This window comes from Rathayibacter sp. AY2B7, assembly GCF_002931635.1.
GTDB lineage: Bacteria > Actinomycetota > Actinomycetes > Actinomycetales > Microbacteriaceae > Rathayibacter.
On sequence record NZ_PSUC01000010.1, the window covers coordinates 1 to 55,684 of the forward strand.

Here is a 55,684-nt window from a genome sequence, read left to right on the forward strand (position 1 = left end):
CATGGACGCCTCCGTCGACTACATCGAGGCCAACCGCGACGCGCTCCTGAGCAACCAGGTCGCCATCTTCGAGCGCGACGAGGGGGACGGGGAACAGGAACGGAGAGGGACCGGGCGGCGGGCGCCCGATCCCTCCCCGAGGCGGAGGCTAGGCCTCCTGGTCCTCCCGGCGACGGCTGCGGGCGATCAGGAGCGAGCCGAGGCCGAGGGCGACAGCACCTCCCGAGAGCAGCAGCCAGGAGCCGGTCTCCACTCCGGTGGAGGGGAGACCGCCGGGGCCGGTCGGTGCGGTGATCGGCGCGGCCGTGGCGGTCGGTCCGGCCGTCGGCACGACGGTGGGCTCCGGGGTCGACGTGGGCTCGGGGCTCGCGGTCGGCTCGGGCGTCACGGTCGGCTCAGGCGTCGCCGTCGGCTCGGGGGTCGCGGTCGGCTCCGGTGAGCCGGTCGGCTCAGGCGTCGCCGTGGGCTCGGGAGTCGCGGTCGGCTCCGGCGAGCCGGTCGGCTCCGGCGTCGGCGTGGGCTCCGAAGTCCCCGGCAGCTCGACGGCGGCGCCCTCCGGCGCCACGGCGAGCAGCGCCCGGGCGACGTCGCTGAACGCTCCGACCGGGTGGTTGCGGAACACCGGCGAGGTGCCGAAGAGGAAGCCCTCGGTGCCCGACTCCGTCGAGAACGAGACGGCCGAGGCCTGCCCGGCCGCGTCGCTCCGGGACTGACCCTCGGAGTCGACCCAGTGCCCGGCGACGAACGTGCCGTCCTCCGAGTAGCTCTGCTCGACCGCGACCGACTCGTCGAAACCGGCGAACCACAGTGCCGGCGAGACGAACGCGGTGTCCTGCGGATAGTCGCCGAGGACTCCGCCGGCGGGCGTCTCGACCGAGACGACGCCGTTGGAGCCGCTGGTGCCGGTCTGCGCGGTCAGCTCGGCCAGGCCGAAGTCGGACACGAAGGCCGCTCCAGCGCCACCGCGGCCGACGACGTCGCCGCCCGCCGCGAGGAACTCCTCGACCACGGTGCGGCCCGCGGCCTGCTCCGGGGTGAAGGAGAGAGCGCGTCCCACGTAGAGCACGTCGGCGCCCTCGAGGGTCGCGGTGCCCGCGGTGAGCGCGGCCGCGTCGACGGCGACCGCGTCGGCGAAGCCGAGCTTGGCCAGCGCGTCGCGGTCCTCGTTCGTGCCGGAGTAGGCGACGCAGAGGGCGTCGAGCGCCTTCCCGTCCTCGGCGCGCACGCGATCGGCGGTGGTCGCCGTGAAGTCGACGCCGAAGACGGCGGCGGCTCCCTCGGCGGCCGCGAGCCCGGCGGCGTCGGCACGCAGGGCGATGGTGCCGTCCTCGAACTGCTCGAGGGCGACGCCGTCGGCCAGCAGCGCGTTGACGGCCTGGTACTCCAGGACGCCGCGCGGCTCGAAGGCGAGGTAGTCGGCGTCTGCCTGGACGGAGCCGATCGGAGCGACGGCGGTGACCGGCTCCAGGCCGACGGCCGGGAGGGCGTCGGTGGTGGAGCCGATCGCCTGCACGTCGGCGCCCCAGAGGAGCGAGAGGCTCCAGGCCGAGACGTCGTACATCTCGGGCACGCGGCTCGAGATGTCGCTGCCGTCGGCGAGGAGGACGTTGGCGAGGCCGCGGACCGACTGGTGCATGTCGACCAGGTAGGTGCCCGCGGGGTAGGAGACTCCTTCGACGCTCGTGGCGGCCGTGGTCCGCGACACCTCGACGCCGTGGGCGAGCAGCTGCGCGACGAGGGTCTCGGCGTCCGAGACGGAGCGCTGCGTGCCGTCGACGGGGATGACGTAGGCGCGCGGGTACTCGGTCGTGTAGACGTCGGTCTCGTCCCAGATCTCGGTCCACTCGGTCGGCACGCCCGCGGGCAGGTCGGCCGCGGAGACGTCGGCGGGGATCTCGACGGCGGGGGCGCCGGTGACGCCGCGCTCGAAGATGGCGACCTGGTTGCTCAGGAGCGCGTCGCGGTTGGCCTCGATGTAGTCGACGGAGGCGTCCATGACGATCCCGGCGACCTCGACGTCGATGTCCGCGTTGGCCTGGCCCTGGGCGATCTCCTCCGGAGTGCTGTTGGCCGTGCGGCCGAGCGGAAGCTCCACCGTGTTGGTGATCGCGCCCTGGAAGGCGACGTACTGCGGGGCGAAGATGGGGGGCCAGTCGTCCCAGCCCGCGCGGATGTCGCGGTAGGGGATGAGGATCTTCCCGGTGTTGTCCGTGGTGGCGCTGCCGTCCTCGGCGAGGTAGGTGTTGCCGGGCACGTCGGCCTCGACGACGCGGCGCTCGATCTCGAGCGCGGTCGCGTAGGCGTGCGGGAGGAAGAGGTCGTACTCGTAGTTCTCGCCGTGCGGCGGGCCGCAGGGCTCGACCTGGAGGATCCCGGTGTAGCCGTGGATGTCGATGAAGTACGTGGGCTGGAGCACGCTCGAGAGGTCGCGGATCACGGCCGCCTCGCTGGTGGCTCCGGTGATCATGTCGCGGTTCGGGTCGTAGCCCGCGGCGACGGCGCGCTGGCCGAGGGCGCGGCCGTCGGGGTTGTTGGTGACGGTGAAGTAGAGGCGGTTGCCCTCGAGCAGCGCCTCGGTCTCCGCGTCCTCGGCGGTGGCGACGCCCTCGATGTACTCGAGGATCGCGTCGCTGCCCTCCCACTCGTTGCCGTGGATGTTGCCGTTGAACCAGACCGGCACCTTGTAGCCGTCCATCAGCTCGGCGTCGGCGGCTGCGGCGGCGGGCTCGTACTTGAGCCGGTCGCGCCACTCGGCCTGCTGCGCCGTCTCGGCCTCGGTCTCGGGGGCGGTGACGGTGACCAGGTAGATGTCGCGGCCGAGGCCGGACTTCCCGACCACCTGGGTCGAGACCCGGTCGGAGCGGGCGGCGAGCGCGTTCAGCTGCGGCGCGATGGCGTCGTAGGGGGTGACTCCGCGCAGGAGCGAGGCGTCGGTCGGGTCGACGGGCACCTCGGTCAGCGGGGTCTGCTGCGGATAGCTGGTCGGCACCGCGATCGGAGCGGACGGCGGACGCACGATGTCCACGCGGGTGTAGTCGGCGGGTGCTGTCGTCGTGGCGGTCGCCGGCGGGGCGACCAGGAGGCCGCCGGCGGCGAGCGCGAGCGCGGCGCATCCGGAGGCGAGGGCGGTTCGAGATCTCAAGCGGAGTTCTTCCCTTGTCGAGGCGTGACGGAACGGATCGGGCCCCCGTCGGCGTCTGGATCTCCGAATCGGATGTGAACCCTCTCAGGAAGATAGAGGCTCCATGTTTCCGTCACGTGTCGGCCGGGTCACCTCCGCGAGATGCCTCTTCGGTACGCCTGGCCCGGCGACTCGAGTACCCGAGTGGCATCCGGCGGAAGGAGGAGGGAGGGCCCGGTCAGAGGAAGAGGGAGAGGACGAGCGTGGCGCCGAGCGCGAGGACGGAGGCGAGGGAGACGCCGACGGTCACGGACTTGAGGGCGCCGCGGACCGACTGGCCGAGGAAGCTCTGCAGCAGCCAGAAGGTGTTCGAGGTGACGTGGATGCAGAACAGCGCGCCGGAGCCCGCGGCGAGCGCGATCAGCAGAGGGTCGAGGCCGAGTGTCGCGGCGACCGGCGCGACGACTCCGGCCGCCGTGATCGCCGAGAGCGTGACCGAGCCGACCGCGATGTGCAGCACGGCCGCCATCACCCAGACGAGCAGCAGCGGCGCGGTCGCCGAGGTCGAGAAGTAGCCCTTCAGGATCTCGCCGAGGTCGCCCTGCGCGATCACCGCGGCGAGCGCCCCGCCGACGCCGGTGAGCAGGAAGATCTGCCCGCCGTCCTGGAAGCCCTTGGCGACGGCCTTCTCCATCCGCGCGGTTCCCACGGTGGACCGGCCGACCACTCCGGTGCCGATCACGGCGAGGAGGAGCGCGATGACGGGGTTCCCGAGGAACTGCAGCACCGGCAGCTCGATCCCGGAGACGGTGAGCACCGCCTGCGCGGCGATGAGCAGGAGGGCGAGGAGCATGGGCGCGAAGAGGAGCAGGAGCGGGCGCTCGCGGGCGGCGTGGGCGTCCTGCGCCTCGGCGGGACCCGCCGCGTCCTCGATGGACGAGCCGGACGAGCCGCCCGATGCCGCTCCGGCTCCGCTCGAGGACGCCCCGCCGCTCCCCCGCGCGCCGAACGACGGCAGCCGTCCGCCGTCCGCGGCCGACGCCGCCCCCACCGTCGCGAGCCCGGTCGTGTCGTCGCGCACGACCAGCTGCTCGTCGCGCGCCGGGTCCCAGAAGCCGAGGCGGAACGCGAGCGACATCAGCAGGATCGTGACCACGACCGTCGGCGCCACCACCGCGAACCCGCCGAGCATCATCACGCCCAGCGGCACTCCGAGCAGCCCCGCGAGCGCGACCGCGGCGAAGCCGGGCACCATCATCACGATGCCCGTCTCGAGCCCGACGGCGAAGGTCACGGCGACGATGCCGGTGCCCGCGCGCCCCAGCCGCGGCGCGATCCGGCGCGCGAGCGGGGCCGCGATCACGATCAGCGCGTCGACGAAGATCGTCTGCAGGTACGTGGCGAAGGACAGGCCCAGCGCGTAGGGGATCCCGCGGCGGCCGAAGACGCGCAGCAGGCCCTCGACGAGCCGGACGACGGCGCCCATCTCGTTGAGCATCGCGCCGATGAGCACGCCCCAGCCGATCAGGAGGCCAGCCTCCATCATCACCTCGCCGAAGCCGGTGGTCATCGTGGAGACGGTGTCGACGGGGCCGAGCCCGGTGAGCAGGCCGATCGCGGCGGCTCCCACGGCCAGCGCCAGCACCGGGTTGAACCGGAACCGCACGATCGCGACGACCACCACGACGATCACGAGGGCGACGACGCCCAGGGTGTACCACTCGGGCATGACGTCCTCCTCCGCCCGCGACTGCGCGTGCCGTCACACCCTAGGGGACCGCCGCGCACCCCCTCGCCCCCGCCGGGCACGGGGCCCTAGCGTGGTCGCATGGCACTGACGCTCCCCGAGCCCCGACTCCCCTCCCTCCTCGACTCCCCCGTCCTGCGCTGGGGGGTGATCGCGCCCGGCTCGATCGCCGGCTCGTTCGTCGAGGCGCTCCAGAAGCACACCCGGCAGCGCGTGGTCTCGGTCGGCTCCCGCTCGCTCGAGCGCGCGGAGCGGTTCGCGAGCCGGTTCGGGATCGAGCGGGCCTCGGCCGGCTACGAGGCCGTGGTCGAGGATCCGGAGGTCGACGTGGTCTACATCGCCTCCCCGCACTCGGAGCACGCGCGCCAGGCGCTGCTCGCCATCGCCGCGGGCAAGCACATCCTGGTCGAGAAGCCGTTCGCGCCGACCCCGGGCGAGGCCGAGATGATCGTGCACGCCGCGCGCGACGCCGGAGTCTTCGCGATGGAGGCGATGTGGATGCGCTACCTGCCGCACATGGACGTCGTGCGGCAGCTGCTCGCCGACGGGGCGGTCGGCGCGCCGGCCGTCGTCTCGGCCGACTTCGGCGCCGCCTTCGACTTCGACCCCTCCAGCCGGATCTTCGACCCGGCGCTCGCGGGGGGCGGCCTGCTGGACGTCGGCGTCTACGCCTCCTCCTTCGTCTCGATGGTGGCCGGCACCCCGCAGAGCACCGTCGTCGCCGGCAGCATGAGCTCGACCGGCGTCGACGCGACCGCGACGATCGTCGGCAGCCACGCGCACGGGGTGCAGTCGGTGGCCACCTCGACAGTGCTGGCCGACACCCGCCACGCGGCGAGCGTCGCGGGGCGGGCGGGGCGGATCGACGTGCACCCGTCGTTCTGGAGGCCGGGCGGCGTGACGCTCACCCGCGGCTCCGAGAGCGGGTCGTGGATCGACGAGACGCCGCTCCAGGGCGGCGAGGGCCTCGCCTGGGAGGCGCTGCACGTCGCGCAGTACGTGACGGAGGGGCGCACCGAGTCGCCGCTGCACCCGCTCGACGAGGTGGTCGCCGTGGTGCGGACCCTCGACGACGCGCGCCGCCGACTGGGCGTCTCGGTCTAGGGCGGGCGGCGGGAGACCGCCGTCCCTGCCCTCAGCCCGCCGGCAGCTCGACGCGGAAGCTCGTCCGCCCCGGCTCGGACGCGACGAGGACGCGCCCGCCGTGGGCGTCGACGACCGCCGCCACGATCGCCAGCCCCAGCCCCGTCGATCCGGTCGTGCGCGCTCGGGAGGAGTCGCCGCGGGCGAAGCGCTCGAACAGCACCGGTACCAGCTCCGGCGCGATGCCCGGGCCGGAGTCGGTGACCGTGACGACCGCGATCGGCCGCCCCTCCGACACCTCCTCGGCGAGCGCCGCCACGACCCGGGTGCCGGGGGGCGTGTGCACGGTCGCGTTCCGCAGCAGATTGGCGACCACCTGGTGCAGCCGGAAGCCGTCGCCGCGGATCTCGATCGGCTCCTCGGGGAGCTCGAGGTCCCATTCGTGGTCGGGCCCCGCGGCGTGCGCGTCCGAGAGCGCCTCGATCACGAGCAGCGTCAGGTCGACGGGCTCCTTCTCGAGGTCGCGGCCCTCGTCGAGGCGGGCGAGCAGGAGGAGGTCCTCGACCAGCGAGGTCATCCGGGTGGCGGCGGACTCGATCCGATCGAGGGAGTAGGCCGCCGACTCCGGCAGCTCGGTCCCGCCGCGCCGGGGCAGCTCCGCGTAGCCGCGGATCGCCGCGAGGGGGGTCCGCAGCTCGTGCGAGGCGTCGGCGACGAACTGCCGCACCTTGTCCTCGCTCGCCTGCCGCGACTCCAGGGCACCGGTGACGTGGTCGAGCATGCGGTTGAAGGCGGCGCCGACGCGGCCGACCTCGGTGCGGGTGTCGGCGTCCTCCTCCGGGACCCGCTCGACCAGCTCGACGGCGCCGCGGTCCAGCGGCAGCTCGGCCACGCGGGTCGCCGTCGCCTCCACCCGCTCCAGGGGCCGCAGGGCCACGCGGATGATCGCGGTGGCGACGAGGGCGACCAGCAGCATCGCCAGCAGCACCACCACGACGACCACCCAGGTGAGGGAGGCGAGCGTCTCGGCGACCTCGCCCAGGGGGACGCCGACGACGACGACGGAGCCCTCGACCGCCGCCGCGCGCACGCGGTAGGTCCCGAGGCTCCCGGGCAGCTCGATGGTCGCCTCCTCGCCCCCCGCGGCGACGGCCGCCGCGAGCACCGAGTCGGCCGGGTCCGAGAACTGCCGGCAGACCCCGTCGGCGTCGACGTAGGCGCCGATGAAGGAGCCGTCCGAGCCCTGGACGGCGGTGATGGTGCTGAGGTTCTGGCTCGGGCCGCCGCCGAAGGATCCGCTGGGGCAGGTCGTGGCCTGCTCGATCGCGCTCGACCCGCCGAAGCGGCTCGGCCCGTCGAAGTCCTGGAGGCGCGTGACCGATTGGCTGAGCGACGCGTCCGTGCTGCCGTAGAGGATCGAGCGCGCGGAGAGCACGCTGACCGCTCCCACGACGCCCGCCGTCACCGCGACGAGCGCGACCACGGCGACGACCATCCGCCGCCGCAGAGTCCACGGCGCGCGCCGGCCCCGGCGGGAGCTGCGGAGGGCGGAGCGGGTCGCGAAGTCGCCGAGCGACGGGCGGCCGGTGCGGCTCACTGGTCGGCGGGCTTCAGGAGGTAGCCGGCGCCGCGCACGGTGTGGATCATCGGCGATCGGCCGGCGTCGATCTTCTTGCGCAGGTACGAGATGTAGATCTCGACCACGCTCGACTTGCCGCCGAAGTCGTACGACCAGACCCGGTCGAGGATCTGGGCCTTGCTGAGCACGCGGCGCGGATTGCGCATCAGGAAGCGCAGCAGCTCGAACTCGGTGGCGGTCAGCTCGATCTCGTCGCCGCCCCGGCGGACCTCGTGGCTGTCCTCGTTCAGCACGAGGTCCCCCACGACGACCTCGGGGTCGTCCGCGTCGTTGGCGAGCAGGGTGCTGCGGCGGATGAGACCGCGCATCCGGGCGACCAGCTCCTCGAGGGAGAAGGGCTTGGTGACGTAGTCGTCGCCGCCGGCGGTGAGCCCGGCGATCCGGTCGTCGAGCGCGTCCTTCGCGGTGAGGAAGAGGACCGGGGTCTCGCTGCCGTCCGCGCGGACCCGCTGCAGGACCTGGAGGCCGTCGATGTCGGGGAGCATCACGTCGAGCACGATCACGTCGGGCCGGAACTCGCGGGTGATCGTGATCGCGGCGCGGCCCTCGGCGGCGGTGCGCACCTCCCAGCCCTCGTAGCGCAGCGCCATCTGGAGCAGATCGGTGAGGGTGCTCTCGTCGTCGACGACGAGGACGCGGATCGGCGTCCCGTCGGCCCGCTTGAGGCGGGTGCGCTGCGCGGGGGCGAGGTGCTTCGAGGGGGCCGGGGTGCTCATGACTCCAGTATCGGGAGTTCCCTATGGATCGGCTATGACCGGCCGATGCCGTCGCTGTGCGCTCCCGATGCGTCCTCCGCGGGATCGGCGTCGAGCTCCTCCGGAGCGATCGCCGCGGTGCGCGCATAGCCGCGGACCCGCCGGTCGATGAAGGTCGCCGCCCAGAGCAGGACGCCGATCACGAGCAGCACCCCCGCGATCCCGTACTGGGCCGTGTCGCGTCCCGAGGTGATCGGCAGCACCAGGTAGACGCAGGCGATCGTGCCCAGCACCGGCAGCACGGTGGGGGTCCGGAAGTGACGGTGCTCGACCGGCTGCCGCCGCAGGACCAGCACGGAGACGTTGACGACGGCGAAGACCGCCAGCAGGAGGAGCGACGTGGTCCCGCCCAGGAGCACCGCGATGGGGTCGGAGGGGTCGCGCGACACGTAGGCGGTGAGGAGCAGGGCGATCACCGTCGTGAAGAGGATCGCGGCCCACGGCGTGCGCCGTCCGCGCAGCACGTTCTGCAGGAACGGTGGCAGCACGCCCTGGCGGCTCATCCCGTAGAGCAGGCGGCTGGCCATCATCATGTTGATCAGCGCGCTGTTGGCCACGGCGAAGAGCGAGATGAAGGGCAGGAGCGTCGAGATCGGGAAGTCGGGCGCCGCGGCCTCGACGACCGTGACGAGCGGAGTGTCGTTGCCGGCCAGCTCCCCCACGGGGACGATCGCGACGGCGAGCGTGGATACGAGCACGTAGACCACGGCGGTGATGCCGAGACCCGTGAGCATCACGCGCGGGAAGATGCGGCTGGGCTCCTTCGTCTCCTCCGCCATGTTCACGGAGTCCTCGAATCCGACCATCGCGAAGAACGCCAGCGAGGTCGCGGTGCTCACCGCGAGCAGCAGCGACTTGTCCTCCGGTGCCTCGAACGCGACCACCCGGGAGAAGTCGGCCTGCCCGCCGAACACCGCGAAGAAGCACACGAAGATCACCAGCAGCAGGCCCGAGAGCTCGATCAGGGTGAGCACCACGTTCAGCCCGACGCTCTCGGCGACACCGCGCAGGTTCACCAGGGCGATGCAGACCATGAACACCAGCGCGATGCTCAGCCGCGTCCCCGCGCCGTCCCCGAGCCCGAAGCCGATCGCGAAGTTGCTCGCGAAGGCGCCCGAGGCGGCGGAGGCCGAGGTGATGCCGCTCGCCATCACGGTGAAGCAGACGAGGAACGTGACGAAGTGGATCCCGAACGCCTTGTGCGCGTAGAGCGCGGCGCCCGCCGCCTGCGGGTACTTCGTCACCAGCTCCAGGTAGGAGCAGGCGGTGAGCGTGGCGACGACGAACGCGATCACGAAGGGGAGCCACGCGGCCCCGCCCACCTCGGCCGCGACCTGCCCGGTGAGGGCGTAGATCCCGGTCCCGAGGATGTCGCCGACCACGAACAGCAGCAGCAGCTTGGGGCCGAGCACCCGCTTGAGCTCGGGCGGGGCGGACGTCTCTCTCGTGGCGGTCATCGTCGGCCCCTCCCGTTGCGGATGAGCGCGAGCCTACGACCGCGGGCACCGCCCCGGGAAGAGCGGGCGCCCGGGGAGCAGGAGCGCGCCGGAAGGAGCGGCTGCGCTCATCGGGTGCCCATAGCCGACAGCGAAGGTCCGGAGAGGAGGTCTCCCTACGGTCGAGGAAGCCGAGCGATCCCGTGCCCGGCCCCTCTCGGAAGGACCCCGTGTTCGCCATCTACCTCCGGCGCGAGCTCACCCACCGGCGACGGCAGACGATGATCGTCGCCGCTGGACTGGCGCTCGCCATCGCCCTCGTCATCCTCGTCACCTCCTTCGCCGCCGGCGTCCGCACCGCGCAGGCATCGGTCCTCGGATCCGTCTACGGAGTGGGCACCGACATCACCGTCACCCGGGCCGCCGCCGCACCCGCCGACGATTCCGGCGGCGGGCAGCGCTTCGACTTCGGCTCGGAGGACGGCACCACCGACGACGGCACCACCTCTGTCAGCCGCTCCCTGCTGCAAGCAGACCGCGGCACCGCGACCTTCGACTCCTCCGCCGTGCAGACCGCACTCGGCGTCGACGACGTGCGGACCGCCATCGGCGTGCTCGCGCTGACCAGCACGACCTTCTCGGGCGAGCTGCCCGGGCGGACGCAGACCGGCACGGACGACGCCGCCGCACCGACGGATCAAGACGGGGCCGGCGCTCCCCCGGCGGGCGGACCCGACGGCGCAGGGGGCTCGTCGTTCGGCGTCGACTCGTTCTCGGTGCTCGGACTCGACCCCTCCGGCTCCGCGATCGGCCCGCTGGCCGACGTCGCGCTCACCGACGGCCGCACGCTCACGGCCGAGGACGCCGGGCAGGACGTGGTGGTCGTCGACTCCGCGTACGCCATCACGGCCGGGCTCTCGGTCGGATCGACGCTCGCGATCGGCGGCACGGACTTCGCCGTGGTCGGCATCGTCACCTCGGACTCGACCGAGGCGAGCAGCGCCTCCGACACCTACGTCCCGCTCGACGTGGCGCAGACGCTCTCCGGGCAGGCCGGGATGATCTCGTCCGTGTACGTGCAGGCCGCGTCGGCAAACGACATCTCCGCGATCCAGGCCGCGCTGCAGGCCGCCCTGCCGGACACGACGGTCGCCACCCAGGCCGACCTCGCCTCCACCGTCTCGGGCTCGCTCTCGACGGCGGGCGAGCTCGTCGCCGACCTCGGCACGTGGCTCTCGCTGCTGGTGCTGGCGGCCGCGTTCCTGATCGCGATCCTCTTCACGGTCTCCGGGGTCGCCCGCCGCACCCGCGAGTTCGGCACGCTGAAGGCCATCGGCTGGAGCGACGGCGCGATCGTCCGCCAGGTGGCGGGCGAGTCCGTGGTGCAGGGTCTCCTCGGTGGCGCGGCCGGCATGCTGCTGGGGCTCATCGGAGTGGCGATCGTCAACGCCGTCGGGCCGACCCTGTCGGGCTCGACGGCCACGGCTCAGGCCGCCGGACCCGGGGGCTTCGGCGGGCCCGGAGCACAGCGGGCCGTTGCGACCACCGCCGACGTGGTCCTCTCCCTACCGGTCACCGTGCCGGTGATCCTGCTCGCCGTCGGTCTCGCCGTGCTCGGCGGACTCCTCGCCGGGGCCTTCGGCGGCTGGCGGGCCGCCCGCCTGCGCCCCGCCGCGGCGCTGCGCTCCGCCTCCTGATCCGCCACCGCTCCGTCCCCCTCTCGAAAGGACCACTTGTGTACACCCTCACCGACGTCAGCAAGCGCTACGACACCGCGAGAACCGCGGTCACCGCGCTCGCGGACGTGACCCTGACCATCCCCGACGGCCAGATGGTGGCCGTCCAGGGGCCGACCGGCGGGGGCAAATCGACCCTGCTTCAGCTGCTCGGCGCCCTCGACCGGCCGACCTCCGGCACCGTCCTCCTCGACGACCGGGAGCTCTCCTCCGCGGGGAACGGCGTCCTGGCGTCCGTGCGCGCGACGGAGGTGGGGATCGTCTTCCAGAGCTTCAACCTGATCCCGACGCTCACCGCGCTCGAGAACGTCGAGACCGCTCTCGCCCCGCAGAGGATCCGCGCCGGCGAGCGCGCCGAGCGGGCCCGAGCGGCCCTCGTCTCGGTCGGCCTGGGCGACCGGGTCGACCACCTGCCCGCTGAGCTCTCCGGCGGCCAGCAGCAGCGCGTCGCGATCGCCCGCGCGCTCGTCAAGGATCCGCGCGTGCTCCTGGCCGACGAGCCGACCGGCGCCCTCGACGAGGGCACCCGCGACGAGATCATGCTGCTGCTCGAGGAGCTGTGGCGGGAGCGCGGGCTGACGCTGGTCATCGTCACCCACGACTCCGCCGTCGCCCGCCGCGCGCAGCGCTGCCTGCACCTCGCCGGCGGGAGGCTGCGCGAGGCCGGCTGACCGGATGCTGCCACGGCCGGAGCCTGCCCGTGCGTTGGGCGGGCCCCCGACCCTCCGCCCCGCGCGGGGCCGGGGGGTCCGCCGCATGTCCGGATGCTGCCGTGCCCGGATGCTGATCTGGTGCCGCCGACGGCCCTCCGCGAGGCTCGGAGGACCACGACGAGAGGACGGACCATGACCGCCACTGCACCCGCCGCCACCCCGCACCTCCGCCCCGTCGCCGCCGGAGGCGCCCTCGCCTGGGCCGCGCTGGCCGCGCTGCTCCTGCTCGGGGAGCCGCACCCCGCGGCTGTCCTCGTGCTCGTGCTCGCGGCCGCCGCCGCGACCTCGCTGAGCGTCGTCGCCGTCGCCCGCCGGCAGCCCCCCGCCCGCCGCACCGGCGTCGTGATCGGTCTCCTCGCCCCCCTCCTCGCGAACGCCGGTCTCACTCCGCTCGCCGCGCTGGTCGGCCCGGCCGTGTTCGGAGCGGTGGCGCTGGTCCTCGCCGGTGAGCTCGCCGTCGTCGCGGTTCTCGCGCGGCGGCGCTGAATGCGCGCCTCCTACACTCGGGAGGGTCGGGAGAACGGGGGGGCCGCCGGTGCTGAGCGAGAACGCGATCGCGCTGTACCTGCACGCGTCCGTGCGCGGAGACTGGTCGCTCGAGAGCGCGTCGGACGAGCTCGGCGTCACCGTCGACGGCCTCCGCGAGGCGCGCGACGAGCTGATCGGGCTCCGGCTGCTCGCTCCGCTGCACGCGGGGGCGGAGTCGCTCGCCACGGCCGCACCGGACATCGCCCTGGCCGAGCTGATCGCCGACGACGAGCGGCGCCTCCTCGAGCTGCAGACCGGGATCACCCGCCGCCGCAGCGAGCTGATGGCCCTCGTCCCCGCGTACCGGAGCGCCCGCAGCGCCCTCGCCGCCGCGGAGCAGGTGGAGGTGATCGAGGACCCGGCGACCGTCCTCCGGCTGCTCCTCGACCTGCAGCGCGGAGCCTCGGAGGAGGTGCTGATCGCCGCTCCCGGCACCAGCAGCGTGGAGCGGCACGAGGCGAGCGACGCCGTCGACCGCGAGCTGCTCGGGCGCGGCATCGCGAGGCGGACGCTGTACCACGACCGCCGCCGCGACAACACGGCCCTCCGGCGCTCGGTCGCGGAGCTCGAGCCGCTGGGCGCGCGGTTCCGGACCCTCCCGGTGCTGCCCTTCCGGCTGGTGGTCTTCGACCGCTCCCTCGCGATCGTCGCCCGCTCCCGCGACGAGGACGACCGCGCCGCCCTGGTCGTCCGCTCCCCCGAGCTCGCGGCGACCGTGGCGCGCGTGTTCGACGCGGCGTGGGAGTTCGCAGCGCCCCTGCACGCGGCAGGTGCCGAGGAGGAGCCCTCCCTCTCCGCGGTGCAGCGGTCGATCCTGCAGGGCCTCGCCGCCGGGCTCACCGACGAGGCGCTCGCGGCACGGCTGGACCTCAGCGTGCGCACCTGCCGTCGGCACATCGCCGGTCTCTTCGAGCTGCTCGGCGCCGAGAGCCGCTTCCAGGCCGGCGTGCTCGCGGCCCGGCGGGGCTGGCTGCCGGTCCGACCGCGCTGACTCAGGCCGTCGGCGAGCTCAGCGCCGCTGTGCCGGGCGCCGTCCGTCGGGGGCCCGCTCAGCCCGCGTGCGCTCCGAGGAACGCGAGCGCCCGCGGCCAGGCGTCGGTCGCCGCCTCGGCCTGGTAGGTCTGCTCGTTCGCGTCGTTGAAGAAGGCGTGGCCCGCTCCCGGGTAGACGACGACCTCGACGTCCTTGCCCTCGGTCGCCTCGCGGATGCGCGGCACCTGCTCGACGAGGGGAGCGTCCTGATCGCCCAGGAACGCCAGCACCGGCACCTGCAGCGCGGCGAGGTCCTCCGCGGACGCGGTGACGTGCCCGTAGAACGGCACGGCAGCGGCCAGCCGCGGCTCGGCCAGCGCGAGCGCCCACGAGAAGGTGCCGCCGTAGCAAAACCCGGTGACGGAGACGCTGGTCGCACCCTCCTGGCGCAGCAGCCGCTCGACGAGGGCGCGGAGGATCGCGACGGTGCGCGTCGCGTGCTCCGGAGTGAAGACGGGGGCGAAGAAGGTGCGCAGCTCGACCTGGCGCGGCAGGCGCCGCACGGGGTGGTCGTAGTCGGCGCGCTGCTCCTCGTCGAGCTGCTCGAGCAGGCCGCTGTCGGCCAGGAGCTCGGGCGCGACGACGCTGTAGCCCTCGGCCGCGTAGCGGTCCGCGACCGAGCGGATGTGCCCGTCGACGCCCCAGACCTCGTGGATCAGGATCAGCGCCCGGCCGCCCTCACCGCTGCGGTACACCGGTACGTCGTGCTCGGCCAGGGTCCAGGTCTCATCGCTCGTGGGCATGGTCGCACCCTAGCCCCGGACCCCGGGAGTACGCGTCTTCAGAAGTCGTACTCGCAGTTGCGGAGGTTCGCCACGTCCTCGGTGAGCGTCGGCTCCCCGCCGAGCAGGAACGCGTAGTTCTTCGAGTTGGAGGCCAGGAAGCGCAGCGTCGAGTCGTGCACGCAGTCGCGCTCGGTCAGCAGCACGGACGAGCCCAGCGCCGCCGCCGTCGTCGCTCCCGAGAGGGCGTCGGCGAAGGAGGACCCCGCGGCGAGGAAGACGCTGTCCTGCAGCAGCGACTGGGGGTAGGCGCTGTTCAGCTCCACGCTGGTCTCGTAGCGGTCGCGGCCGGCGATCCTCGAGACCGAGGGGGCGAGGCCGCGACGCGCGAAGTCCGCCACGTACGCGTCCCGGATCGAGGGGTCGCCGCCGAGGAACTCCACGTGCTCCGGCGCCAGGTCGCGCACCGCGGTCTCGGTCGCGGAGTCGGCGCCCGAGGTCGCACCGTCGACCAGCAGCACGGGCTGCGCCCGCCAGCCGGCGATCGGCGCGGCCGACAGGGCGTCGGGGAAGTTCGTGCCGGTCGCGACGAACATGTTCGAGTAGGGGCCGGTGCCGAAGGCGTCCGCGACGATCCGGCGGGAGGTGTCGTAGCGGTCCGTCCCGCCGATGCGCTCGGTGCCGCCGACGATCGAGCGGATCGCGGAGAGGACCCCGGGGCTCACGCTCAGCTCGCTGCCGACGACCACGACCCGCTCCGGGCGGAGGCGGCGGATCTCGTCGGAGACGACCCGAGGCAGGCGGTCGGGATCGGTGAGCAGGAGCGCGCCTCCGAGGGCGGCGGCGGCCGGGCCGGCGCTCAGCGCATCCGGCCAGTTCGCCCCGCTGGCCACGTAGAGCACCGGGATGCCCGGGGAGAAGTAGCCCGTCGCCTCCACCGAGGTCGCGTAGCGGTCCGATCCGGCGAGGCGGCCGGTGTACTGCTGGTAGTCGCTGCTCAGCGAGAGGTCGATCCCGGCGGCCGATCCGCCCACCGGGACGCGCACGTCGCCCGCGTCGCCCGAGCGGAGGACGTGGTCCCAGTAGCTGTCGTCGATCACGTCGTCGCGGCTCGACGCCCGGACGAGGTAGTCGCCGGGGACGACCTGCTGGAACGAGTACGGGTTGTCGCCGCCCGTGATCACGTCGAGCTCGCCGGTGCGGAAGTAGCCGTCGGTTCCCGGGTCGCGGTACCAGATGTCGACGCGCTGGTCGCCCGCGACGCCGCTCAGGCGTCCCTCGAGCGACCCCAGCCGTGCGGTGCGCAGCTGCACGCCGGCCGCCGGGGCCTGGAGCGGCTCGGCGCTGCGGGCGACGGCGCTGCCGCCGGACCAGAGGTCGGCGTACAGGTCGGCGTTGTCCTTGATCAGCAGGTAGTAGGTCTGCCCGGCGGTGAGCCCGTCGATGCTGAAGGTGAGGTCGCCGGCGACGGAGTGGTTCCCGAGGAGCCCCGCCTCGCTCGACCAGACCTCGACGTTCAGGAGGGCGCCGCGGGGAGTGGTGGTCGCGATCGAGCCGTCGGCCTCCTCGACCACGACACGGCCGCTGATCGACGCCGCAGCGCTCGCACGGGCGGCGCTCGGCGCCTCGTCCGGCACGGCGGGCAGGGGGGACTCGGCGCTGGGCTGCCAGAGCGGCTGCCCCTCGGGGAGCACGATCGAGCGGGGCGCGTCGGAGGCGGCGCCGAATGCGGCGACGGGGGCGGCCGACGGCGCGGCCGCCGATGCGGCGGAGGCGAGCGGGCTGGAGGTGATCGCCAGGGCGGCGACGAGGACCGCGGAGGCGGCGGACCTCAGAACGAGCGGGGACACGGCGGAGTGCCTGCTTCCAGGAGGAGGTCGCCCTGCGGCCGACCCGGCGGAGGGGATCGCGCTCATGCTAGCGGCGGCCCGCGCCCCGTCGTCCTCCCCGATCAGGGGTCAGGAGACAGGCGGCGCGACGAGGATGTCGTCCCACTCCAGAGCGCGCTCGAACCGGAAGCCGTGCCGCTCGTAGAGGCGGCGGGCGTCGCTGCGCTTCAGCACGTCGAGCCGGAAGGGCAGACCCGGCCGCGCCTCCTCCGCCATCACCCGACGCAGGACGGCGCCGCCGACTCCGCGTCCCTGTGCGTGCGGCGCCAGGTAGAAGTGCTCGATCCAGACCGCGTCCGGCTCGACCCGCGCGGCGATGCTCCCGGCGAAGGCGCCGTCGAGCTCGATCACCCGGGTGAGCTCGGGCCGGTAGCCGTCGAGGAAGCGGTGCCGCACGCGGTGCTCGTCGTAGCGGTCGAGCGTCTCGAGCGACGGGCGCATGACGACCGCGCGCAGCTCGGCGATCGCTGCCGCGTCCTCCGAGGTCGCGGGGCGGAGCGACCAGTCGGCGTCGTCGACCACGGTCAGCGGCCGCGGGGCTTGCGGGTGCGCCGCACCGCCGGCGCGGACGCCGTGGCGCGGGCCGGCTTCTTCTTGCCGCCGCCGGCCCTCTCCGCCTTCTCGCGCGCCTCCCGGGCCTTCGCCTTGGCGGCCTTCGCCCGCGACTCGACCTTCGGCGTCGCGGCGGTGCCGCGCGTGGTGTTCGCGCTGCGGCCGCGGACGACTCCGATGAAGTCCTCGACGTCGTCGCCCTTGTCGTCCGTCACCCAGGCGAGGCGGACGGAGGAGGGAGCGACGCCGGTCACCGGCACTGCGGTCACGTCCTTGCGGCTGTGCACGCGCGCCACCGACTGCGGCACGATCAGAACGCCCACGCCGGCCGCGACCTGCTCGACCGCGTCGTCGAGGCCGGCCATGCGCGGCAGCGGGCGCCGCGAGCCGTCCGCGATCTCCTCGGCGACCGCGGCCCACTCGGGCACGTCCTCCGGGTCCTGGAGGAGGTGCTCGCCGGCCAGCTCCGCGACGTCGAGCTCCTCCGCGGCGGCCAGGACGTGCTCGCGGCCGACGACGGCGACGGGCTGCTCGTCGTAGAGGTGGATGGAGCTGAGGGCGGAGGAGGAGACGTCGCCGCGGACGAACGACAGCTGCGCGCGGCCGTCGAGCAGCGCCTGCTCCTGATCGCGCTCGGCGACGACGGTGATGCGCAGCGGGAGATCGGAGCGGCGCTGGCCCCAGACGCGGGTCCACTTGGTGGGGGTGACGCCGGGCACGAGGGCGACGGCGAGCACGGGGCCGGCGGGGACGGCGTCCTCGGCGGCGGAGTCGGCGTCGTCGGAGTCGGCGGCGTCGTCGACATCGCTGTCCCCGGCGTCGCTGTCCTCGGCGTCGAGGTCGGCGGAGTCGAGGTGGTCGGAGTCGAGGTCGTCGGAGTCGCCGTCCTCGGAGGCGCCGTCCGTGTCGTCCGACTCGGGTCCGGCTCCGGCGCCGACCGCACCCGATCCGGCCGACGCGTCGTCCGCCGCCGCGTCCGCCTCGCCCTCCGGACGCCCCTCCGCCTCGGGAGCCGCCTGCGGGTCGACGGTCTCGGGCTGCTCGCTCATCCCCTCAGGGTAGGTGGTCCGCGCCGCGCCGGTAGGGTTGCCGCATGGCCAAGGCGACACAGACGATGAAGGCTGCGACCGCGGCGAAGAAGCTGCAGGTCTACCTGCCCGCGACCCCGGAGGAGTTCCAGGAGTCGGCGATCACGCGCGAGCAGTACGACGAGCTCGCCGCGAACCCGCCCGCCTGGCTCGTGCAGCTGCGCGAGGAGGGGCCGCACCCCCGCTCCGTCATCGCCTCCCGGCTGAACGTCTCCATCTCGGGGCTCGCCCGCGGCGGCGTCACCGAGGCGCTGACCACTCCCGAGATCCAGGCCCTGCTCGACGAGGTCCCCGAGTGGCTCCGCGTCGAGCAGAACCGCTACGCGGAGGTCCGCCGCGAGCAGGCCCGCATCAAGTCCGAGCGCGCCGCCAAGGCCGCCGACTGACCCCACCCCCGCCTGCAGGACCCCGATCCGGCGCGGGCGACGTGGCCTGCGGACCGGAGCGGGATCCCGCCGAGGGGAGCCGCGCGGCTACTGGTTCGAGAACGCGGCGTCGAACGACGCGGTCGGGGTCCTCCAGAGCAGCGAGCGGATGAAGCCGACGGCCTCCTTCGCGCCGTGGAGGCGGTCCATCCCGGCGTCCTCCCACTCGATGGAGATCGGGCCGGAGTAGCCGATCGACTCCAGCGCCCGGAACGCGTCCTCCCACGGGACGTCGCCGTGCCCCGTCGAGACGAAGTCCCAGCCGCGGCGCGGGTCGCCCCAGCGCAGGTGCGAGCCGAGCACGCCGGCGCGGCCGTTCTTCGGGCGCAGGCGGGTGTCCTTGCAGTCGACGTGGTAGATCCGGTCCTTGAAGTCGACGATGAAGCCGACCGGGTCGATGTCCTGCCACATCATGTGCGACGGATCCCAGTTGAAGCCGAAGGCCGGGCGGTGCCCGATCGCCTCGAGGGTGCGCACGCTCGACCAGTAGTCGTAGGCGATCTCGGACGGGTGCACCTCGTGCGCGTAGACCACGCCGTTCGCGTCGAACTCGTCGAGGATCGGGTTCCAGCGGGTCGCGAAGTCCTCGTACCCCTCGTCGATGACGGAGGCCGGGACCGGCGGGAACTGCGCCACGTAGGGCCAGATCTTCGAGCCGGTGAAGCCGACGACCACGTCCACGCCGAGCTTGCGGGCGACCCGCGCCGAGCGCTTCATGTCCTCGGCGGCGCGCTGCCGCACCCCCTCCGCGTCGCCGTCGCCCCAGGTGTAGTCGCGCACGAGTGCCTTGTGGCGGAAGTCGATCGGGTCGTCGCAGACGGCCTGGCCGGTGAGGTGGTTCGAGATGGCGAAGACCTCGAGGCCGTAGCGGTCGAGGATCTCCAGGCGCGAGGCGGCGTAGGCGTCGTCCTCGTCCGCGCGCTTGAGGTCGAGATGGTCGCCCGAGGCCGCGATCTCGAGTCCGTCGTAGCCCCACTCGGCGGCGAGCCGGGCGACCTCCTCGAAGGGCAGATCGGCCCACTGGCCGGTGAACAGCGTCACGGGGTGGGTGGCGGGGTAGGTCTTCTCGTCGCTCATGCGGCGATCTCCGTCCGGTCGTCGGCGGCGGGCAGGGTGACCCAGGCGCCTGTCTCGGCCGCGTCGAGCACGGCCTCGGTGATGCGCGCCGCGCGGAGGCCGTCGGCGAAGGTCGGCAGACCCTCCACGTCGGCGCCCGCCACGGCGGCGTAGGTGTCGCGGGCGAACGCCGTGAAGGCGTCCTGATAGCCCATCGGATGACCGCTCGGCACGATCGAGAGCCGGGCCGCATCGGGCGCGAGGATCGAGGCGTCGCGCGGCACCAGCAGGGCGCTGTCGCGCCGGCCGACCCACAGCGTCTCGGGGAGCTCCTGCTCGAAGCGCAGCGACTCCTCCAGCCCGGACACCTCGAGCACCAGCTCGTTGCGGTGGCCCGCGGTGACCTGCGAGACGAGGAGCGTGCCGACGGCGCCGCCCTCGAGCCGGACGATCAGGCCGGCCACGTCCTCGGTGCTCACCGGGCGGCCGCCGCGCTCGGCGTGGACGGTGCTCGTGATCGCGGCGAGCGAGTCGATCCGATCGCCGGTGACGAACTCCAGCAGGTCGACCAGGTGCGAGCCGATGTCGCCGAAGGCGCGCGAGCGGCCGCCGGCGGCCGGGTCGACGCGCCAGTTGTCGTCGGAGGCGCCCAGCAGCCAGTCCTGGAGGTAGCTCCCGCGGACCGTGACCAGACGGCCGGTCTCGCCGGAGGCGACGCGGGCACGGGCCTCGCGCACCATCGGGTGGAAGCGGTAGGCGAACGGGACGGTCGCCACCACGCCGGCGGAGGACGCGGCCGCAGCGAGCGACTCCGCCTCCCGCAGCGTCGCGGCGAGCGGCTTCTCGCAGACCACGTGCTTGCCCGCTTCGATCGCCGCGAGCGCGAGTGCGGCGTGCGTGGCGTTCGGGGTGCAGACGTGCACGAGGTCGATGCTCTCGTCCTCGATCAGGGCCCGGGCGTCCGGGTAGGCGCGCTCGACGCCGAGCTCGGCCGCCGCCCGCTCGCCCTTCTCCGGGGTGGAGGAGGCGACTCCGGCGAGCACCGCTCCGGCGCTGCGGGCCGCGCGGCTGTGCACGGCCGCCATGAAGCCGCCGCCGAGCACGCCGACGCGCAGGGGCGCGGGCATCAGGAGAGGGTCGCTTCGGTCGGGTCCCAGCTCTCGGGCAGTGCGGGGCGGGGCGTCACGGAGCTCGTGACGAGGACCTTCTCGCCGGTCTCGGCGGCCTCGAGGAGCGAGAGCATCACGTCGGTGACGTGGTACGCGAGGTCTCCGGAGGCAGCCTCGGGGCGGTCGGCCCGGATCGCACGGGCGAGCTCGAGCACGCCTGTGCCGCGGGAGGCGGTCGAGCCGGTCGCCGCGATGACCTCCGGCTCGGCGGACCCGCGGCGGTGCAGGGTGATCTCGCCGTCGTGCTGGTTCGGGTCGGGGAGGACGAGGGTGCCCTCGGAGCCGTTGATCTCGACGAAGCCGGTGCGCGGCAGGCTCGACTCGAAGCTCCACACGCCCTGGGCCGAGGCCCCGGACTCGAAGCGGAGCAGGCCACCGATGTGCGTCGGGATGGTCACCGGGAACTCGGTGCCCTCCTTCGGGCCGGAGCCCACGACGCGGGTGGCGCGGGCCTGGGACGAGACGGCGGTGACGCTCTCGACGGGGCCGAGGTTCTGCACGAGCGTGGTGATGTAGTACGGGCCCATGTCCAGCAGCGGTCCGCCGCCCTCGGCGAAGAAGAACTCCGGGTTCGGGTGCCACGACTCGGGGCCGGGGCCCTGGAAGAGGGTGAGGGCCGAGAGCGGCGTGCCGATGGCTCCGCTCTCGATCACGCGCTGCGCCGTCTGGAGGCCCGCGCCCAGGAAGGTGTCGGGAGCGGTCGCGACGCGCAGCCCCTTCTCCTTGGCCAGCGCGAGCAGCTCGATCCCGCTGTCGCGGTCGAGCGAGAAGGGCTTCTCGGTCCACACGTGCTTGCCCGCCTCGACCGCGCGGCGCGCGACCTCGACGTGCGCGGCCGGGATCGTGAGGTTCACGACGATCTCGATGCCCTCGTGCGCGAGGAGCTCCTCGACGGTGCCGGAGGCGGGGACGCCGAAGGCCTCGGCCTGGGTCCTCGCCCGCTCGAGGTCGATGTCGGCGACGAAGAGCACCTCGAGGTCGGGGAAGACGGTGAGGTTGGTCAGGTACTGGGTGCTGATGTTGCCGGCGCCGATGACGCCGACGCCCACGCGGCCGGTGCCGCTCATGCGCCGAGCCCCGAGACGTAGCGGTGGGCCGACTCCAGGCCCTCGAAGATGTCGCCGGCATAGGCGTCGAACTCCAGCACGGGCAGGGCCTGCGGAGCGGCGGCGAGGATCGCCGGGACGTCCATCGCGCCCTCGCCCGCGGGCAGCTGCTCCTGGGTGTCGGCCGAGATCGGGCCGTCCTTCACGTGCAGGAAGCGCACCTGGTCGCCGAGGCGTCCGAGCACCTCGACCGGGTCGTCGCCGCCGACTGCCGCCCAGTAGGTGTCGAGCTCGAGGACCATGCGCGGGTCGAGCAGGCTCGCGAGGTGCTCGAAGGCGCTGCGGCCGTCGACGCGGTTCTCGAACTCGAAGGCGTGGTTGTGGTAGCCGAGCACCAGGCCGCGGGCGGCGGCGGGGTCGACCAGAGCGTTCAGCTCGTCGGCGATGCGGGCGACGTCGTCCGCGGTGGTCCAGCGGGTCGGGTCGACGAAGGGGTCGATCACGGTCTCGACTCCGAGCGAGGCGGCGGTGTCGAGGATCTCGTCGACGGTGGCGTCGCCCTGCGGGCCGAGGAGGCGGGCGTGGGCGCTGGGAGCGCGCAGTCCACTGGCCGGGAGCGCCGCGCGGTAGGCGTCGGCGAGGTCGACGAACCCGAAGAGCTCGACCGTGGTGAAGCCGATCGCCGCGAGGCGGTCGAGGGTGGCGGGCAGATCGGCCGCGAGCGGCTCGCGCACCGAGTACAGCTGGACAGAGAGGTCTGGGGGTGTGGCCACCGGTGGGGCTCCTGATCGCATCGGAAGGTGTGCCTCGAACCCTACGCGGACTTTTGCTCACGGACAAGCAAAACTAGCCCTGCGCGCCCGCCAAGTCGGGCGCCCGCCGCACAGAAGCACGGGCGCTGTGGTTGACTCTGGCCATGTCCCCGCGCCGCCGCATCACCGTCAGCGCGGTCGGCGAGCTGCTGCTCCTGCTGGCCGACGGGGCGCCCCGGACGCGGGCCGACGTGGTCGCCGAGACGGGCCTGCCGCGCGCGGCCGTCTCCGCCCAGCTCGACGTCCTCACCGCCTCCGGCCTGGTCGCCCGGCAGGACGACGCTCCCTCCTCCGGAGGCCGCCCCGCCGCCCGCGTGGCCTTCGACCCCCGGGCGCGCACCCTCCTCGCCGTCGACCTGGGCGCCGCGCACGCCGTCGTCGCCCTGACCGACCTCGACGGCACGGTCCTCGCCCGCCGCCGCGAGAGCATCGCCATCGCCGACGGCCCCCTCGCCGTCCTCGGCCACGCCCTCGACGTCGCCGCGGCCCTGCTCGGCCGGACTCCGGCGGCGGGCCCGCTCGCGGGAGTCGGCGTCGGCGTCCCCGGACCCGTCGAGCACGCGACGGGCCGCCCGGTGAAGCCGCCGATCATGCCCGGCTGGGACCGCTTCGACATCCCGGAGTTCGTCGGCCGCCGCCTCCCCGTGCCCGTCCTCGTCGACAACGACGTGAACCTGCTGGCGCTCGGCGAGCACGCCGACCACTACGCCGACGTCGACGACCTCCTCTACGTGAAGGTCTCCACCGGCATCGGAGCCGGGATCGTCAGCGGCGGCGCCCTGCAGCGCGGAGCCCTCGGAGCGGCGGGCGACCTGGGCCACGTGCAGGTCCCCGGCGACCGCGGCGAGGCCGACCTCGAGGCGATCGCGAGCGGCTCGGCGATCGCCCGCCGGCTGACCGAGTCCGGGATCGACGCCGCCAGCACCTCCGACGTCGTCACCCTGCTGACCGGCGGGGACCCCACCACCGTCGAGCTCACGCGCGCCGCGGGCCGCGACATCGGCGAGGTGCTCGCGACCTGCGTGAACCTCCTGAACCCGTCCGTCATCGTCGTCGGCGGCAGCATCGCCCAGGCCAGCCACGAGGTCCTCGCCGGGGTCCGCGAGGTCGTCTACCGCCGCTCCCTCCCCCTGGCGACCCGCGCGCTCGACATCGTGCAGGCCGCGGCCCAGGGCGGAGGCGTCCGCGGTGCCGCCCTGATGGTCCGGCGCCACCTCCTCTCCCCCGCGCACGTCGACGCCTTCCTCGACGCCTGAGCCGCCGGCGCGGGCCGTCGCGCCCCGGTGAGAGGCCGCGGGTCGGCGTGCCGATTCGACCGGGCGCCGCAGGGGGCAGAGAATGAATCGGTGCCCGACCTGCAGCTCTCCTTCCCCTGGGAGACGCAGCCCGTCTTCACGGACGCCGAGCCCCCGCACCTCCGGAGGGTCGTCGCCGACTCCTCGGACCGCGTCGCCTGGCTCCGCGCCCGCTCGCGCGGCATCACGGCGACCGATGTCGCCCGCCTCTCCTCCCCCGCAGCGATCGGCAGGGCCGCGCTCGACAAGCTCTACGGCACCGGTTTCGGCGGCAACGCCTTCACCGACCACGGCCGCGCCCGCGAGCCCGAGATCGCCGCCTGGGTGCGGAGCGAGCACGCGATCGAGCCCAGCAGCACCCTCTTCCACGCGAGCCAGGAGCGGCGCCACCTCGCCACGCCCGACGGCATCGGCCTCCGCGAGGACGGCCGGCTCGAGCTCTGCGAGATCAAGACCACGACGAAGCCGTGGCGGAGCATCCCGCGCCACTACCTGCGGCAGGTCTTCTGGCAGCAGTACGTCCTCGGCGCCGAGCGCACGCTCGTCGTCTGGGAGCAGCACCGCGACTTCGTGCCGATCGAGGGCGAGCCGAACTCCCGCTGGGTCGACCGCGACGAGGACGAGATCCACATCCTCGTCCGCCTGGCGGGGATGCTGATGGCCGAGCTGCACGAGCGGACGCGCGCCCGGTGACGGTCCTCCTCCTGCACGGCCTGGGCGGCGACCGCTCCCAGCCGCTGGGGCTGCTGCGCTCCGCCCTCCCCGCCGGCAGCGAGGTCATCGCTCCGGACGTCCGCGCCCACGGCGCCTCTGAGCTGCTCGGCGCGCCCGGCGACTTCGCCCTCGAGGCGCTGGCCGACGAGGTGACGGAGGAGGTCGTGCGCGCCGGAGCCGCGCACAAGCCGCTCACGGTGCTCGGCATCTCGATGGGCGCCGCGATCGCCCTGCGCCTCGCGGTCCGACGCGTGCTGCCGATCGACCGCGCCGTCTTCGTGCGCCCCGCCTTCACCGCCGAGCCGCTGCCCGAGAACCTCACCGTGTTCCCCGTCATCGCGCAGCTGCTGCACGACCACGGAGCGAAGCGCGGCGAGCGGATGTTCCGCGCCTCGGGCCTGTTCGCGCGCGCCGCCGAAGTGTCCCCCGCGTCGGCGGAGGCGCTGACGCTGCAGTTCCGCTCTCCGCGCGCGGCCGAGCGCGCCGTCCGTCTCGCCCAGATCCCGCGGAACGCCGCCTACCGCGATTCCGGAGAGCTGGGCGAGGTCATCGCGCGCACCCTGGTGATCGCGGCCGAGCGCGACCCCGTGCACCCGGTCGAGGTCGCGGAGGCGTGGGCTAGGGCTCTTCCGGATGCGGACTGCGAGCGGGTGCCGTCGCGGGACGAGGGCTTCGCCGCTCAGCAGGACCGGATCCGCGGGCACGTCCGCGGCTGGCTCGCTCGGCGCTGAGGTCCTCGAGCGCGAGCACCAGGCCGACGAACGCGAGCCAGAGCACTGCGATCGCCGTCGCCACGAACTCGAGCGTGCCGCCGAGCCGCAGCCACACGCGCAGGAGCGACAGGATCCCGCCCGTCCCGGCGACGACCGCCACCGAGATCCCGGCGGCGAGCGAGAGCCGCGCGACCGCAGGGCGCCCCCGCACGGTCGCCAGCTGGAGCATCGCGGCGCAAGCGGCCCCGAAGCCGAGCACGGCGGCCGAGGTGTGGATGAGGTCCTGCCAGCGGAAGGCCGGCCCGACCGGCAGCGGGCAGCCCGCCGTGCAGGTCACCTGCGAGGCGAGCGCGAAGCAGGCGGCCGCCAGGAGGATCGCGCCCGCCGGGCGGAGGGCGGGGAGCAGGCGGGCGCGCACCGGCCAGGCGCCCGCGGCGATCAGCGCGCCGCCGGCCGCCACGAGCAGAAGAGCCGCCTCGAAGGCGCCCGCCGTCGGCAGGTCCGGCGCGCCCATCTCGCTGACGTAGACCCAGCGGCTGGTGCCGATGCTGATCCGGGCGGCCAGGAGGACCACGAGCCCGGCCAGGACAAGGAGGGCACCGCCGACCAGCAGGGTACGTCGGCGTCGCATCCCCTCATCGTGCCAGACCGGGCGCCCGCGGCTCCGCGCGCCAATCTTCTCCCGAGGGTGACACCCCCGTAACAGCGCCGACTCATTGCCTCGATTGACTGGTCGCGGCGTCGGATGCGGGGATCGGGGGCGACGTCCTCGGCACGCTCCACCCGCACGCCTCAGCGACAGGAAAGGCGACGATGCACACCAGCGCGCTCGGGCACGGCCTCGCGATCGGCGAGATCCCGGAGGAGGTCGTCCTCCCCGACACGATGACGGCGGCGGTGATCGACGCGCCGGGCGACGCCTCCGCCCTGCACCTGGCGACCGTGCCGACACCCTCCGCCATCAACGCCGAGTTCACCGTGAAGGTGGTCGCGGCCGGCGTGAACCCGCTCGACGCGAAGACGCGCGCGGGCCAGGGGGTCGCCTCGCAGATCGCCTCCTACCCTGCGGTCCTCGGCCACGACTTCTCGGGCGTCGTCGTCTCGAGCCCCTACCCGGCGCATCCGCTGCGGCCGGGCGACGAGGTCTACGGCTTCGTCATGGTGCCGCGCTACTCGGGCTCCTACGCGGAGTACGTCAGCGTGCCGAGCGTCTCCATCGCGCGGAAGCCGTCGACGCTCTCGCACGTCGAAGCGGCCGGCGTCCCGCTCGCGGCGCTCACCGCCTGGGGCATGGTCGTCGAGCTCGCCAAGGCGCACGAGGGTCAGCGGATCCTCATCCACGCCGGGTCGGGCGGAGTCGGCCACTTCGCGGTGCAGTTCGCCGCCTACTTCGGCGCCTCGGTGATCGCGACCGGCTCGACCCGCAACCTGCAGTGGCTGCACGAGCTCGGCGCCGCGCAGGTGATCGACCACACCGCCGAGCGCTTCGACGAGCTGCTGTCCGGCGTCGACGTGGTCATCGATCTGGTCGGCAACGTCCACGACGACACGGGCTCGCGCTCGCTGAGGGTCCTCCGCCCCGGGGGCCTGATCGTGAACGCGCCCACCGGGAGCTGGCCCGGGTTCTTCGAGGAGGCGGCCGCTGCGGGCGTGCGCGCCTCCACCTACCGCGTCGCTCCCGACGGGGCGACCCTGGGCGTGGTCTCGCGCCTGCTCGAGTCGGGCGACGTCCGCGTCTTCATCGACGGCATCTTCCCCCTGGCCCGCGCCTGCGAGGCGCACGAGCAGCTCGAGACGGGCCACACCCGCGGCAAGATCGTCCTCACCGTCTCCGAGGGCTGACCTCGGCGAGAGGCCACTCGGATACGCCACGCGGAGCGGATCGCGTACTCGGGTGGCGTCTCGCGGGGAGGGTCAGGCGAGAGAGCGCTCGAGGACGAAGTCGTCCTCCCAGCGGTCGCCGACGAGGAAGCGCTTGCGGCCGACGACCGCGAAGCCGTGCTTGGAGTAGAACCGCTGAGCACGCGCGTTCTCCTCGTTGACGCCGAGCCAGACGCCCGCGGCACCGTGATCCAGCGCCTCCTCGAGGGTCGCGGCCATCAGCGCGGCCGCCGCTCCGGAGCCGTGCCGGCCGGGCAGGAGGTAGAACTTGCTGAGCTCGACGGTCGGACGCAGCCGGATCGCCGCGACGACGTCGGCGTCGGCGGGCTCTCCGCGCACGAGCATCGCGTAGCCGGTCAGCGCGCCGGAGTCGTCGTCGACCAGGAGCGAGCGGAGCGGATCGGCGAGGTTGTCGCGGAAGCGCTCGACCGAGAGCACGGTGCGCACGAACTCGGCCATCGCCTCCGCGGTGGTGTGCGGCGGGCAGGCCAGCGGGAAGGTCGCGGCGGCCAGCTCGGCCAGGGCCTCGGCGTCGGCGGCCGACGCGCGGCGGACGGTCACGGGAGGCGCGACGGAGCTGAGCGGCGGATCACCGGTCCAGTATGCCGGGACGACGAAGGAGGGGGCCCGCCGAAGCGGACCCCCTCCTCACGTCAGTGCGTGCCCGGCTCAGGCCAGGACGTTGACGTCCAGCGGGATGCCGGGGCCGAAGGTCGTCGAGACGGCGGCCTTCTGGATGTAGCGGCCCTTCGAGGAGGACGGCTTGAGGCGGAGGATCTCGTCGAGCGCGGTCTTGAAGTTCTCCTGGAGCTGCTCCTCGGAGAACGCGGCCTTGCCCACGACGAGGTGCACGTTGGCGTGCTTGTCGACGCGGAACTCGATCTTTCCGCCCTTGATCTCGGTCACGGCCTTCGCCACGTCCGGGGTCACGGTGCCGGTCTTCGGGTTGGGCATGAGGCCGCGGGGGCCGAGCACCTTTCCGAGACGGCCGACCTGGCCCATGAGCTCCGGGGTCGAGACGGCGGAGTCGAACGAGGTGTACCCGCCCGCGACCTTCTCGATGAGCTCGGCGCCGCCGACCTCGTCGGCACCGGCGGCCAGCGCGGCCTCGGCGGCCGGACCGGTGGCGAACACGATGACGCGGGCGGTCTTGCCCGTGCCGTGGGGCAGGATGACCGTGCCGCGGACCATCTGGTCGGCCTTGCGGGGGTCGACACCGAGCTTGAGGGCGACCTCGACGGTGCTGTTGAACTTGGCGGAACCGGTCTCGCGGGCGAGCGCGACGGCCTCGTCGGCCGTGTAGAACTTGCCCTCTTCGAGCTTGGCCGCGGCGGCCCGGTAGGCCTTCGACTTCTGTGCCATGTTGTTTCTCCTTGAAACGAGAATGTGGTTCTAGAGCCTGGCGGGCTCTCCCACGGGGGTGATGGAGTTCTGGTGGTGCCGCGATCGCGGCCGTGCGTGCTGCTCGCGGGAGGCGGAGAGGTCGTGCGGAGGCGCTTCCGGACCGGGCACGCGACCCCGCTGAGGGCCCGCCGTCGGGTTCTCGAGGCTTCCGCGGTGGGTCCGCGCCGATGGGCGCGTTGCTCCCGCCGTCGAGCAGCGCGTCGCGCTACTCGACCGTGATGCCCATCGAGCGGGCGGTGCCGGCGATGATCTTCGCGGCGGCGTCGATGTCGTTGGCGTTCAGGTCGACCTGCTTCGCCTCGGCGATCTCGCGGACCTGCGCCTGGGTGAGCTTCGCGACCTTCACGGTGTGCGGGGTCGAGGAGCCCTTGGCGACGCCGGCGGCCTTCTTGATGAGCTCCGCCGCGGGCGGGGTCTTCAGCACGAAGGTGAACGAGCGGTCCTCGTAGACGGTGATCTCGACGGGGATGACGTTGCCGCGCTGCGACTCGGTCTGCGCGTTGTACGCCTTGCAGAACTCCATGATGTTGACGCCGTGCTGACCGAGCGCCGGACCGATCGGGGGCGCGGGGTTGGCCGCGCCGGCCTTGATCTGGAGCTTGATCAGGCCGGTGACCTTCTTCTTGGGGGCCATTCTAATTCCTTTTCTCAGGGTTCGAGCGGTCGGGGGCTCCCGGCCGCTCTCCCGCGCATCCGACGGTGCTGGATCGCGGTGGAGGAGGGTCGTCCGGCGCGCACAGGGGCGGGCGCCGACACGAAAACCCGTACGAGCTTACACGAGCGGGGCCACCCCCGACAGGGCGGAGGAGGGGCCGACGCCCGGGTGCGCGTGGGGCGGTGCCGGAGGGAGCGCCACCCGGAACGGCGAACGCCCCCTCCGACCTGCGGAGGGGGCGTTCATGCGCCGCGGAGGCGACGCGTCAGAGCTTGGTGACCTGGTCGAACGACAGCTCGACCGGGGTCTCGCGCTCGAAGAGCGAGACGAGCACGGTGAGCTTGCCGCTCTCGGGCTTGATCTCGCTGATCGAGCCGGGAAGACCCGCGAACGAGCCCTCCTTGATGGTGATGGTCTCGCCGATCTCGAAGTCGACCTCGGCGGGCAGCACGCGCTGGGCCTGCTTCTGGCCCTTGGCACCGGAGGTCTTCGAGGGGGCGACGTCCTTGATCTCGACGAGGCTCTTCAGCATCGTGAAGGCCTCCTCGAAGCGCAGCGGAGTCGGGTTGTGGGCGTTGCCCACGAAGCCGGTGACGCCCGGGGTGTGGCGGACGACCGACCACGAGTCCTCGTTGAGGTCCATGCGCACCAGCACGTAGCCGGGGATGCGCACCCGGGTGACCATCTTGCGCTGGCCGTTCTTGATCTCGACCACGTCCTCCATCGGGACCTGGACCTCGAAGATGTAGTCCTCGGCCTCGAGCGAGACCTTGCGGTTCTCGATGTTCGACTTCACGCGCTTCTCGAAGCCGGCGTAGGAGTGGATGACGTACCACTTGCCCGGCTTGCCGCGCAGCTCGGTGCGGAAGGCCTCGTACGGGTCGATGTCGGCGAGGTCCTCACCGGCGGACTCGGCGTCCTCGGCGGCGACCTCGGCCTCGTCCTCGACGGCCTCGAGGGCCGCTTCGGCCTCCTCGACGGTGTCGATGTGGGCGGCCTCGTCGACGGCGGAGTCGGCCTCGGGGTCGTCGACGGAGCCGATGGCGTCCAGCGCTGCCTCGAGGTCGGAGGCGAGGTCGTCCTCGGACTCGTTCTCGTCGATGATGCTCAGCGCACCCTGCTCGGCGGGCTCGACGGCGTCCTCAGCCTGCGACTGGACGTCGCCCTCCTGCTCCTCCTCGACCTCCGACGACTGCTCGGCAGCCGTCGCCCAGTCGACGTCGTCGCGGTTTCTGTCAGACACTCGTCACAACTCTCTCTCGATCGATCGGTCGCGCCCGTCGGGGCGCGTCCCGCTGTCGCCGGCACCCTCCGCTCGCGCGGCCCGGATGCTCTCGGGTCAGGCGGCGGGTGTGCCGAACACGTACGTCACGGCCAGGGCGAAGACCCAGTCGAGGAAGGACACCAGCGCCATCATGATGACGACGAAGATCAGCACGACCACGACGTAGTTGCCCAGCTCCTTGCGGGTGGGCGTCACGACCTTCTTCAGCTCGGCGATGACCTGCCGGATGAAGAGGGCGATGCGCGCGAACGGGTTTCGCCGCGCGGCTCGCTGCTGATTGGCGATCGCGACGACGTCCTCGCTCGGCTCGTCGACTGCTTTCCCGGCCACCTGCACGCACCTTTCCCGCACCGGAACCTCCGGTGTGGCCGACCGCCCGTCATGGGCGGCCCTGGACCGATGACCGCAGCGTCGCGGGGACCGCGTGCGACGGGCATCGATGTGCAGGGCGGACAGGGCTCGAACCTGCAACCTGCGGTTTTGGAGACCGCTGCTCTACCAATTGAGCCACCGCCCTATGGATGCCGTTGCGAGCATCCGAGGAGGAGACCGACCCGCCGCCCCACCGCCGCGACCCTCGCGGGCGCTGTGGATGAGGGCAGAGATCGACTACCTCGGACGAGTGTACGTGGACCCGAAGGGCGTGTCCAGCCGAGCGGCGGGGGGCCTCGGAGCCCCGTGCGCGCGCAGGATACGCTGGCCGTCGTGTCCTCCACCACGCGCATCTCCGCCCGCATCGCCGCCATCGCCGAGTCCGCCACTCTGAAGGTCGACGCCAAGGCGAAGGCCCTCCAGGCCCAGGGCCGACCGGTCGTGTCCTACGCCGCCGGCGAGCCCGACTTCCTCACTCCCGAGCACATCGTCGAGGCCGCCTCGGCCGCCGTGCTCGACCCGAGGAACTACCGCTACACCCCCGCGGCGGGCCTCCCCGACCTCCGCGCAGCCATCGCGGAGAAGACGGCGCGCGACTCCGGATGGGCCGTCGACCCCTCGCAGGTCGTGGTCACCAACGGCGGCAAGCAGGCCGTCTACCAGGCCTTCCAGACCCTCCTCGACGACGGCGACGAGGTGCTGGTGCCGACCCCGTACTGGACCACCTACCCCGAGGCGATCAAGCTCGCCGGCGGCGTGCAGGTGGACGTGTTCGCGGGCGCCGACCAGGGCTACCTGGTCACGGTCGAGCAGCTGGAGGCCGCGCGCACCGAGCGCACCAAGGTGCTCCTGTTCGTCTCCCCCTCCAACCCCACCGGCGCCGTCTACTCGGCCGAGCAGACCCGCGAGATCGGCGAGTGGGCCGAGGAGCACGGCCTCTGGATCATCGCCGACGAGATCTACCAGAACCTCGTCTACTCCACCGGCGACCAGGACGACGCGAGCCCGCTCGAGCACGCGACCTCGATCGTCGAGGCGGTGCCGGCCCTGCGCGACCGGACGATCCTCGTCAACGGCGTCGCGAAGACCTACGCGATGACCGGCTGGCGCGTCGGATGGATGGTCGGCCCGGCCGACGCGATCAAGGGCGCCTCGAACCTCCAGTCGCACCTCTCGAGCAACGTCTCGAACATCTCGCAGCGCGCCGCGATCGCCGCCCTCACCGGCCCGCAGGAGCCGGCCGAGGAGATGCGCCTGGCCTTCGACCGCCGCCGCCGCACCATCGTCGCCGAGCTGAACGCGATCGACGGGATCGAGTGCCCCACCCCCGGCGGCGCGTTCTACGTCTACCCCGACGTGAACGGGCTGCTGAACCGCGAGTGGAACGGCACCACCCCGACGACCTCCCTCGAGCTCGCCGACCTCATCCTCGAGCAGGCCGAGGTCGCCACCGTCCCCGGGGAGGCCTTCGGACCGAGCGGCTACCTCCGCCTGTCCTACGCCCTCGGCGACGACGCGCTCCTCGAGGGCGTGCGCCGCTTGCAGCAGCTCTTCGGCACCGTCTAGCCCCTCTCCTCCTGCGTCGTCGATCGGCCGCGGCCGGCTCGACGACGAGGTGCGTCGCAGAGAGCGGGATGCGCAGCGCGGATCGCCGGTCGCCCCTCGACCGTGCCGCACGGTGACGGCGGGTACTGCGACGCGCCTGTCCGACAGGTGAGGGGTGCCTGGCATCTCGGGGCGGGGAGGGCAAGAGGGAGGCGGAAATCGGGGATCACTGTCGCCGGAGGGGTGCGACAGGGCACGCTGTGACGATGAGCGAAGACCACGCCGTCCGAGTCCGCGACCTGCGGAAGGACTACGGGGGCGCTCCGGCGGTCGCGGGAGTCTCCTTCGACATCCACCGGGGCGAGACCTTCGCGCTCCTCGGCCCGAACGGCGCCGGGAAGTCGACGACCATCGAGATCCTCGAGGGCTACCGCGACCGCTCCGGCGGCGAGGTGTCGGTGCTCGGGGTCGACCCGCGCCACGGCGACCTGGCGTGGAAGGCGCGTCTGGGGATCGTCCTGCAGTCCAGCGGCGAGTCCGGCAACGCGACGGTCCGCGAGCAGATCGCGCACTTCGCCAGCCTCTATCCGCGACCGCGCGACGTCGACGAGACCATCGAGGCCGTCGGGCTGACGTCCAAGGCCCGCTCGCGCATCGGACGCCTCTCGGGCGGCCAGCGCCGCCGCGTCGACGTCGCCCTCGGCATCATCGGCCGCCCCGAGCTGGTGTTCCTCGACGAGCCCACCACGGGCTTCGACCCCGAGGCCCGCCACTCCTTCTGGGACCTGATCGCTCTGCTCAAGAGCGAGGGCACGACCATCCTGCTCACCACCCACTACCTCGACGAGGCCGCCCGCCTCGGCGACCGCGCCGCCGTGATCTCCGGCGGGCGGCTCCTGGCCATCGGCCCGATGAGCGCGATCGGAGGGGACGAGGCGCGCGTCCCGATCGTGCAGTGGCGCGAGGACGGCGTGCTGCACCGGCTGCGCACCACCGAGCCCGCCCGGACCGTCGCCGAGCTGCACTCCCGGATCGGGGAGCCGACGGCGCTCGAGGTCGTCCGCCCCAGCCTCGAGGACATCTACCTCGACCTCATCCGCGAGGACCGCGACGCGGTCGACCTGATCGGAGAGCCCGCGTGACCGCCGTCGCCACCCGCCCCCGCACCCTCTCCACCGGCCCGGCACGCACCGTCCGCCTCGGACTCGCCCGCGCCCGCTACGAGATCCGCTCGTACTTCCGCGCTCCGGACCAGGTGTTCTTCACCTTCCTCTTCCCGGTGCTGCTCCTGACGATCTTCTCGGTCGCGTTCGGCGACACCGCGGTGATGCAGGCGAACCCGCAGGACCCGGGCATCCCGATGGCGGAGTACTACGTGCCGGGCCTGGCCGCGGCCGGGATCCTGCTCTCGGGCGTCCAGAACCTGGGCGTCGACATCGCGGTCGAGCGCGGCGACGGCACGCTCAAGCGCCTCGCGGGAGCACCGCTGCCGGTCTTCAGCTACTTCATCGGCAAGTTCGGCCAGGTGCTCGTGACGAGCCTCGCGCAGACGGCCCTGCTGCTCCTCGTCGCGGCGACGGTGTTCTCGGTCGAGCTGCCCACCGACAGCGGGCGCTGGGCGACCTTCGCCTGGGTCTACCTTGCAGGAGTCGCGACGTCGGCCATCCTCGGCATCGCCGTCTCCGCGCTGCCCCGCTCGGGCAAGAGCGCGACCGCCGTGATCGTGCCGCCGCTGCTCGTGCTGCAGTTCATCTCGGGGTCGTACCTGTCGTTCACGACGCTGCCGGACTGGCTGCAGAACACGGCGAGCGTCTTCCCGCTCAAGTGGATCGCGCAGGGCATGCGCGCCGTGTTCCTGCCGAGCGGATTCGAGGAGGCGGAGGTGAACGGGTCCTGGGACCTCGGCGGCGTCGCGCTGGTGCTCGGGATCTGGCTCGTCGTGGGGCTCGTCGCCTGCCGCTTCGGCTTCCGCTGGATCCGCCGCGACAGCTGAGCCGGAGGAGGCCGCGGCCGGAGGGCGCGCGTCCCCGGGAGCGCGGGGCCTGCGCGCGCAGACCGCGCGGACTCAGACCGCGGTGCCGACCACGACGGGCTCGGGGTGCAGCAGCACGCCGAACTCCGCCAGGACGCGGCCCTGGACGTACCGGGCGAGCTCGGCGACCTGCTCGGCCGTCGCTCCTCCTCGGTTGGTCAGGGCGAGGGTGTGCTTGCTCGACACGGCGGCCCGCGAGCCGGGCAGGGCGAAACCGCGCGAGACGCCGGCGTGCTCGATCAGCCACGCGGCGCTGAGCTTCACCAGGCCGTCGGCGCGGGGAGGCACGGGCAGCCCGACGGGCGCTCCGGCCTCGACCGCGGCGAGCGGAGTGATGACGGGCGCCTCCGCCGTCGGCTCGACCGGCCAGCGCGGCGCCTCGGGCGGCAGGGAGTCGGCGAACGCGCTCGTGACGAGGGGGTTGGTGAAGAAGGATCCGGCGCTCGCGGTGTCCGGGTCCTCCGGATCGAGGACCATGCCCTTGCCCGCGCGCAGCGCCAGCACGGTCTCGCGCACCCGCGCGAGCGGCACGCGGTCGCCGAGCGCGACTCCGAGCGCCGACGCCAGCTGACCGTAGGCGACGGGAGTGCCGTCGCCCTCGGCGCCGACCTCCTCGAGCGCGAACTCGACGGCCAGCACCGCGCCCCGGCGGCCCTGCTTGATCACGGAGGTGCGGTAGGCGAACTGCAGCTCCTCCGCCGTCAGCCGGACGGGCTCGCGGGCGCCCTCGTCGAGGAAGTCGACCGCGACCAGCGTGTCCGAGAGCTCCTGGCCGTAGGCGCCGATGTTCTGCACCGGCGACGCACCGACCGTGCCGGGGATGCCGCTGAGGGCCTCGAGGCCCGCCCAGCCGCGCTCCACGGTCGTCGCGACGAGGCCGTCCCACGACTCGCCCGCCTGCACCCGCAGGAGCACGCGCCCCGGCTCGTCGGAGGGGAGCCGCTCGACGCCGGTGGTGCGCACGCGCACGACCGTGCCCTCGACCCCGTCGTCCCCCACGAGGAGGTTGGAGCCGCCGCCGAGCAGCAGCCACGGCTCGTCGTCCGACCACAGGCCGACGAGCGTCTCGACCAGCTCCGCCTCGGTGGCGGGCTCGACGAGGCGCTCGGCGGGTCCGCCGACGCGGAGGGTGGTCAGGGCGGAGAGCAGCGGCGCGGAGGTCACGCGAGTCGGACCCGGGCCTGGGCCTTGCCGAGGACGGACTGGCCCTCGACCGAGACGGCGAGGTCGACGCGGACCCAGCCCTCCTCGGCGTTCACAGCACCGATCCTGGCGACCACGTCGATCGCGGCGCCGTCGCGCGGGTCCACCACGACGGGGCGGGTGAAGCGCACCTGGTAGTCGACCACGCGTCCGGGGTCGCCGACCCAATCGACGACGACCTGCACCGCGGTGCCCATCGTGAGCATGCCGTGCGCGAGCACGCCGGGCAGGCCGACCTCGGCGGCGACGTCGTCGCGGTAGTGGATGGGGTTGAAGTCGCCCGAGGCGCCCGCGTAGCGCACCAGGGTGCCGCGGTCGATCGGGAAGCGGCTCTCGGCGACGACCTGGCCGACGCTCAGCTCGGCGAGGGCGGGCAGTGCGGTGCTCATTCGTCTCCCCTGACCACGAGGGTCGAGATCGCGGTGACGACGTGCTCGCCGCTCGCGTCGACCATGCGGGACTCGGTGGTGACCATCGAGTGGGCGCCGAGCTTCTTGATGGCGGCGACCGAGAGGGTCGCGGTCAGCTCGTCGCCGGCGACGACCGGACGGGACAGCACGAAGCGCTGGTCTCCGTGCACGACGCGGCTGAAGTCGATCCCGCCGTCGGGCTCGGCGAGCAGCTGCTGGAGCGTGAACTCCTGCACGACGACGGCGAAGGTGGGCGGAGCGACGAGGTCGGGGTGCCCGGCGGCGCGGGCGGCTTCGACGTCGTGGTGCAGGGGGGAGGTCGCGGAGACGGCGCGGGCGAACTCGCGCACCTTCTCGCGCCCCACCTGATAGGGCTCCGTGGGCGCGAAGACGCGCCCGACGAGTTCGGGGTTCACTGGCACCCGGCCATACTAGGCGCTGCCGTCGCGGGGCCCTCGGGGCTCCGGAGGCGCCGCCGGTGGTCACCCGGGTATGACCACCGGGAATTTCCCATCCGTGTATGGCTGACCCGCGGCCGAACTTCTCCGAAGCTGGCGGGCATGTCGACACCCACTCCCGAGCGCGACTGGGCGACCTACGCCCGCGAGCTCGGCACCAACATGCACCGGGCCCGCATCGCCAAGGGCGCCAGCCAGGAGCGGATCGCCCACGCGGCCGGGCTCGCGGGCTACACCTACCAGAAGTTCGAGAAGGGCGAGTCGAAGCCCGGCTCGCCCGCGAACCCCACGCTGCACACCCTCCTCGCGCTCTGCGAGGCGCTCGAGATCGAGCTGACGGACCTCCTGCCGCCCGACCCGCCGCGCACCTCACGCGGCGCCGAGTAGCCGGAGCACCGCGCCGGCCAGCCGCGACCCCGAGCTGAGATCGAGGTCGACCTCGCCGAGCCCGTCGGCCTCCAGGCGGAGCCTGTCCTCCCCCGACTCCCCCGGGCGGCACAGGGAGACGTGCACCGTCGCGCCCGCGGCCCCGTCTCGGCCCGCCCAGAGCACCACCGGGAGCGAGCTCGCCGCGGAGCGGTGCAGCCGCTCCCCCGCCGCGACCAGCTCGTCGTGCTCGCCCGCGCACCAGCGCGGGCACCCCTCGTCGTTCCTGCCGTCCATCCGCTCCTCCACGTTCCGCACCCCTCGGTCGAGGAGACCAGCCCACCAGGCGGTACCGACACCGAGGGCCCGCCGCGCCCCGATCCCGACCGGGGTGTGGACAGGAGACGGTCGTCCGCCCGTTGTGGAGGAGCGAGGACCAGGGTCCCATACGCAGGTGGTGCCACCAGGGGTCCGGCGCGAAGCACCGGCGCGGTGTCAGCGGTGGACGATCAGCCAGGTCGCGATCGCGGTGGTCGAGCCCGTGTTGACCATGCGGTGCGGCCGCTCGCACGGGAACGTGATGGCGTCGCCCGGCCCGAGGACGACCGTCTCGTCCTCGAACTCGACCGTCAGCTCCCCGAGCGTCACCGTCCCCATCTCGAACCCGTCGTGGCGGAGCAGCTGCCGGTGCGCTGTCGAGGTCGAGCCCGGCGGGTAGGTCGACTCGAAGAAGTCGACGGCGTCCAGCGGACGCGGCGCCAGACGGCGGAACAGCACTCCGCCCTCGAGCGCCACGGGCGCCGACTCGCGCGCCCGGACGACCGCGGTCTCGACCGGCGCCGACGCGCCCTGGTCGAACACGGCGGACAGCGGGACCCCCAGCGCGTCCACGAGGGCGATCAGCCGGCCGACCGAGGGCTGCATGGCTCCGCGCTCGATCTGCGAGACGGCGCTCACGGAGATGCCGAGTCGCCCGGCGAGTGCCTTCAGCGACAGGCCCGCCGAGAGCCGCAGCTCCCGCAGCCGGGCGCCGAGTCCGGCCCCGTCCGCGATCGCGCGGGCGGCCGCCTCGTCGGGCGCGGTGTCGTCGGAGGGCATGGCCCGTCCCCTCTCGCGGATCGTCACACAGCCGTAACGGAGCCGAAACGAGCGGCGGCCTCCCGACTCGTAGCGTGGCCCGCGTGAAGTGATGACTTCACTCGGAACGCTCTCCGCGACGCCCCGCCTCCTCGGCCGGACGTCCCGACCACCCTGACACATCCGCTCCGTGCCGCTCTGCGCACGACCGCCCGAGAGGTGGATCCACCCATGTCCGACCGCGTCACCGCACCCCGAGTCACCGCTCCCCCCGTCGATCCGGATCCCGCCGCGGCGGCGAGCGCCGCCTACGACGACCGCCTCTCCAACGAGGACCTCGCCCCGCTCCGGAAGCAGCGCTGGTCGAGCTACAACATCTTCGCGTTCTGGATGTCGGACGTGCACAGCGTCGGCGGGTACGTGACCGCGGGCTCGCTCTTCGCGCTGGGCCTGGCCGGCTGGCAGGTGCTCGTCGCCCTGGTGGTGGGCATCGTGATCGTGCAGGTCTTCTGCAACCTCGTCGCCAAGCCCAGCCAGGTCACCGGCGTGCCCTATCCCGTCATCAACCGCGCGATCTTCGGCATCCGCGGCGCGAACATCCCGGCGATCATCCGCGGGCTGATCGCGATCGCCTGGTACGGCGTGCAGACCTACCTGGCGGCGCAGTCGCTGAACATCGTCTTCCTCAAGTTCTTCCCGGGCATGGCCGCCCTGAACACGCCCGAGGCGTCGTTCCTCGGCCTCTCGGCCCTGGGCTACCTCTCCTACGCGATCCTCTGGGTCGCGCAGGCCGCGCTGTTCTGGCGGGGCATGGAGTCGATCCGCCGCTTCATCGACTGGGCGGGACCGGCGGTCTACGTGGTGATGCTCGTGCTCGCCGTCTACCTGGTGTCGCAGGCGGGCTGGGACAACATCTCGCTCACCCTCGGCTCCGGCGAGCCGCTCGACCTCGCCGCCGCGGTGCCGGTGATGATCTCGGCCGTCGCCCTGGTCGTCTCCTACTTCTCGGGCCCGATGCTCAACTTCGGCGACTTCTCCCGGTACGCCCGCAGCTACGGCGCCGTGAAGCGCGGCAACCTGCTCGGCCTCCCGATCAACTTCCTCTTCTTCTCCCTCCTCACCGTGATCACCGCCTCGGCGACCGTGCCGGTCTTCGGCGAGCTGATCACCGACCCGATCGAGACCGTCGAGCGGATCGACACCTGGTTCGCCGTGCTCCTCGGCGGGCTCACCTTCGTCATCGCGACGATCGGCATCAACATCGTCGCCAACTTCATCTCCCCCGCGTTCGACTTCTCGAACGTCAACCCGAAGAAGATCAGCTGGCGGATGGGCGGCATGATCGCCGCCGTCGGCTCGGTGCTGCTCACCCCGTGGAACTGGTACTCGAACGACACCGCCATCCACTACACGCTCGGCATCCTCGGCGCGCTGATCGGACCGCTGTTCGGCGTCCTCATCGCGGGCTACTACCTGATCAGCCGCCAGCGCGTCTGGGTGGACGACCTCTACACGATGAGCGAGAAGGGCCGCTACTGGTTCTCGCGCGGCTTCAACCCCAACGCCGTCTGGGCGACCGTGATCGGCGGAGTCCCCTCCGTCGCCTCGGTGCTCGTGCCGCGCTGGATCGCGGAGGCGGGAGGCGCGGAGTTCACCTGGCTCGGCGACTACAGCTGGTTCCTCGGCTGCGGGCTCGGGTTCGTCGCGATGGCCGTGCTCGAGCGGCGCGCGCCGCGGATCGGGCGGCTCGACGAGGACCTCGAGCACGTCAGCGACGGCTCGACCGTCTGATCCGGCCGGCACGGAGGAGGGATCCGCCCCGGCCGCTCCGCATCCCGCGGACCGGCCGCCGGGCGGGTCCCTCCCCCTCCCGGCACCCGAACCGAGGAACCACCATGCGCATCACCGTCGTCAACCCGAACACCAGCACTGCGATGACCGCGGCGATCGGCCGGGCCGCCCGCTCCGTCGCCTCGCTCGGCACCGAGATCACGGCCGTCACCCCGCCGATGGGTCCGGCGTCGATCGAGAGCCACTACGACGAGGCGCTCGCCGTGCCCGGCGTCCTGCACGAGATCACCCGGGCGGAGGCGGCCGGCAGCGACGGCGCGGTCATCGCGTGCTTCGGCGACCCGGGCGTCGACGCCGCGCGCGAGATCGCGAGCGGCCCGGTCGTGGGGATCGCCGAGGCCGCCATGCACATGGCCGCGCTCGTCGGCCGGGGCTTCAGCGTGGTCACCACGCTCTCGCGCACGAGCGGCCGCGCCTGGGACATCGCCCGCCGCGCCGGGTTCGGCGACGCCTGCCGTCAGGTGCGCGCCTGCGACATCCCCGTGCTCGAACTCGACGACCCCCGCTCCGACGCCCGCCGCGCGATCCTGGCGGAGTGCGCCGAAGCGCTGGCCGTCGACGGGTCCGACTCGATCGTGCTGGGCTGCGCCGGGATGGCCGACCTGTGCCGCGACCTCTCGCGGGAGCTGGGCGTGCCCGTGATCGACGGCGTCGCCTCGGCGGTGCGCCTGGTGGAGGGGCTCGTCGCGATGGGCGTCAGCACCTCGCGGCGCGACGAGTACGCGGCGCCGCGGACGAAGGCGATGGCGGGGCTGCTCGCTCCGTTCGAGCGGGTCTGAGATTCCGCGCCCCGTGCGGCCGAGTGTCCTGCCGGACCGGCGGCCCGGGCCCACCTGCGAGGATCGGGGGATGAGCGTCCTCCGCGATCTCGGCCTCGGTGCCCGGCTCTTCCTCCGCGGCTTCCGCACCTGGGTCCGCTCGCCGCGGGCGATGCTCCTCGGCGCGATCCCGCCCCTGATCGTCGGCCTGGTCTTCGTCGGCGTGCTGGTCCTGGTGCTCACGCGGGTGCAGGACGCGGTGACCGCGCTCACCCCGTTCGCCGGCGGCTGGGACGAGGGCACGGCCGCCACCGTCCGCCTGGTGCTCTCGATCGCAGTGGTCGGCGCCGTGCTCGCCCTCGGCGTGGTCCTCTTCGCCGCGGTGACCCTGCTGGTCGGCGACCCCTTCTACGAGCGGATCTGGCGGCGGGTCGAGGACGACCTCGGCGGCGTGCCCGACGAGCGCGAGAGCACCTTCTGGCAGGGGGTCGGCCGCGGCCTCCGCGACTCCGCCGTGCTGGTCGCCACCTCCCTCGGGATCGGCGTGGTCCTGGTGCTGCTGGGCCTGGTGCCGGTGGTCGGCTCGATCGTCGGCCTCGTCGCGGGCGCCCTGGTCGGCGGGAGGGCCCTCGCGCTCGAGCTGACCGGGTTCGCGGGCGACGCCCGGGGGCTCTCCCTCCGCGACCGCCGCCGCCTCCTCGGCGAGCACCGCGCGGTCTCGCTCGGCTTCGGCATCGCCGTCTACCTGGCGTTCCTCGTCCCCGGGGGCGCGGTCGTCGCCACCCCCGCCGCGACGGCCGGCGCGACCCTCCTGCTCCGGACCCTGCGGGGCGAGCCGACCGAGCGGCCGGCCGTCTGACACCGCTTGGCCGCCGCCCGCCTCTCCCCTAGACTCGCCGCGTGCGCACGTCGATCCGAAGCCCCTGGTGGCCCGCCTCCTAGGCGGACCGACGCGCAGACCCCTCGCACGCGACCGCCTCCTCCGGGCGGTCGTTCTGCATGTCAGGGCCCGGGTGGGGCACGACCCGATTCAAGGACCACGATGACCTCGCTCCTCTCCCGCATCCTCGCCTCCGACGGGACGCTGCCGTTCGCGGTGGTGCTCCGCCAGGGCCGCGACGCCGTCGACGTGTTCACGGGCGACGTACTCGACGTCGAGGGCCTGGCCGACATCCCGCTCGACGGCGACGACGTGCTGACCCTCGTGCCCTACCGGCAGGTGCGCGAGCGCGGCTTCGCGGCGAAGGACGACGGAGCCCCGCTGCGCAACCTCGTGGTGCGCGAGCGCGAGAGCGTCCCCCTGGCGGAGGTGCTGCGGCTCCTGCCCGAGCGGGAGATCCCGGTCGAGGAGCGCGGCTTCGACGTGCCGGACGACGAGTACGCCGACATCGTCCGCCGGGTGATCGAGGACGAGATCGGCCGCGGCGAGGGCGCCAACTTCGTCATCAACCGCGCCTTCGTCGCGCAGACCGACGCGCCGCCCGTCGAGGCGGTCCTGGCCTGGTTCCGCCGCCTGCTCACCGACGAGTCCGGCGCGTACTGGACCTTCGCGATCCACACCCCCGGCGTCGACGGCGCGCAGACGGTCACCGCCGTCGGCGCGACCCCCGAGCGCCACGTCTCGGTGCGCGACGGCGTCGCCATGATGAACCCGATCAGCGGCACCTTCCGCCACCCCGCGGCCGGACCCACCGGGGAGGAGGTGCTCGCGTTCCTCGCCGACGTCAAGGAGAGCGAGGAGCTCTTCATGGTCGTGGACGAGGAGATGAAGATGATGAGCGCGGTCTGCCCGGACGGCGGCCGCATCCTCGGGCCGTTCCTCAAGCAGATGTCGCGGCTCAGCCACACCGAGTACCTGCTCGAGGGCCGCACCGGACTCGACGTGCGCGAGGTCCTGCGGCTGACGATGTTCGCGCCCACGGTCACCGGCTCGCCGATGGAGAACGCGTGCGCCGTGATCGCCGAGTACGAGAAGGAGCCGCGCGGCTACTACTCCGGCGTGCTCGCCCTCTTCGAGCCGGAGGAGCACGGCTACACGGTCGACGCCCCCATCCTCATCCGCACCGCCTACCTCCGCGCGGACGGCCGCCTCACCGTGCCGGCCGGCGCGACGCTCGTGCGCCACTCCACCCCCGAGGGCGAGGTCGCCGAGACGCGTGCGAAGGCGTCGGGCGTCCTCTCCGCCCTGGGCCTGCTGCCGCACCGCGAGGTGCCGCCGGCCATCGACCTGAACGCGCAGCCGGGCGTGCAGGAGGCGCTCGAGGCGCGCAACGACCGGCTCGCCTCGTTCTGGCTCCGGCCCCAGGCGCCCGAGCACATCGCCGGACTCGCCGGGCACACCGCGCTGATCGTCGACAACGAGGACCAGTTCACGACGATGCTCGCCCACCAGCTGCGCCACCTCGGGATGGACGCCCGGGTCGAGCGCTGGTCGGAGGTCGCCGACGTGCTGAGCGACGACCTCGTCGTCTTCGGCCCCGGCCCGGGCGACCCCCGCGACGACTCCGAGCCGCGGATCGCGCACCTGCGCTCGCTGATGACCACGCGCCTCGAGGCGGAGCGGCCGATGCTCGCCGTCTGCCTCAGCCACCAGATGCTGTCGCTGCTGGCGGGACTCCCGGTCGAGCCGCTGCCCGCGCCCCGCCAGGGCGTGCGCCTGGCGGTGGACGTGTTCGGCGAGGACGCCGCGATCGGCTTCTACAACACCTTCTCCTCCGTCGCCCCCGGCGTCGCGCGCACGCCCCGGCTGGGGCTCGAGGTGTCGGTCGACCCGGAGACGGGAGTGGTCAACGCTCTGCGCGGCGAGCACGTCGCGTCGGTGCAGGGGCACCTGGAGTCGGTGCTCTCCTCCGACGGCCTGCGCACCCTGGAGCGGCTGGTCCGCACCGCGACCGCCCAGCCCGCGCGCGCATGAGCGGCCTGAGGCTGATCGCATCGCCCGCCTACCCGGCCGAGCTGCAGGAGGCGGTGGCCGCCGCCGTGCGCGCGGCGGCCGAGGCGGCGCGCGGCTGGTACGGGCGCGGCGACAAGGTCGCGGCGGACGAGGCGTCGGTCGCGGCGATGCGCGCCGTGCTGGCCGACGCTCCGTTCGACGGCGTCGTCGTGATCGGCGAGGGCGAGAAGGACGAGGCCCCGATGCTCGCGAACGGCGAGCGCCTCGGCCGCGCCTCCGCTCCCTCCTGCGACGTGGCGGTCGATCCGCTCGACGGGACCCGGCTCACGGCGGAGGGGCTCCCCGGCTCGGTGAGCGTGATCGCGCTGGCCCCGCGAGGCACGCTGTTCGACCCGCGCGACGTCTTCTACATGGACAAGCTGGTCTGCTCCGGAGCGGGCCGGGGCGCCGTCTCGCTCGACCTCCCTCCCGCCGAGAACGCCGCACGGCTGGCGGCGGCGCTCGGGAAGCCCGTCGCGGAGCTGGTCGTCGTCGTGCTCGACAAGCCGCGTCACTCCGGGCTGATCGCGGCTCTGCGCGCGGCCGGGGTCGCGCTCGAGCTGCGCGGCGAGGGCGACGTGTCGGTCGCGATCGAGGCGGCCGATCCCGCGGGCCGCGTGGACCTCGTCCTCGGCATCGGCGGCACCCCGGAGGGAGTGGTCGCCGCGTGCGCCGTCCGCGCCCTCGGCGGGGTCATGGAGGGGCGCCTCGCCCCCCAGACCGCACCTGAGCGCGCCAACGCCCTGGCCGGCGGCCACGACCTCGACCGCCTGCTGACTCTGGAGGACCTGGTCTCCTCGGACGACGTGCTCTTCGCGGGCTGCGCGGTCTGAGACCTCGCCCGGCAGAGGGCGCGGCCCGCCCCGCTCCGGAGCCGGGGCGGGGGTGACGGATGTCACGGCACCTCGGTGACAGAGGAGCGAGGCACTGCGGCGACCCCCTCGACAGGCTGAGGGCATGACCTCGACCGACCTCGCCGTGCAGGCGACCGCCCTCACCAAGAGCTTCGGCTCCGTCGCCGCCGTCGCCGGAGTGGACCTCACCGTCCGGCCCGGCGAGATCGTCGCCTTCCTCGGTCCCAACGGCGCGGGCAAGACCACGACCCTCGACATGCTCCTGGGCCTCTCGGCCCCTGACACCGGCGAGGTCACGGTGTTCGGACGCTCGCCGCGCACGGCGATCGCGCACGGGCTCGTCTCGGCCGTCCTGCAGACCGGCGGCCTGCTGAAGGACCTCAGCGTCCACGAGACACTGGAGCTGACCGCGAGCCTCTTCGCGGACACCCGGCCGATCGACGAGGTGCTGGAGCGCGCGGGGATCGCCGACCTCGCCTCCCGCCGCGTGGGACTGTGCTCCGGCGGTCAGCAGCAGCGGCTCCGGTTCGCGATGGCGCTGCTGTCGGACCCCGGCCTGCTCCTGCTCGACGAGCCGACCACCGGCATGGACGTCGAGGGGCGCCGCGCGTTCTGGCAGGCCATCCGCACCGACGCGGCGCGCGGGCGCACCGTCCTCTTCGCCACGCACTACCTCGAGGAGGCGGACGAGTACGCCGACCGCATCGTCCTGATGAGCCGAGGCCGGATCGTCGCCGACGGGACCACGAGCAGCATCAAGAACCTCGTCTCCGGCCGGATCGTCCACGCGACCCTGCCCGGCGCCGACCTCGCCGCCCTCGCCGCGCTCCCCCAGGTCTCCAGCGTCGAGGCCCAGGGCGACCGGATCACGGTGCACACCGACGACTCCGACGCCCTCGCCCGCCACCTGCTCACCCGCACCGGTGCCCGCGACGTCGAGATCACCGCCCAGAACCTCGAGAGCGTCTTCCTCGCCCTCACCTCCGAAGGAGCCTCCGCATGACCGCCACGACCCCCGCCGCCGACCGCGTCCGCCTCGACCGCCGCTCGCCGGCGCTCGGCGGCTTCACCACGACCTACCTGCGCATCGAGATCCTGCGGCGGCTGCGGAACCGGCGGACCCTCTTCTTCACCCTCCTCTTCCCGGTCCTGATGTTCTTCATCGTCGGGTACCCGCTCCGCGACGAGCCGCTGACCGCGACTCCGATCGCGGCGGGCGGCGTCTCGATCGCGGCCTTCATCATGGTGTCGATGGCGATGTACGGAGCGATGATGTCGGCCACGCAGACCGGGGCGGCCGTCGCCGTGGAGCGCGCGCAGGGCTGGAGCCGGCAGCTGCGGCTCACCCCGCTGAACCCCGTGGTCAACGTTCTGATCAAGATGATCGCCGGGATGGCGCTGGGCCTGCTCGCCGTCGTCGCCACCTATGCGGTCGGCGCCGCCAGCGGCATCGAGCTCTCGGCGGTGCAGTGGGTCGCGACCGGACTGACGGGCTGGCTGCTCGCGAGCGCCGTCTTCACGACGCTCGGCCTCATGGTGGGCTACATGGTGCCGGGCGAGAACGCGGCACAGATCACGAGCCTGGTCATCGTGGTCCTCGCGTTCCTGGGCGGCCTCTTCTACCCGGTGAGCAGCATGCCCGGATTCCTGCAGAGCATCGCCGCCCTGACGCCGGTCTACGGGATCAGCGAGCTCGCGCGAGCGCCGCTGACCGGCGAGGGGTTCGACCTCGGCGCTCTGGTCGACGCGCTCGTGTGGCTCGGTCTGCTCCTCGGCGGGACGGTGTTCTTCTTCCGCCGCGACACGAAGCGGGTGTGACGGATGCGCCACCGCGGTCGGCTCCGTCCTAGGGTGAGCGCGTGAGCAGCACCACCGCCTCCGGGCACGGCGAGACAGGGTGGCCGATCCGCCCGGCCGCGGCGGGCGCCGACCCGGGAGCGACCCTGCGCACGGCTCTCTGGACCCCGCGTGCGCTGCGCTGGTACGCGGGAGCGGTCTTCTCGCTCTTCTGGGTGTACTCGACCGTGCCGTCGGTCCTCGACGATCCGGAGTGGCCCCGCCGCGTCGTCGGCGTCGCCCTCATCGCCGCTTTCAGCGCCGGATTCCTCGTCGCACCGCCGCTCGCCTGGACCCTCGCGACGCGGGGCCGGCTGCTGATCTGCCTCGGACTGCTCGCCTTCTCCTTCACCCTCCTCCCCTGGCTCGGGCGGGACGTGACGGGGCTCTGGACCTACGTCGGAGTCCTGGTCGGCATGTGCGTGTTCACCTGGCGCCTCACGGCCACCCTGATCGGAGCCCTCGCCTCCGTGACGCTCGCCGTCCGCCTCGAGAGCGACGGCGTCACCGAGACCGCCTTCGTGGTGCCGGTGATCATCCTCTCCATCTCCCTGATGATGGCCACCTTCGCGCGCACGATCGCCACCGTCAACCAGCTCCGCGACACCCGCGCCGAGCTGGAGGTACTGACGGCCGAGCGCGAGCGGAGCCGGGTCGCCCGCGACATCCACGACATCCTGGGCCATTCGCTGACGGTGATCACCGTGAAGTCGGAGCTGGCCGGGCGCCTCCTCGACGCCGACCCGGAGCGGGCGCGGGCCGAGATCGCGGACGTGGAGTCGCTCGCGCGGGGCGCTCTCGCCGACGTCCGCGCGACCGTGTCCGGCTTCCGGGCCACGACCGCGAGCGGAGCGCTGGCCGCCGCGCGCGGCGCTCTCGCCGCGGCGGGGATCTCCGCCGACCTGCCCTCCTCCACCGACACCGTGCTCCCGCAGCATCGCGAGCTGGTGGGGTGGGTGATCCGCGAGGGAGCGACGAACGTCGTCCGCCATTCGAGCGCCTCGCGCTGCCGGATCCGCCTCACCGCCTGCGAGGTCGAGATCGCGGACGACGGAGTGGGTCCGCAGCCGGGAGCAGCGGGCTCGACCGGACTGGCCGGGCTCCGCGAGCGCGTCGAGGCGGCGGGCGGCCGGCTCTCCGTCGGGACGAGCGAGCTCGGGGGCTTCCGCCTGGCGGCTACCCTCCCCGGAGGCGGACGGTGAGCGCTCTGCGCCTCCTGATCGCCGACGACCAGGCGCTGGTGCGGGGCGCACTCGCCGCCCTGCTCTCGCTGGAGTCCGACATCGACGTGGTGGCGGAGGTCGGCCGCGGGGACGAGGTGGTCGCCGCGGCGCTCGCCTCGACGCCGGACGTCGCGCTGCTGGACATCGAGATGCCGGGGCTGGACGGGATCGCCGCCGCCGCGCTCCTCCGCGAGGCGCTGCCGGCCTGCCGCGTGCTGATCGTGACGACCTTCGGCCGTCCCGGCTACCTCAGCCGCGCGATGCAGGCGGGGGCGTCGGGCTTCGTGGTCAAGGACACGCCCTCGGCTCAGCTGGCGGACGCCGTGCGGAGGGTCGGGCAGGGGCTGCGCGTGGTCGATCCCGCGCTCGCTGCGGAGTCGCTGGCGCAGGGAGGCACGCCCCTGACCGAGCGGGAGGCCGACGTGCTCGCCGCCGCGCGCACCGGAGGATCGATCGCCGATCTCGCCCGGATGCTGCACCTCTCGCCGGGGACCGTGCGGAACCACCTCTCGGCGGTGATCGGCAAGACGGGCGCCCGCAACCGGGCCGACGCCCTCCGGATCGCGGAGCGCAACGGCTGGCTCTGAGAGTCCGGCCCGGCGGCACGATCACGGCGCTCCGCTCCGGAGCCGACCGCAGCGGAGCGCGACGGGAACGCCGAAGGCCCCGGCTCGACGCGCGAACCGGGGCCTTCTCGCTGTAGCGGGAGCGGGACTTGAACCCGCGACACCACGATTATGAGCCGTGTGCTCTAACCACCTGAGCTACCCCGCCGCGCGTTCTTCGCAGGTCTGGCCTGCGGGGAACGGAGCCCCCTGTGGGAATCGGACCCACTACCTCTTCCTTACCAAGGAAGTGCTCTACCAATGAGCTAAGGGGGCGCACCTGCGGGTCTGACAGCCCCTCTCGGGGCGTGCCCGCGATTTGGCACCGTTAGACGATAGCACCTCCGCGGAGCGTCGATGACCGCGGGGGGACGCGCCCCCGCGGCCACCCGTGTGCGGCTACGCCCGGCTCGTCTCGTCGAGCGCGGCGAGCTCCTCGGCGCTCAGCTCGAGGGAGGCCGAGGCGATCAGCGCCGGCAGCTGCTCCATCACGCGGGCGCTGGCGATCGGCGCGACCACTCCGGGCTGCGAGCGGAGCCAGGCGAGCGCCACCGTCGCCACCTCGGCGCCGTGCGCCTCCGCCGCCGCATCGAGCGCCGCCAGCACCCCGCGGCCGCGACCGTCGAGGTAGCGGGAGGCACCGTCGGCGCGCGGGCCCTCGGGCGTCGATCCGTCGCGGTACTTGCCGGTCAGGAATCCTGACGCCAGGGCGGAGTAGGGGACGACGGCCAGCCCCGCCTCGCGGGCGAGGGGCAGCAGGTCGGCCTCGATCCCGCGCTCCACGAGGTTGTAGTGCGGCTGCAGCGCGACGGGCGCGTGCAGGCCCTCCTCGCCCGCGATGCGCAGCCACTCCGCGACGCGCTCGGCGCTGAAGTTCGACACTCCGATCGCGCGGACCAGGCCCTGGTCCACGAGCTCCGAGAACACGGCGGCGATGTCGGCCATCGGCACGGCCTCGTCGTCGAAGTGGGCGTAGTAGAGGTCGATCCGGTCGGTCGCGAGGCGCTCGAGGGAGGCGCGGGCGGCCGCGCGCACGGTGTCGGGCGCGAGGCCGGTGAACTGCGGGTGGCGGCCCGCCTTCGTCGCGATCACCACGTCGTCCCGGTCCCCCGAGCGCTGCGCGAGCCACTCGCCGATGATCGTCTCGGACTCGCCGCCCGTGTTGCCCGGGACCCAGGCGGAGTACGCGTCGGCGGTGTCGATGAAGTCGCCGCCCGCGGCCGTGTAGCCGTCGAGGACGTCGAAGGAGGTCTGCCGGCCCGCGGTCCAGCCGAAGACGTTGCCGCCGAGCGAGAGCGGGAAGACGTCGATGCCGGAGTCGCCGAGCGGCGAGCGGGTGACGGAGGAGGATGCTGCGCTGTCGATGGTCATCCCCCGATTCAAGTCCCGCACCCCGCCCCGATCGATCCCCCTCCCGCGCATGCGCGGCAAGGACTCAGGCTGTCAGCGCCGCGGGTAGTCGGCGTAGGCGAAGCGCGTCGAGTCCGGCGCCCAGCCGGAGACGTTGATCGTCCCCTGCCCGCCGTGGAGGCGCTCCAGCACTCGGCCGGGCTCGAGCGTCGAGCGCCCGGGGAGGTCGAGCAGCCGCAGCTCGACGTCGACGTTCTCGGGGTGCCCGGCCGTCCCCTCCGGATAGGCGAGGTAGAGCAGGTGCGCGCCGTCGGGCGACTCGTGCGGGAACCAGTCGACCGTGTCCGACTCGACCAGGCGGGAGAGCGCGGAGCCGTCGAGGCCGATGCGGAACAGCTGCGCCCCGCCCCCGGCCCGCTCGGAGTTGAAGACGAGGGTGCGGCCGTCGGCCGAGACGTCGACGCCGTCGTCCGCCGGCTCGTCGTCGGTCAGGGCGGTGAGCGCGCCTCCTCCGGCCGGCATCGTGTAGACGTCGGTCCGCCACCGCCCGGAGGCGTCGCCGCCGCCGATCAGCGCGAGGGTCGCGCCGTCGGGCGAGACGCCGTGCAGGTAGTGCTTGAAGCGCGCGCCCTCGCGCTCGGCGGTCAGGCGGCGGGCGGGGGCGGAGCCGTCGAGCTCGACCGCGTACAGGTGCCCGTCGCGCGCCGAGACGTAGGCGAGCCCGCCGGACGGGGCGAGCACGTGGTCGTTGTTGAGCTCGGCCGGCACTCCGTCGAGCGGGATCGGCTCGAGCACGGGCGCCCCCTCGAGCGGCAGCCGGAAGAGGCCGCCGCCGCCGTTCACGATCAGGGCGGAGCCGTCCGGAGTCCAGTTCGGCGCCTCCACGAGGACGGAGTCGGACTCGAAGACGGTCGTCGACTCCCCCGTCGCGAGGTCGTGGACGCGGAGTCGGCAGAGCTGGTCGGGGAGGAGCGAGCGGGCCATGCTCCCCACGGTAGGGCCCTGGCGGATCACGACGGGGCCGTCAAGCCTCCGCGCACTCAGGTTCCGCGGGAGGGCGCTCCGATATTCTTGACCGACTTATGCGCTGGGTACACCTTGGGAGGAACATGTGATGCTCCTCATCCTCGTGATCTCGTTCGCGATCGCCGTGGTGACCCCCTGGCTGGTGGACCGGTTCGGGCCGAAGACGTTCTACGCGCTGGCGCTGATCCCGGCCGCGAGCTTCGTCGCCACCGCGACCGCCCTGCCGACGATCCTCGACGGCGGCGAGATCCGCGAGTCCGTGCCGTGGATCCCCGCGCTCGACATCGCCCTCTCCTTCCGCCTGGACGCGCTCTCGATCGTCCTCGCCCTCGTGGTCAGCGGAGTCGGCGCCCTGGTCCTCGCCTACTGCGCGACGTACTTCAGCCGCGACGAGCCCTCGCTGGGCCGGTTCGCAGCGCTCCTGTCCGCGTTCGCCGGAGTGATGTACGGGCTGGTCACGGCCGACGACGTGATCATCCTCTTCGTCTTCTGGGAGGCGACGAGCGTCCTCTCCTACCTCCTCATCGGCCACTACAGCGGGCGCAAGGAGAGCCGGGGTGCCGGTCTCCAGGCGCTCCTGGTCACGACTCTCGGCGGGCTGGCGATGCTGGTCGGGATCATCGTCCTGATCGTGCAGGCCGGTACCACCAGCCTCTCCGGGATCGTCGCCGCCGCCCCCTCCGGCCCGATCGTGTCGACGGCGCTGGTGCTGGTGCTGCTCGGCGCGTTCTCGAAGTCCGCCCTGGTGCCGTTCCACTTCTGGCTGCCGGCCGCGATGGCCGCTCCCACGCCGGTCAGCGCCTACCTGCACGCCGCCGCGATGGTGAAGGCGGGCATCTACCTCGTCGCGCGCCTCGCGCCGGGCTTCGCCGACGACTCCGTCTGGCTGCCCGTGGTGGTGAGCGTCGGAGTCTGGACCATGCTCGTCGGCGGCTGGCGCTCGCTCCGGCAGTACGACCTCAAGCTCGTGCTGGCCTACGGCACCGTCAGCCAGCTCGGCTTCCTGACCGTCGCCGTCGGCTTCGGCTCGCGCGACGCCGCGCTGGCCGGACTGACCCTGCTCGTCGCCCACGCTCTCTTCAAGGCGCTGCTCTTCCTCACCGTCGGCATCGTCGACCACCGCGCCGGCACGCGCGACCTCCGCAAGCTCAGCGGCCTGGGACGGCAGGCGCCGGTGCTCGCGGGCGCCGCCCTCGTCGGCGTGCTGTCGATGGCGGGCATCCCGCCGCTGCTGGGCTTCGTCGCCAAGGAGGCCGTGTTCACGAGCCTGATCTCGGCGATCGAGCAGGGCTCGTTCTGGGCCTGGGTCGCGCTGGTCGGCCTCGTCCTCGGCTCGATCCTCACCGTGGCCTACTCCGCGCGCTTCTTCTGGGGCGCCTTCGCCCGCAAGAAGGGGCTCGAGGACACGCACCTGCACGCCGAGCCGTGGACCTTCACCGCCGCCCCGGTGCTGCTGGCCGCCGCCAGCGTGATCGGCGGGATCGCCGCTTCCGTCCTCGACCCGCTCGTCGCCGTCTACGCGGACACCCTCCCCGACGCCGCCCCGGACGCCGACCCGGAGCTCGCCGCCGCTGCGGAGGCCTCCGACCACGGCGGCTACCACCTCGCACTCTGGCACGGCTTCGAGCCCGCGCTGGCACTCAGCGCCCTCGTGATCGCCGTCGGACTCCTGCTCTTCGCCAAGCGCGTCGCCGTCGCGCGCGCGCAGTCGATGCTGCCCAACCGGATCGACTCGGCCGAGGGCTACTGGGCCACCGTCCGCTGGCTCGACCGTGTCGCCAGCACGGTCACCGAGTCCGTCCAGCGCGGCTCGCTCCCCCGCTACCTGACGGTGATCTTCGCGGTCTTCGTCCTCGGCGTCGGCGGTGCGGCCGCCCTCAACCGCACCTGGCCGGGCGATCTCGTCTTCTGGGACAGCCCGGGCCAGCTCGCGGTCGCGGCCGTGATGATCCTCGCGGCGGTGCTGTGCGCGATCGCCCGCAACCGCGTCGCCGCCGTGCTGCTGGCCGGCGCCACCGGCTACGGGATGGTGGCCCTCTTCGCCCTGCAGGGCGCACCGGACCTCGCCCTCACCCAGGCGCTCATCGAGACGGTGACCCTCGTGGTCTTCGTCCTGGTGCTGCGCCGCCTCCCGACCCGCATCGCCGCGAAGCACCAGCCGATGCGCAAGCGCCTGCGCGCCGTCATCGGCATCGCGGTCGGAGCGGTCATGGCCCTCGCCGCCACCATCGCCCTCGGCGCCCGGACCGCGACGCCGATCTCGGCCGAGCTGCCCCGCCTCGCCTACGAGGAGGGCAAGGGCCGCAACATCGTCAACGTCCTGCTCGTCGACATCCGCGCGTGGGACACGATGGGCGAGATCTCGGTCCTCGTCGTGGTCGCCACCGGCGTCGCGAGCCTGATCTTCCTCTCCAGCCGGGCCGGAGGCGCTCCCCGCCTCGAGTCGCAGAGCGCCGACGACCGCCGCGAGCGCGCGATGGACCTGACCGCCTCCTCCGCCGACGCCGAGCGCGACGGCGACCGCGGCTCCTGGCTCGTCGCCGGGCGCACGCTCCGGCCGGAGAACCGCTCGATCGTGCTCGAGGTGCTGGTGCGCCTGCTCTTCCACCCCGCGATGATCGTGTCGGTCTACCTGCTCTTCACCGGTCACAACACCCCGGGCGGAGGCTTCGCGGGCGGCCTGCTCGCCGGTCTCGCCCTCGTCGCGCGCTACCTCGCCGGCGGCCGCTTCGAGCTCGGCGAGGCCGCGCCGATCGACGCGGGCAAGGTCCTCGGACTCGGCCTCTTCTTCGCCGTCGGCACCGCCGTCTCCTCCCTCGCCTTCGGCCTCGAGGTCCTCGAATCGAGCTGGCTCGACCTCGAGGTGCCGGTGCTGGGCGAGCTCCACCTGGGCACGTCCACCCTCTTCGACATCGGGGTGTACCTGATCGTGATCGGCCTCGCCCTCGACATCCTCCGCAGCCTCGGCGGCGAGGTCGACCGCCACGGCGAGGAGGCCGAGCAGGGCTCCCCCTCGGGCGACGGCGTCACGCACTCGACGGACAGCACCCCCGGCCCCGGCCAGGGTACGGTCGACGGGCTCGAGACCTCGCTCCCCACCGGCTCCACGGTCGTCGGCGGACCGGGCAGGGGGGACGGCGCATGAGCATCACCCTCGTCCTCGTCGTCGTGATGGCTGTGATGTACGCGGCGGGCGTCTACCAGATGCTCGAGCGCAGCCTCACCCGCATCCTGATCGGGTTCCTGCTCGTCGGGAACGCGACCAACATCCTCATCCTGCTGATGGCCGGCCGCTCGGGCATCGCGCCGTTCGTCACCGACGACGGGCGCTCCTACGAGCAGATCGCCGCCGAGATGGCCGACCCGCTGCCGCAGGCGCTGATCCTCACCGCGATCGTGATCACCTTCGGGGTGTCCGCCTTCCTCCTCGCGATGATCTACCGGCGCTGGCGCCTCGCCAACGCCGACCAGGTGGAGGACGACGAGACCGACGCCTCCGTCCGCGAGGACGCGGCGGGCATCTCGGCCCAGACCACCGCCGACGACCGAGCGCTCGACGTCCTGCTCGAGTCCAGTGACGAGGGCACCGCCGCCAAGCACGGGGAGAGCGCCATGACCGACGACAGGAAGGAGGACCGATGAACGCCCTGATCCCGCTCGTCGTCACCCTCCCCCTCCTGGGAGCGGCCGTCGCGCTGATCCTCGGACGCCACCGGCGCGCACAGATCACCGTGAACATCGTGACGCTCTCGAGCGTTCTGGTGATCTCCTCGGTGATGCTCGTGCTGGTCCTCACCGGCGACGGAGGCGGCAGCGCCGTCTACGTGGGCGGCTGGGAGCCGCCGTGGGGCATCGTGCTGGTCGTCGATCCGCTCGCCGCGCTGATGCTCGTGATCACCTCGATCACCCTGCTGGGCGTCCTGATGTTCTCGGTCGGCCAGGGCCTCGTCGACGGCAACCGCGAGACGCCGGTCACGATCTTCCACCCGACCTACCTGATCCTCTCGGCGGGCATCCTCAACGCCTTCGTCGCGGGCGACCTCTTCAACCTCTACGTCGGCTTCGAGATCCTGCTGGCCGCGAGCTACGTACTGATCACCCTGGGCGGCACCGCACCGCGGATCCGCGCCGGCACGACCTACGTGGTCGTCAGCCTGGTCTCGAGCGTGTTCTTCCTCTCGGCCATCGGCCTGCTCTACGGCGCCACCGGCACGGTCAACATGGCGCAGCTCTCGATCCGCATCGCCGAGCTCCCCGCCGACGTGCAGCTGGTGCTCCACGTGGTGCTGCTGCTCGGCTTCGGGATCAAGGCGGCCGTGTTCCCCCTGTCGTTCTGGCTCCCGGACTCGTACCCCACAGCTCCGGCGCCGGTCACCGCCGTCTTCGCCGGACTCCTCACCAAGGTCGGCGTGTACGCGCTGATCCGCACCGAGACCCTGCTCTTCCCGGGAGGGAGGCTGAGCGAAGTGCTGCTGGTGGTGGCGCTGCTGACGCTGATCGTCGGCATCCTCGGTGCGGTCGCGCAGGCCGACATCAAGCGGATGCTGTCCTTCACGCTGGTCTCGCACATCGGCTACATGGTCTTCGGGATCGCCGTGGGCACCCCGGCCGGCTACGCGGCGACGATCTTCTACGTCATCCACCACATCACGGTGCAGACGACGCTCTTCCTCGCGACCGGCCTGATCGAGCGCGTCGGCGGCACCACCTCGATCCTGCGCCTCGGCGGGCTGCTCAAGGCCTCGCCGCTGCTGGCGCTGCTCTACTTCATCCCCGCGATGAACCTCGGCGGGATCCCGCCGTTCACCGGCTTCCTCGGCAAGGTGGGGCTCTTCGTCGCCGGCACGGAGTCGGCCGTCGACCAGCCGTCGTGGCTGATCTGGGCCGTCATCGCCGCCGGGGCCGTGACCTCGCTCCTGACCCTCTACGCCGTCGCGCGCGTCTGGAACATGGTCTTCTGGCGCCGCCAGGAGGAGGTGCCCGGCTACGAGTCGCCCCTGATCGACCAGCTGCAGGAGGACCCCCACGACACGGGCAGCATCCGCACCCGCCACTCGCCGCCGATGATGGTGCTCGCCACCGCGGGGATGGTCGTGGTCGGCGTCGTGCTGACCGTCGGCGCCGGTCCCCTCTACGACGCGAGCGAGCGAGCGGCGAGCGCGGTCGCCGACCCCGCGACCTACATCGCGACCGTCTACCGCGACTCGTCCTTCGGAGAGGAGGGGCCGCGATGAGCCCCCGCCGCCGCGTCGACATCTGGAACCGCGTCGCGATGTTCGTGACCCTCGTC

At 73.1% G+C, this 55,684-nt stretch carries 53 protein-coding genes and 3 tRNA genes (1 of these 56 cut by a window edge); 27 read left to right on the plus strand and 29 right to left on the minus strand.

Annotated features, from left to right (window positions below; translation table 11 throughout):
- Window positions 1-148: 148 nt before the first annotated feature.
- Both C5C27_RS03450 and C5C27_RS03455 read right to left on the minus strand, forming a co-directional pair.
- A complete protein-coding gene (locus C5C27_RS03450; RefSeq protein ID WP_104313636.1) occupies window positions 149-3,142 on the minus strand; it encodes a M14 family zinc carboxypeptidase in 2,994 nt (997 codons plus the stop codon).
- A gap of 217 nt (window positions 3,143-3,359) precedes the next feature.
- On the minus strand, window positions 3,360-4,850 hold the full coding sequence (locus tag C5C27_RS03455) for a GntP family permease (protein ID WP_104313637.1): 1,491 nt from the start codon (window positions 4,848-4,850) through the stop codon (window positions 3,360-3,362).
- Window positions 4,851-4,949: 99 nt separating this feature from the next.
- On the opposite strand from C5C27_RS03455, the gene C5C27_RS03460 reads away from it, so the two are divergent.
- Window positions 4,950-5,972, plus strand: coding sequence for a Gfo/Idh/MocA family protein (locus C5C27_RS03460; RefSeq protein WP_104313638.1), 1,023 nt, complete (start codon window positions 4,950-4,952; stop codon window positions 5,970-5,972).
- Window positions 5,973-6,003: 31 nt separating this feature from the next.
- Here the strand turns inward: C5C27_RS03460 and C5C27_RS03465 are convergent, their stop codons facing one another.
- From C5C27_RS03465 to C5C27_RS03475, 3 genes are read right to left on the minus strand one after another with little or no spacing between them, the layout of a single operon-like run.
- Window positions 6,004-7,548: a cell wall metabolism sensor histidine kinase WalK gene (locus C5C27_RS03465; protein WP_219812137.1), complete on the minus strand. Its 1,545-nt coding sequence runs from the start codon at window positions 7,546-7,548 to the stop codon at window positions 6,004-6,006.
- Window positions 7,545-8,306, minus strand: a complete 762-nt coding sequence (locus C5C27_RS03470; protein WP_104223650.1) for a response regulator transcription factor — start codon at window positions 8,304-8,306, stop codon at window positions 7,545-7,547. The genes C5C27_RS03465 and C5C27_RS03470 overlap by 4 nt, the downstream gene beginning before the upstream one ends.
- 32 nt (window positions 8,307-8,338) lie before the next feature.
- On the minus strand, window positions 8,339-9,802 hold the full coding sequence (locus C5C27_RS03475; protein WP_104247764.1) for an APC family permease: 1,464 nt from the start codon (window positions 9,800-9,802) through the stop codon (window positions 8,339-8,341).
- A gap of 209 nt (window positions 9,803-10,011) precedes the next feature.
- Here C5C27_RS03475 and C5C27_RS03480 point away from each other — a divergent pair, with 209 nt between their 5' ends.
- From C5C27_RS03480 to C5C27_RS18480, 4 genes are all read left to right on the plus strand, one after another.
- Entirely contained in the window at window positions 10,012-11,478 is a 1,467-nt protein-coding gene (locus tag C5C27_RS03480; protein WP_104313639.1) for an FtsX-like permease family protein, read from the plus strand.
- Window positions 11,479-11,516: 38 nt separating this feature from the next.
- A complete protein-coding gene (locus C5C27_RS03485; RefSeq protein ID WP_104238274.1) occupies window positions 11,517-12,188 on the plus strand; it encodes an ABC transporter ATP-binding protein in 672 nt (223 codons plus the stop codon).
- 174 nt (window positions 12,189-12,362) lie between these two features.
- On the plus strand, window positions 12,363-12,716 hold the full coding sequence (locus tag C5C27_RS03490; RefSeq protein WP_104238275.1) for a hypothetical protein: 354 nt from the start codon (window positions 12,363-12,365) through the stop codon (window positions 12,714-12,716).
- Between the two features lie 49 nt (window positions 12,717-12,765).
- Window positions 12,766-13,749, plus strand: a complete 984-nt coding sequence (locus tag C5C27_RS18480) for a helix-turn-helix transcriptional regulator (RefSeq protein ID WP_104313640.1) — start codon at window positions 12,766-12,768, stop codon at window positions 13,747-13,749.
- Between the two features lie 58 nt (window positions 13,750-13,807).
- Here the strand turns inward: C5C27_RS18480 and C5C27_RS03500 are convergent, their stop codons facing one another.
- From C5C27_RS03500 to C5C27_RS03515, 4 genes are all read right to left on the minus strand, one after another.
- The gene (locus C5C27_RS03500; protein WP_104238277.1) at window positions 13,808-14,533 is read right to left on the minus strand and encodes a dienelactone hydrolase family protein; all 726 of its coding nucleotides are present in this window, start codon (window positions 14,531-14,533) and stop codon (window positions 13,808-13,810) included.
- Window positions 14,534-14,571: 38 nt separating this feature from the next.
- Window positions 14,572-16,362: a cell wall-binding repeat-containing protein gene (locus C5C27_RS03505; RefSeq protein WP_104313641.1), complete on the minus strand. Its 1,791-nt coding sequence runs from the start codon at window positions 16,360-16,362 to the stop codon at window positions 14,572-14,574.
- Between the two features lie 108 nt (window positions 16,363-16,470).
- Entirely contained in the window at window positions 16,471-16,923 is a 453-nt protein-coding gene (locus C5C27_RS03510) for a GNAT family N-acetyltransferase (protein ID WP_258066487.1), read from the minus strand.
- Between the two features lie 2 nt (window positions 16,924-16,925).
- Window positions 16,926-18,002: a LysR substrate-binding domain-containing protein gene (locus C5C27_RS03515; protein WP_104313642.1), complete on the minus strand. Its 1,077-nt coding sequence runs from the start codon at window positions 18,000-18,002 to the stop codon at window positions 16,926-16,928.
- Between the two features lie 44 nt (window positions 18,003-18,046).
- Between C5C27_RS03515 and C5C27_RS03520 the strand changes: the two genes are divergently transcribed.
- Window positions 18,047-18,427, plus strand: coding sequence for a DUF5997 family protein (locus C5C27_RS03520; RefSeq protein WP_104223641.1), 381 nt, complete (start codon window positions 18,047-18,049; stop codon window positions 18,425-18,427).
- A gap of 87 nt (window positions 18,428-18,514) precedes the next feature.
- Here C5C27_RS03520 and C5C27_RS03525 read toward each other — a convergent pair whose 3' ends face one another.
- From C5C27_RS03525 to C5C27_RS03540, 4 genes are read right to left on the minus strand one after another with little or no spacing between them, the layout of a single operon-like run.
- Complete coding sequence (locus tag C5C27_RS03525; protein WP_181133436.1) at window positions 18,515-19,543, minus strand: sugar phosphate isomerase/epimerase; 1,029 nt, start codon at window positions 19,541-19,543, stop codon at window positions 18,515-18,517.
- Window positions 19,540-20,649 (minus strand): Gfo/Idh/MocA family protein, encoded by a 1,110-nt coding sequence (locus tag C5C27_RS03530; RefSeq protein ID WP_104313643.1) that lies wholly within the window; start codon window positions 20,647-20,649, stop codon window positions 19,540-19,542. The genes C5C27_RS03525 and C5C27_RS03530 overlap by 4 nt, the downstream gene beginning before the upstream one ends.
- Entirely contained in the window at window positions 20,649-21,758 is a 1,110-nt protein-coding gene (locus C5C27_RS03535) for a Gfo/Idh/MocA family protein (protein ID WP_104234231.1), read from the minus strand. Before C5C27_RS03535 ends, C5C27_RS03530 begins: the two co-directional genes overlap by 1 nt.
- Window positions 21,755-22,510: a sugar phosphate isomerase/epimerase gene (locus tag C5C27_RS03540; protein ID WP_258066488.1), complete on the minus strand. Its 756-nt coding sequence runs from the start codon at window positions 22,508-22,510 to the stop codon at window positions 21,755-21,757. Before C5C27_RS03540 ends, C5C27_RS03535 begins: the two co-directional genes overlap by 4 nt.
- Before the next feature lie 143 nt (window positions 22,511-22,653).
- On the opposite strand from C5C27_RS03540, the gene C5C27_RS03545 reads away from it, so the two are divergent.
- The 3 genes from C5C27_RS03545 to C5C27_RS17885 all read left to right on the plus strand — a co-directional run bounded on the left by C5C27_RS03545 (window position 22,654) and on the right by C5C27_RS17885 (window position 25,289).
- Entirely contained in the window at window positions 22,654-23,805 is a 1,152-nt protein-coding gene (locus C5C27_RS03545) for an ROK family transcriptional regulator (RefSeq protein ID WP_104238282.1), read from the plus strand.
- A gap of 99 nt (window positions 23,806-23,904) precedes the next feature.
- On the plus strand, window positions 23,905-24,537 hold the full coding sequence (locus tag C5C27_RS17880) for a YqaJ viral recombinase family protein (RefSeq protein WP_104238303.1): 633 nt from the start codon (window positions 23,905-23,907) through the stop codon (window positions 24,535-24,537).
- Window positions 24,534-25,289, plus strand: coding sequence for an alpha/beta fold hydrolase (locus C5C27_RS17885; RefSeq protein WP_181125664.1), 756 nt, complete (start codon window positions 24,534-24,536; stop codon window positions 25,287-25,289). The genes C5C27_RS17880 and C5C27_RS17885 overlap by 4 nt, the downstream gene beginning before the upstream one ends.
- Here C5C27_RS17885 and C5C27_RS03555 read toward each other — a convergent pair.
- Window positions 25,177-25,902: a DUF998 domain-containing protein gene (locus C5C27_RS03555; protein ID WP_104223635.1), complete on the minus strand. Its 726-nt coding sequence runs from the start codon at window positions 25,900-25,902 to the stop codon at window positions 25,177-25,179. The genes C5C27_RS17885 and C5C27_RS03555 overlap by 113 nt on opposite strands.
- 182 nt (window positions 25,903-26,084) lie before the next feature.
- On the opposite strand from C5C27_RS03555, the gene C5C27_RS03560 reads away from it, so the two are divergent.
- Window positions 26,085-27,113: an NADP-dependent oxidoreductase gene (locus tag C5C27_RS03560; RefSeq protein WP_374952914.1), complete on the plus strand. Its 1,029-nt coding sequence runs from the start codon at window positions 26,085-26,087 to the stop codon at window positions 27,111-27,113.
- Window positions 27,114-27,185: 72 nt separating this feature from the next.
- Here C5C27_RS03560 and C5C27_RS03565 read toward each other — a convergent pair whose 3' ends face one another.
- From C5C27_RS03565 to C5C27_RS03590, 6 genes are all read right to left on the minus strand, one after another.
- On the minus strand, window positions 27,186-27,713 hold the full coding sequence (locus C5C27_RS03565; RefSeq protein ID WP_104313645.1) for a GNAT family N-acetyltransferase: 528 nt from the start codon (window positions 27,711-27,713) through the stop codon (window positions 27,186-27,188).
- Window positions 27,714-27,821: 108 nt separating this feature from the next.
- On the minus strand, window positions 27,822-28,514 hold the full coding sequence (gene rplA / locus C5C27_RS03570; protein WP_104257179.1) for a 50S ribosomal protein L1: 693 nt from the start codon (window positions 28,512-28,514) through the stop codon (window positions 27,822-27,824).
- A gap of 247 nt (window positions 28,515-28,761) precedes the next feature.
- Window positions 28,762-29,190, minus strand: a complete 429-nt coding sequence (gene rplK, locus C5C27_RS03575; RefSeq protein WP_104223632.1) for a 50S ribosomal protein L11 — start codon at window positions 29,188-29,190, stop codon at window positions 28,762-28,764.
- Between the two features lie 286 nt (window positions 29,191-29,476).
- The gene (nusG, locus tag C5C27_RS03580; protein WP_104223631.1) at window positions 29,477-30,454 is read right to left on the minus strand and encodes a transcription termination/antitermination protein NusG; all 978 of its coding nucleotides are present in this window, start codon (window positions 30,452-30,454) and stop codon (window positions 29,477-29,479) included.
- Window positions 30,455-30,550: 96 nt separating this feature from the next.
- The gene (secE, locus tag C5C27_RS03585) at window positions 30,551-30,826 is read right to left on the minus strand and encodes a preprotein translocase subunit SecE (RefSeq protein ID WP_068208793.1); all 276 of its coding nucleotides are present in this window, start codon (window positions 30,824-30,826) and stop codon (window positions 30,551-30,553) included.
- Between the two features lie 114 nt (window positions 30,827-30,940).
- Window positions 30,941-31,013 (minus strand) — tRNA-Trp (locus C5C27_RS03590).
- Window positions 31,014-31,192: 179 nt separating this feature from the next.
- Here C5C27_RS03590 and C5C27_RS03595 point away from each other — a divergent pair.
- From C5C27_RS03595 to C5C27_RS03605, 3 genes are all read left to right on the plus strand, one after another.
- Window positions 31,193-32,434 carry a pyridoxal phosphate-dependent aminotransferase gene (locus C5C27_RS03595; protein ID WP_374953347.1) on the plus strand — a complete coding sequence of 414 codons (1,242 nt, stop codon included), beginning with the start codon at window positions 31,193-31,195 and terminating at the stop codon, window positions 32,432-32,434.
- 245 nt (window positions 32,435-32,679) lie between these two features.
- Window positions 32,680-33,555, plus strand: coding sequence for an ABC transporter ATP-binding protein (locus C5C27_RS03600; RefSeq protein ID WP_104254889.1), 876 nt, complete (start codon window positions 32,680-32,682; stop codon window positions 33,553-33,555).
- Window positions 33,552-34,406 carry an ABC transporter permease gene (locus C5C27_RS03605; protein ID WP_104313646.1) on the plus strand — a complete coding sequence of 285 codons (855 nt, stop codon included), beginning with the start codon at window positions 33,552-33,554 and terminating at the stop codon, window positions 34,404-34,406. The genes C5C27_RS03600 and C5C27_RS03605 overlap by 4 nt, the downstream gene beginning before the upstream one ends.
- A 72-nt stretch (window positions 34,407-34,478) precedes the next feature.
- Here the strand turns inward: C5C27_RS03605 and C5C27_RS03610 are convergent, their stop codons facing one another.
- Genes C5C27_RS03610 through C5C27_RS03620 form a run of 3 tightly spaced genes read right to left on the minus strand, consistent with a single transcriptional unit; the run spans window position 34,479 to window position 36,480 of the window.
- Window positions 34,479-35,609: a UDP-N-acetylmuramate dehydrogenase gene (locus C5C27_RS03610; protein WP_104223628.1), complete on the minus strand. Its 1,131-nt coding sequence runs from the start codon at window positions 35,607-35,609 to the stop codon at window positions 34,479-34,481.
- Window positions 35,606-36,037 carry a MaoC/PaaZ C-terminal domain-containing protein gene (locus C5C27_RS03615; protein ID WP_104238284.1) on the minus strand — a complete coding sequence of 144 codons (432 nt, stop codon included), beginning with the start codon at window positions 36,035-36,037 and terminating at the stop codon, window positions 35,606-35,608. The genes C5C27_RS03610 and C5C27_RS03615 overlap by 4 nt, the downstream gene beginning before the upstream one ends.
- Entirely contained in the window at window positions 36,034-36,480 is a 447-nt protein-coding gene (locus C5C27_RS03620; RefSeq protein WP_104227045.1) for a MaoC family dehydratase N-terminal domain-containing protein, read from the minus strand. The genes C5C27_RS03615 and C5C27_RS03620 overlap by 4 nt, the downstream gene beginning before the upstream one ends.
- Window positions 36,481-36,618: 138 nt before the next feature.
- On the opposite strand from C5C27_RS03620, the gene C5C27_RS03625 reads away from it, so the two are divergent.
- Window positions 36,619-36,903 carry a helix-turn-helix domain-containing protein gene (locus C5C27_RS03625; RefSeq protein WP_104223625.1) on the plus strand — a complete coding sequence of 95 codons (285 nt, stop codon included), beginning with the start codon at window positions 36,619-36,621 and terminating at the stop codon, window positions 36,901-36,903.
- On the opposite strand, the gene C5C27_RS03630 is transcribed toward C5C27_RS03625, so the two are convergent.
- Both C5C27_RS03630 and C5C27_RS03635 read right to left on the minus strand, forming a co-directional pair.
- The gene (locus C5C27_RS03630) at window positions 36,886-37,179 is read right to left on the minus strand and encodes a DUF6907 domain-containing protein (protein ID WP_104254833.1); all 294 of its coding nucleotides are present in this window, start codon (window positions 37,177-37,179) and stop codon (window positions 36,886-36,888) included. The two genes, C5C27_RS03625 and C5C27_RS03630, sit on opposite strands and share 18 nt — an antisense overlap.
- A gap of 198 nt (window positions 37,180-37,377) precedes the next feature.
- The gene (locus C5C27_RS03635; RefSeq protein ID WP_104249800.1) at window positions 37,378-37,980 is read right to left on the minus strand and encodes a helix-turn-helix domain-containing protein; all 603 of its coding nucleotides are present in this window, start codon (window positions 37,978-37,980) and stop codon (window positions 37,378-37,380) included.
- A 210-nt stretch (window positions 37,981-38,190) separates the two neighbouring features.
- Here C5C27_RS03635 and C5C27_RS03640 point away from each other — a divergent pair, with 210 nt between their 5' ends.
- The 9 genes from C5C27_RS03640 (at window position 38,191) to C5C27_RS03680 (ending at window position 48,000) form a co-directional block, all read left to right on the plus strand.
- Window positions 38,191-39,750: an NCS1 family nucleobase:cation symporter-1 gene (locus tag C5C27_RS03640; protein WP_104313647.1), complete on the plus strand. Its 1,560-nt coding sequence runs from the start codon at window positions 38,191-38,193 to the stop codon at window positions 39,748-39,750.
- Window positions 39,751-39,854: 104 nt separating this feature from the next.
- Window positions 39,855-40,589 (plus strand): aspartate/glutamate racemase family protein, encoded by a 735-nt coding sequence (locus tag C5C27_RS03645; protein ID WP_104313648.1) that lies wholly within the window; start codon window positions 39,855-39,857, stop codon window positions 40,587-40,589.
- 70 nt (window positions 40,590-40,659) lie between these two features.
- Window positions 40,660-41,427: an EI24 domain-containing protein gene (locus C5C27_RS03650; protein ID WP_104238289.1), complete on the plus strand. Its 768-nt coding sequence runs from the start codon at window positions 40,660-40,662 to the stop codon at window positions 41,425-41,427.
- A 183-nt stretch (window positions 41,428-41,610) separates the two neighbouring features.
- The gene (locus C5C27_RS03655; RefSeq protein ID WP_104313649.1) at window positions 41,611-43,482 is read left to right on the plus strand and encodes an anthranilate synthase family protein; all 1,872 of its coding nucleotides are present in this window, start codon (window positions 41,611-41,613) and stop codon (window positions 43,480-43,482) included.
- A complete protein-coding gene (locus C5C27_RS03660) occupies window positions 43,479-44,333 on the plus strand; it encodes a fructose-bisphosphatase class II family protein (RefSeq protein ID WP_104238291.1) in 855 nt (284 codons plus the stop codon). Before C5C27_RS03655 ends, C5C27_RS03660 begins: the two co-directional genes overlap by 4 nt.
- A 124-nt stretch (window positions 44,334-44,457) precedes the next feature.
- Window positions 44,458-45,357, plus strand: coding sequence for an ABC transporter ATP-binding protein (locus C5C27_RS03665; protein ID WP_104257173.1), 900 nt, complete (start codon window positions 44,458-44,460; stop codon window positions 45,355-45,357).
- A complete protein-coding gene (locus tag C5C27_RS03670) occupies window positions 45,354-46,172 on the plus strand; it encodes an ABC transporter permease (protein ID WP_104238293.1) in 819 nt (272 codons plus the stop codon). Before C5C27_RS03665 ends, C5C27_RS03670 begins: the two co-directional genes overlap by 4 nt.
- Before the next feature lie 41 nt (window positions 46,173-46,213).
- Window positions 46,214-47,392, plus strand: coding sequence for a sensor histidine kinase (locus C5C27_RS03675; RefSeq protein WP_258059741.1), 1,179 nt, complete (start codon window positions 46,214-46,216; stop codon window positions 47,390-47,392).
- Entirely contained in the window at window positions 47,389-48,000 is a 612-nt protein-coding gene (locus C5C27_RS03680) for a response regulator (protein WP_181074522.1), read from the plus strand. Before C5C27_RS03675 ends, C5C27_RS03680 begins: the two co-directional genes overlap by 4 nt.
- 113 nt (window positions 48,001-48,113) lie before the next feature.
- Here C5C27_RS03680 and C5C27_RS03685 read toward each other — a convergent pair.
- The 4 genes from C5C27_RS03685 to C5C27_RS03700 form a co-directional block, all read right to left on the minus strand.
- A tRNA-Met gene (locus tag C5C27_RS03685) sits at window positions 48,114-48,187 on the minus strand.
- A gap of 35 nt (window positions 48,188-48,222) precedes the next feature.
- Window positions 48,223-48,294: transfer RNA gene (locus C5C27_RS03690), tRNA-Thr, on the minus strand.
- A 123-nt stretch (window positions 48,295-48,417) separates the two neighbouring features.
- A complete protein-coding gene (locus C5C27_RS03695) occupies window positions 48,418-49,389 on the minus strand; it encodes an aldo/keto reductase (RefSeq protein WP_104313650.1) in 972 nt (323 codons plus the stop codon).
- A gap of 72 nt (window positions 49,390-49,461) precedes the next feature.
- On the minus strand, window positions 49,462-50,352 hold the full coding sequence (locus C5C27_RS03700) for a PD40 domain-containing protein (protein ID WP_104313651.1): 891 nt from the start codon (window positions 50,350-50,352) through the stop codon (window positions 49,462-49,464).
- A 130-nt stretch (window positions 50,353-50,482) separates the two neighbouring features.
- Here C5C27_RS03700 and C5C27_RS03705 point away from each other — a divergent pair, with 130 nt between their 5' ends.
- The 4 genes from C5C27_RS03705 to C5C27_RS03720 all read left to right on the plus strand — a co-directional run.
- Window positions 50,483-53,539, plus strand: a complete 3,057-nt coding sequence (locus tag C5C27_RS03705) for a Na+/H+ antiporter subunit A (RefSeq protein ID WP_104313652.1) — start codon at window positions 50,483-50,485, stop codon at window positions 53,537-53,539.
- Window positions 53,536-54,036: a Na(+)/H(+) antiporter subunit C gene (locus C5C27_RS03710; protein WP_104223614.1), complete on the plus strand. Its 501-nt coding sequence runs from the start codon at window positions 53,536-53,538 to the stop codon at window positions 54,034-54,036. Before C5C27_RS03705 ends, C5C27_RS03710 begins: the two co-directional genes overlap by 4 nt.
- Window positions 54,033-55,628, plus strand: a complete 1,596-nt coding sequence (locus C5C27_RS03715) for a Na+/H+ antiporter subunit D (RefSeq protein ID WP_104313653.1) — start codon at window positions 54,033-54,035, stop codon at window positions 55,626-55,628. The genes C5C27_RS03710 and C5C27_RS03715 overlap by 4 nt, the downstream gene beginning before the upstream one ends.
- Window positions 55,625-55,684, plus strand: part of the annotated coding region (locus C5C27_RS03720; protein WP_181133437.1) for a Na+/H+ antiporter subunit E (this coding region is incomplete at its 3' end). The annotated region continues 348 nt past the right edge of the window; 60 of its 408 annotated nt are in view. The genes C5C27_RS03715 and C5C27_RS03720, both read left to right, overlap by 4 nt.

What these genes read in the sequence shown, in the direction of transcription:
- C5C27_RS03650 (WP_104238289.1), top strand. Translation starts at nt 40,660, where the DNA reads ATGAGCGTCCTCCGCGATCTCGGCCTCGGTGCCCGGCTCTTCCTCCGC.
- C5C27_RS03665 (WP_104257173.1), top strand. Translation starts at nt 44,458, where the DNA reads ATGACCTCGACCGACCTCGCCGTGCAGGCGACCGCCCTCACCAAGAGC.
- C5C27_RS03615 (WP_104238284.1), bottom strand. Translation starts at nt 36,037, where the DNA reads ATGAGCACCGCACTGCCCGCCCTCGCCGAGCTGAGCGTCGGCCAGGTC.
- C5C27_RS03705 (WP_104313652.1), top strand. Translation starts at nt 50,483, where the DNA reads ATGCTCCTCATCCTCGTGATCTCGTTCGCGATCGCCGTGGTGACCCCC.
- C5C27_RS03635 (WP_104249800.1), bottom strand. Translation starts at nt 37,980, where the DNA reads ATGCCCTCCGACGACACCGCGCCCGACGAGGCGGCCGCCCGCGCGATC.
- C5C27_RS03460 (WP_104313638.1), top strand. Translation starts at nt 4,950, where the DNA reads ATGGCACTGACGCTCCCCGAGCCCCGACTCCCCTCCCTCCTCGACTCC.
- C5C27_RS03645 (WP_104313648.1), top strand. Translation starts at nt 39,855, where the DNA reads ATGCGCATCACCGTCGTCAACCCGAACACCAGCACTGCGATGACCGCG.
- C5C27_RS03560 (WP_374952914.1), top strand. Translation starts at nt 26,085, where the DNA reads ATGCACACCAGCGCGCTCGGGCACGGCCTCGCGATCGGCGAGATCCCG.
- rplA (WP_104257179.1), bottom strand. Translation starts at nt 28,514, where the DNA reads ATGGCACAGAAGTCGAAGGCCTACCGGGCCGCCGCGGCCAAGCTCGAA.
- C5C27_RS03530 (WP_104313643.1), bottom strand. Translation starts at nt 20,649, where the DNA reads ATGCCCGCGCCCCTGCGCGTCGGCGTGCTCGGCGGCGGCTTCATGGCG.
- C5C27_RS03545 (WP_104238282.1), top strand. Translation starts at nt 22,654, where the DNA reads ATGTCCCCGCGCCGCCGCATCACCGTCAGCGCGGTCGGCGAGCTGCTG.
- C5C27_RS03670 (WP_104238293.1), top strand. Translation starts at nt 45,354, where the DNA reads ATGACCGCCACGACCCCCGCCGCCGACCGCGTCCGCCTCGACCGCCGC.
- C5C27_RS03630 (WP_104254833.1), bottom strand. Translation starts at nt 37,179, where the DNA reads ATGGACGGCAGGAACGACGAGGGGTGCCCGCGCTGGTGCGCGGGCGAG.
- C5C27_RS03715 (WP_104313653.1), top strand. Translation starts at nt 54,033, where the DNA reads ATGAACGCCCTGATCCCGCTCGTCGTCACCCTCCCCCTCCTGGGAGCG.
- C5C27_RS03525 (WP_181133436.1), bottom strand. Translation starts at nt 19,543, where the DNA reads ATGAGCGACGAGAAGACCTACCCCGCCACCCACCCCGTGACGCTGTTC.
- C5C27_RS03490 (WP_104238275.1), top strand. Translation starts at nt 12,363, where the DNA reads ATGACCGCCACTGCACCCGCCGCCACCCCGCACCTCCGCCCCGTCGCC.
- C5C27_RS03515 (WP_104313642.1), bottom strand. Translation starts at nt 18,002, where the DNA reads ATGAGCGAGCAGCCCGAGACCGTCGACCCGCAGGCGGCTCCCGAGGCG.
- C5C27_RS03455 (WP_104313637.1), bottom strand. Translation starts at nt 4,850, where the DNA reads ATGCCCGAGTGGTACACCCTGGGCGTCGTCGCCCTCGTGATCGTCGTG.
- C5C27_RS03625 (WP_104223625.1), top strand. Translation starts at nt 36,619, where the DNA reads ATGTCGACACCCACTCCCGAGCGCGACTGGGCGACCTACGCCCGCGAG.
- C5C27_RS03600 (WP_104254889.1), top strand. Translation starts at nt 32,680, where the DNA reads ATGAGCGAAGACCACGCCGTCCGAGTCCGCGACCTGCGGAAGGACTAC.
- C5C27_RS03520 (WP_104223641.1), top strand. Translation starts at nt 18,047, where the DNA reads ATGGCCAAGGCGACACAGACGATGAAGGCTGCGACCGCGGCGAAGAAG.
- C5C27_RS03500 (WP_104238277.1), bottom strand. Translation starts at nt 14,533, where the DNA reads ATGCCCACGAGCGATGAGACCTGGACCCTGGCCGAGCACGACGTACCG.
- C5C27_RS03700 (WP_104313651.1), bottom strand. Translation starts at nt 50,352, where the DNA reads ATGGCCCGCTCGCTCCTCCCCGACCAGCTCTGCCGACTCCGCGTCCAC.
- C5C27_RS03535 (WP_104234231.1), bottom strand. Translation starts at nt 21,758, where the DNA reads ATGAGCGGCACCGGCCGCGTGGGCGTCGGCGTCATCGGCGCCGGCAAC.
- C5C27_RS03655 (WP_104313649.1), top strand. Translation starts at nt 41,611, where the DNA reads ATGACCTCGCTCCTCTCCCGCATCCTCGCCTCCGACGGGACGCTGCCG.
- rplK (WP_104223632.1), bottom strand. Translation starts at nt 29,190, where the DNA reads ATGGCCCCCAAGAAGAAGGTCACCGGCCTGATCAAGCTCCAGATCAAG.
- C5C27_RS03475 (WP_104247764.1), bottom strand. Translation starts at nt 9,802, where the DNA reads ATGACCGCCACGAGAGAGACGTCCGCCCCGCCCGAGCTCAAGCGGGTG.
- C5C27_RS03695 (WP_104313650.1), bottom strand. Translation starts at nt 49,389, where the DNA reads ATGACCATCGACAGCGCAGCATCCTCCTCCGTCACCCGCTCGCCGCTC.
- C5C27_RS03640 (WP_104313647.1), top strand. Translation starts at nt 38,191, where the DNA reads ATGTCCGACCGCGTCACCGCACCCCGAGTCACCGCTCCCCCCGTCGAT.
- C5C27_RS03470 (WP_104223650.1), bottom strand. Translation starts at nt 8,306, where the DNA reads ATGAGCACCCCGGCCCCCTCGAAGCACCTCGCCCCCGCGCAGCGCACC.
- C5C27_RS03555 (WP_104223635.1), bottom strand. Translation starts at nt 25,902, where the DNA reads ATGCGACGCCGACGTACCCTGCTGGTCGGCGGTGCCCTCCTTGTCCTG.
- C5C27_RS03710 (WP_104223614.1), top strand. Translation starts at nt 53,536, where the DNA reads ATGAGCATCACCCTCGTCCTCGTCGTCGTGATGGCTGTGATGTACGCG.
- C5C27_RS03660 (WP_104238291.1), top strand. Translation starts at nt 43,479, where the DNA reads ATGAGCGGCCTGAGGCTGATCGCATCGCCCGCCTACCCGGCCGAGCTG.